Here is a 56192-nt window from a genome sequence, read left to right on the forward strand (position 1 = left end):
AACACCTTGGCGGTGCCCTCGAAGATGGCGGTGTCGAAGCCCGCGGACTTGACGACGGCGCCCTCGGGGGCCAGCGAACCGCGCAGGATGGTGAGGCCGCCGGTCTTGTGGATGGGGTTGCTCATCGCGTGGATGATCTTGCCGTCGACGTCCGGCGGCGCGATGTCGGCGAGGTTCTCGGCCAGCGTCTTGCCCGTGACGGTGAGCGCGTCGCCGTGCATGAGGCCGGCGTCGAGCAGCGCCTTCATGATGACCGGCACGCCACCGACGCGGTCGACGTCGGTCATGACGTACTGGCCGAACGGCTTGACGTCGGCGAGGTGCGGGACGCGGTCGCCGATGCGGTTGAAGTCGTCGAGCTCGAGCTTGACGTCGGCCTCGTGCGCGATGGCCATGAGGTGCAGGACCGCGTTGGTGGAGCCGCCGACCGCCATGACCATGGCGATGGCGTTCTCGAACGCCTCCTTGGTCATGATGTCGCGGGTGGTGATGCCGAGGCGGAGCAGGTTGACGACGGCCTCGCCGGACCTGCGGGCGTACCCGTCGCGACGGCGGTCGACGGCGGGCGGCGCGGCGCTGCCGGGCAGCGACATGCCGAGCGCCTCGGCGGCGCTGGCCATGGTGTTGGCGGTGTACATGCCGCCGCAGGCGCCCTCGCCCGGACAGATGGCCCGCTCGATCTCGTCGACCTCTTCGCGGGTGATGAGCCCACGGGCGCAGGCGCCGACCGCCTCGAACGCGTCGATGATGGTGACCTCGCGGTCGCCCACGCGGCCGGGCAGGATCGAGCCGGCGTAGAGGAACGTGGCGGCGATGTCGAGGCGGGCCGCGGCCATGAGCATGGCCGGCGCGGACTTGTCGCAGCCGGCCAGCAGGACGGCGCCGTCGAGCCGCTCGGCACCGAAGACCGTCTCGACGGAGTCGGCGATGACCTCGCGCGACACCAGCGAGTAGTGCATGCCCTCGTGGCCCATCGAGATGCCGTCGGACACCGAGATGGTGCCGAACTCCATGGGGAACCCGCCGCCGGCGTGCACGCCCTCCTTCGACGCCTTGGCCAGGCGGTCGAGCGAGAGGTTGCACGGCGTGATCTCGTTCCAGGACGAGCCGACGCCGATCTGCGGCTTCTCCCAGTCGTCGTCGCCCATGCCGACGGCGCGCAGCATTCCGCGGGCCGCGGCGCGTTCGAGACCGTCGGTGACCGCCCGGGAATGTGGCTTCAGATCGGGCTTCGAGGGTGTCACGGTCATGGAGCCACGCTAGTACCGTCGTCCGGCTGGAGAGACGTGGGTCCGGATTCCGGGACGTCGGATACTGGGGTCATGGACCGAGGACTGGGCGCGCGCCGGTCGGAGCTGCGCTGGCCGGGGCTCCGTTCGGTGTACTGCTGGCACCCGCCCACCGGCGATGTCACCGTCAGCGGCGAGCAGCAGATCGGCGTCACGTTCGCCGAGCACCACGGCGTCGTCACCGAGTCGGACGGACGCTGCGACCGGTTCGACAGCCGGCCCGGCGACGTGTTCGCGAACGGGCGGTCGCGGGTGTTCTGGAGCGAGCTCACGCGGCCGGACGAGCTGGTCGAGATCCACCCGGGACACGGTCCCGGGCCAGCGTCCTCGCCCGCAGGCTCGCCGAGCACGTCGTCGGGCACGACGCGGGCATCGCGCCGCCGCGGCGGGCGTTCGCCGGGCGGCTGGACCGCGTACTGCTGGACCGCGTCGCCGACGTCATCGAGGAGCGCCTGGGCGACCCGCTCACCGTCGACGACCTCGCCGCCGCCGCGACGCTGAGCCCGTTCCACTTCGCCCGCGCCTTCAAGGCGTCGACCGGCCTGGCGCCGCACAAGTACGTCACCTCGCGGCGGATGGAGCGGGCCAATTCGCTGCTGCTGACCAGCCGGTTGGGCGTCCCGGAGGTCGCCTACGCGGTCGGCCTGACGAATGTCAGTCACTTCCGCCGGGTGTTCCGCCGGCACACCGGCCTCCTGCCGTCCGACCTGCGCCCCGCGAGGACCGCAGGATCGGACCCTCCCGGGAACGGCGACCGGGCGGCAGGATCAGCGGCATGAGCGACTCGGTCACCACACTGCTGCACGCCATCGACACGCTGGACTGGGCCGCCGTCGAGGCCAACTGGATGGTGGCCGGCTGGTACGACATCCGGGTCTCCGACGGCAGGATCGCCGCGATCACGCTGCGCCCCACCTACGAGGAGGGCGACCGCGCTCTGACCGAGGCCGCGACGGCGCGGTGCGCGGCCGGCACCGGCGGGCGGGTGGCGGCTTGACGGACACCGTCGCCGTCGTCACCGGGGGCAACCGCGGGATCGGCCGGGAGGTCTGCCGCCAACTGGCCGCCCGCGGGCACACCGTCGTCCTGACGGCGCGCTCGCCGGAGGCGGCCCGCGCCGCCGCCGCCGAGCTGCCCGGCGTCGTCGTCCCGTTCCGCCTGGACGTCACCAGCACGGCCGACGCCGATGCGCTGGCCGGGCTTCCTCCGCGACGAGTTCGGGCGGCTGGACGTGCTGGTCAACAACGCCGCCATCCACTACGACACCTGGCAGCGCGCCGCGTCGGCCGACCTCGACGTCGTCCGCGAGGCCGCCGAGACCAACGTCTACGGGCCGTGGCGGCTGGCAATGACGCTGCTGCCGCTGCTCCGGGCGAGCGCCCATCCGCGGATCGTCAACGTGTCGAGCGAGGCCGGGTCGCTGGCGAGCATGGGCGGCCCCGGCGGCCGTCCGGTCGCCGACGGCGCGGCCGGCATCGTCTGGGCGGCGACCCTGCCCGACGACGGTCCGACCGGCGGCTTCTTCCGTGACTCCCGCGCCGTGCCCTGGTGACTTCACCCGGCGTTCACGTCGGCGCCGGACGGCGCGGGTACGGTGCGCCGCATGACCGCAGTGTCTCGTCCGTCCCGTCGCTCGTTCGTCGCAGGCTCGCTGGCCGGCCTCGGCCTGGCCACTTTGGGAGGTGTCTCGACGGCGTCCGCCATGACCCGGCCGCCGCGCATCCTCGTCGCCACCAATGAGCCGTGGGGCACCTATCACGTGCGGCCGCTGCTGGCGGAGATCGCGCGCCGCGGCTGGGACGTCCGGCAGCTGGTCCCGGACCTGTCGCAGATCGCGCCCGGCGAGACCGTCCCGGTCGTCACGCCGGACGACGACCCGGCGGCCGACCTGCTCGTCGTGACCGGCGCGACCGACTGGCCCGCCGACTGCGCCGCAACGTACGGCCGGCACACGCCGCTGGCCGCGACGTCGCTGGCCTACCTCAACGCCACCGAGGCACCCCGGGCGCACGAGTTCGAGCGGCGGCTGCGGCTGGTCACGTCCTCGTCGGCGGCGGAGGGCCGGTCGTTCGCCGGGCACCTCGGCACCCGCCGCCGGGTCCGCGTCGTCGGCTCGCCGCAGACCGACACGCTGCCGACGCCCGCACCGGAGCCGGGCACCGTCCTCGTCCTCACCAGCGTCACCTACCCCGACCAGACCGGCGGCGCGGCGCCCGGCACCCAACTGCTGCTCGACGCGGCGGCGGCGCTCGAGGCGGCCGGCAAGCACGTCCTCGTCGGCCTGCACCCGCGGGAGAACCCGGCGCTGTGGAGCCGCTACGAGATCAGCCCGGTCCCGTCGCTGCAGGCGTCGGCGCGGGCGGAGGTCGCGATCGGCATCCCGGGGACGGTGTTCCCGCTCATCGCCGCGGCCGGCGTCCCGGTCGTCGGCTGCGTCGATCCGCGCCTCGTCGTGCCGGAGTACCTGCTGGCGGTGTGCTCGTCGCTGATCGACGACGCGGCCGAGGCACTGCCCGCGGTCGAGTCGGCGACGCTGCCGGCCGACCTGGAGGACGTCGTCGGCCCGGTCGGCGGGTCGGCCGCGCGGCTGCTCGACGCCTGGGGCCGGGTCAGACGCCGACGGTGAGGATGATCAGGGAGTCCTCGTCGGCGACGACGTCGTGGCGTTCCGGCGGCGCGTCGACCAGCTCCCCCTCGGCGACGGCGATGGTGTGCTCGCGGGTGTGCAGGGTGACGCGCCCCTGCAGGCACTGCACCGTCGCGTCGCCGGGGCTCTGATGCTCGTTCATCCGGGTTCCGGCGGTGAGCGCGATGAGCGTCTGGCGCAACCGGGCGCCGCTGTGCAGCGTGCGCGACGCCCGTCCGGCGGACGAGAGCCGCGCCTCGTCGAGCTGCGCGGCGCCCATCGTCAGCAACGTCATGTCGTCCGCGGTACCCACTGCGCCGCCCGGGAAACGACGCCGGTGCTGCCTGCTCATGCGACCGTGGCGGCGCGGACGCAGAGCACGTCGGGCAGGTGCCGGATCACTTCGGTCCAGGTCGCGCCCTCGTCGGCGCTCGCGTAGACCGATCCGTCCCGCGTCCCGACGTACACGCCGGCCGGGTCGTCGACGTCGTCCACGCCCATCGCGTCGCGCAGCACCACCCCGAAGAAGCCGCCGGGCAGCCCGTCCGCCGACCGCTCCCACGTCGTGCCGGCGTCGTCGGTGCGCCAGACCTGCAGCTGCCGCCCCGGCGGCGTCCGCTCGCCGTCGGCGATGAGCGGCGCGACCCACGCCGTCGCCGCGCGGTGCGGATGCGCGACGATCGGGAAGCCGAAGTCGGCCGGCAGCCCGCCGTCGATCGGCTGCCACGTCGCGCCGCCGTCTCCGGACCGGTACACGCCGCCGTGGTTCTGCGCGTACAGCCGGTCCGGGTCGGCGGCGTCGCGCGAGACCTTGTGCACGCACTGCCCGTACTCAGGCGGCTCGCCGGGCAGGAAATCGGTGCGGATGCCGGTGTTCGACGGCGCCCAGCTGGCGGCGCCGTCGTCGCTGACGTAGACGCCGCCGGTGGACATCGCGACGAGCACGCGCCGGTCGTCGGTGGGGTGCGGCAGGACGGTGTGGACGGCCTGGCCACCGAAGCCGGGCTCCCAGGTGGGCCGGTGCGGGTGGTTCCACAGCGACTCGACCAGCGTGAACGTCTCGCCGTGGTCGTCGGAGCGCCAGAGCGCCGACGGCTGCGACCCGGCCCAGACGACGCCCGGCCGGGCGTCGTTGTCGGGCCGCAGCTGCCAGACCGCCTCAACCGACGCGCCGGCGTCCGTCGGGAACCGGATGCCGCTGCCGTCGGCCGCCTCGGTCCACGTGGCGCCGAGGTCGTCGGACCACGAGACGCCCGGGCCCCAGTGCGAGCTGCTGGCGCCGACCAGCAGCCGGGTGCGGCCGCCGCGCGTGTCGATGGCGCACGCGGCGACCGAGCTCATCAGGAAGTGCGGGCCGTCGACCGACCAGGTGCGGCGGTCGGCACTGCGCAGCAGCCACAGCCCCTTCTTCGTGCCGACGACGAGCAGGACGTCCATCGTGATCGCCTCCCGCCGGCCACGTTACGCCGGTTGTCAGGCTCCCGGGCCCACGACGACGTTCGCCAGCGGCTCGCCGGCCGCGAGCCGCGTCAGCTGCTGCCGCACGAGCCGCCGGGCCCGCGGCAGGAACGCCGACGACAGGCCGCCGACGTGCGGCGAGATCAGCGCGCCGGGCAGCGTCCACAGCGGGTGGCCGGCCGGCAGCGGCTCGGGATCGGTGACGTCCATGGCGGCGCGGATGCGGCCCGACCCGACCTCGGCGACCAGCGCGTCGGTGTCGACGATCGGCCCGCGCGCGACGTTGACCAGCACCGCGCCGTCGCGCATGCGGCCCAGGAACTCCGCGTCGACCATGCCGCGGGTGTCGTCCGTCAGCGGCAGGATGAGCATGACGACGTCGGCCCGGCCGAGCAGCTCGGGCAGCGCGTCGAACCCGGCGACGCCCTCGCGGGCCGTGCGGGCGACCTTGAGCACGTCGCACTCGAACGGCAGCAGCCGCGCCTCGATCGCCCGGCCGATGGCGCCGTACCCGACGATCAGCACCGTGCGGTCGGTCAGCGAGTCGTACCAGCCCTGCAGCCACTCGCCGGACGGCGCCGCGCGGACGAACGCCGGGATGCCGCGCAGCGTCGACAGCGTCAACGTCACCGCCAGCTCCGCCGTGCTGGCGTCGTGCACGCCGCGCGCATTGCACAGCGTGAGGCCGTCGCGCAGGTACGGGACGACGTGCTCGTAGCCGGCGGTGAGCGTCTGGACGGCGCGCAGCTTCGGCAGCCGCTCGATCAGGTCGACGGCGGCCGGCGAGAAGCCGTACGGGATGACGTAGTACTCGACCCGGTCCAGCACATCCGGCGGCGGGATGTCCGTCGTGTCGGCGCTGGTCAGCATGTCGGGGCCGGTGCTCGTGGTCAGCTCGCCGGCCCAGACGTGCACGTCGAGCCCGGGCGGCGGCGCCAGCGAGTCGGCGGGGAACGGGATCAGGACGTCCACCATGGTCCTCGAACCTACCGCTCCGCGCGTGACACGATGGAGCGGTGTCCATCCGGCGGATGATCGCGGTCGTCGCGGCGCTGGCCGTGGCGGGCGCGTCCTGCACGGGGTCGTCGGGCGGGTCGTCCTCACCGTCACCCTCGGTTTCCACCCCGTCTGCCTCGCTGACTCCCGTCACGCCCACGCCGGCGACGCCCGCCGCGCAGCCCGGGCCCGTCACGCCGTCCGCGGTGGAGGAGATCGTGACCGGGCTGGCCGCGCCGTGGAGCATCGCGTTCGTCCCCGGCGGCGACGGGCAGGCGCTGGTGACGCAGCGCGACGAGGGCACCATCGTGCTGGTCGACGCGGCCGGGACGGTGACGCCGGTCGGGCCGGTGCCTGGCGTCGACGGGTCCGGTGAGGGCGGCCTGCTGGGGCTCGCGTTCGACCCCGCGTCGCCGTCGGACCTCTACGTCTACTCGACCATGGGGTCGGAGAACGTGGTGCAGCGGACGACCTACGCGAACGGCGCGCTGGGCCCGTTCTCACTGGTCATCGACGGTATTCCGGCGGGCACGCGGCACAACGGCGGGCGGCTGGCGTTCGGGCCGGACGGGATGCTGTACATCTCGACCGGCGAGAGCGGGGTGCCGGAGGACGCGCAGGACGTCGGGAGCCTGGGCGGGAAGATCCTGCGCATCGCGCCCTCTGGTGCCGTTCCGGCCGACAACCCGTTCGACGGGTCGCCGGTCTGGTCCTACGGCCACCGCAACGTCGAGGGCCTCGCGTTCGACGACGAGGGCCGGCTGTGGGCGTCGGAGTTCGGCGACCGGTCCGCGGACGAGGTGAACCTCATCTCGCCCGGCCAGAACTATGGCTGGCCGTTCGTCGAGGGCATCGGCGGCGCGCCCGACTACGTCGACCCCGTCGTCGAGTGGCGGCCCACCTCCGAGTCGTCGCCGAGCGGGGTCGCCTACGTGCGCGACACGCTGTTCGTGGCGGCGCTGCGGGGTGAGCGGCTGTGGCAGGTGCCGGTTCCGGGCGGGGTCGCCGGCTCGCCCGTGGCGTTCGTCGAGGACTTCGGGCGCCTGCGCGACGCCGTCGTCGCCCCCGACGCGTCCCTGTGGGTGCTGACCAACAACACCGACGGCCGCGGCGACGCGCGTCCCGGCGACGACCGGATCCTGCGGCTGACGCTGGCGCCCTAGGTTCTTCGGCCTGGTCGGAGGACGTTTCGGGCGATCGTGGTCAGGGTGGTCCCCGGTCCCGGAATCAGGGGACGATCGTCACCGAGTCGGAGCCGTCGGAGATCGATTCGGTTCTAGCGTGGGGTCATGGCCAACGAGACGAGGCCGGCGGTGGGTGGGCCGGGTGCGGGTGGGCCGGGGCGCGGGTCCGGCGCGGTGGGCGACGTGCGTCGCCGGCCGATGCGGCGGGGGTTGTCGTTCGCCGGGATCGCCGCGGTCGCGTTCGCCGGCCTGACGGCGGTGTCGTGGATCACCCACTCGCAGGACTCCGTGACCGTCGCGGAGCGGGTCGACCGCGTCGAGATCGACGTCTCGTCCGGCCGCGTCGAGATCGTCGGGTCGTCGTCGGGTGAGACGCGGCTGGACTTCTCGGTCAAGTCGGGGTGGAGCCGCGACGGCGGGATCGACCACTCGGTGTCCGGTGGCGTGCTGCGGGTGACCGGCGGGTGCGACGCTGGGGCGTTCCCCGGCATCTGGTGCGAATCGGACGTGACGATCACCGTCCCGGCGTCGGTGTCCGTGTCGGCCGACGCGTCCGCCGGGACGTTGGTGGTGTCGGGGCTGTCCGGCGAGACGTCACTGAACTCTGACGCCGGCTCGATCGAGGTGTCCGGCCAGCGTGGCCCGCTGACCGCCCACTCCGCCGCCGGCTCCGTCCACGTGACCGGCCTCGACGCGGACGTCGTCAAGGCGACGTCGAGTGCCGGGGACGTGGAGATCGAGGCGGTGTCGCCGCCGCGGTCGCTGGACGCGGAGTCCAGCGCGGGTTCCGTGCGGGTGTCCCTGCCCGGCGACGTCTCATATGACGTCGAGACCGACGCCGCGGTGGGCCGCGAACTCGTCACGGTCGAATCGGTGCCGGGCGCGCGCCACGAGGTCCGTGCTTTCTCCAGCGCCGGCTCCGTCGAGGTCACCGGCCGTCCCTGACCTCCGCGGCGCCCCTCTTGCCGCCGTCGTTCCCGTCCGTGTCAGCCGGTCTCGATCACCTGACGCTCGCCGATCCGCACGTGCGCGGTCGCGGCCGGTCGCGGCGGTTCCAGCGTCCCCTCCGCCCCGGTGGACGCCGTCCACGTCGCCGTCCAGTTCGCCGTGGCGGTGACGACGTACGCCGTGCCCGGCTGGTCGCCGCTGGTCTCCGTGTAGACGTGCCCGCAACTCGGTGATGCCCGCACGCCCAGCCGCGGCGCGTACGCCTCCCCGGCCGACCCGCACCTCACCCTCTCCCCGTCGCCCATGTCCCAGGTGACGCTCTCCACCACGGCCGCCACCGTCACCGTCACTCCCCCGACCGTCGCCGCCTCCTCATTCGGCCCCCACGTCGTCGGTCCAGCGTTCGCCACCCACATCCACACCGGCGCGCCGACCAGCCCGATGCTGTCGGCCTGGTCCTCCAGCGGCCGTGGCGCGAGGCCGACCTCGGGCGCCTCGAAGGTCATGCCTTCGAGAATCTGCTGCGCGACGGCCTCCGGATCCACCACCGGCGGCTGCGCCCACGGCGGATGTGCTGCCCAGAAATCGCGATACGGTCCCCAGGTTGGCTGACCACCATCCCCAACGGCGGTCAGTTTGATGCACCGATATACCGATCCAACCCCCAGAGAATGGCCCTCCCATCGCGGATCATCAGCCGGGACATCGCGCGAGATATCGCCGATGTAGCAGTCATAGGGCGATGCCACGAACCGATAGTTGGCGATCCGGCATGGCGCGTTGAGCACGAGCGGGTCACTTTGATGGCAATTAGTAGCAACCTCGTCCGGGTCGTCCTCGTCGGGCGCGCAGAAGACACCGTTCCAACTCGATCCGGATGGACAATCGTCGACGGCAGGTGATGGAGCAGCCACGCCCGATGTGAATGAGCCAAGGACAAACGCAGCCAGGACCCATGCCCTCGTGCAGGTGATCAAGAAACTCACGAGCACGTCTCAGTCAAATCGACAACGGTCTTGGTGATGAACCATCCTGTTCGGCTGGGGAGGAACCTGGCTGTAAATGTCCATCCTTGATACGCGCTGGGTTCAGCTGGAAGTTCAGCCGACGAGCCGCGGTAGGTGGTGAAACTCAACCCGCTTAGATCCAGGCACGCACGCCCCTGGGCGCTAGCGGACCCATCCCGACTGAACTCCACGTCATGGACATCAAACTCGGCAACAACGGTTCGCCCGACCTGCTCGACCTCTGAGTCCAGGAACACATTCGTACTGTTGAGGAACTCCACCTGCGCTTCATCCAGCATCCGCATCTCGGACTCAACCAGTACAAAGTTCCATGCGGGGTCGCTCGAAGCCTCATCAACGTAGTCGCTGGCGTTGGCCTTGAAGTCGTCCCAGGCGGCGATCAGTTCCTCGAACGTCGCCTGGATGTCGGCCTCGGCCTGTTCCTCCGGCGTCAGCGTCGGCGGCGCCGTGACGACCGGCGCCGTCGTCCCGGCAGAGGACGGCGCGGGCGTGCCACCGCCACCGCCCCCTCCACCACAGGCGGCGGAAAGCAGCGCAACCGCCACCACCAGCGCCAGACGTTGCGTTGCGAACATTCGTGCACTCCTCGTGACCGCGGCCGGGCGGATGATCTTACGGCGGCTCCCGCGGCAACGCGCCACGCTCCGAGCAAGCGGAGCAAGCCGTCCTGTCATCTATAGGTGCTTTCCGGAGCCCGAACGTGACAGCAACTCTGGCATGGACCGTATGACGATGGATAAGATGCTGGTATGGCCAAGGAGAAGATGACCGTCACCCTCGACCCGTCCACCCTGGCCGACATCGACGCCGATGCGCGGCAGGCCGGGCTGAACCGGTCGGAGTTCGTCGAGCGAGCGCTGCGGCGCGAGCACTATCGCCGCCTCCTCGACCGCGCCCGCGCACCGCACCGGGCGAACCACCAGGAGGAGCAGAGTCTGCGCGAACTGCTCGCCTGGCAGCAGAACCCGTCGTGAATCCGGGTGAGATCTGGCGGCTCGAGGACGGGTCGCTGCGGATCGTGCTGAGCAACGCGATCTACAACTCCAGCCAGTTGAACCAGGTCATCACGGCTGTCGTCGGGCCGCCGGCGGAGCAGTTCGAGCCGTTCGCCGTCAGCACTGACGCGGGGACGGTGTTCGCCGACCGGCTGGCCATGCACCCGCGGCATTGGCTCACCCAGCATGTCGCGACGCTGACGGCGCGGCAGCTGGCCGACGCGCGCCGGCACCTGACCTTCCTCCTGCACGACGACTGAAGGCGCGGCGCGCGCGACAGCCCCCTGCCCCGACGCGGGCACCGAGCACCGAAGACGACAGCGGGGCGCGCGACAACCCCGCGCCGGCACCCCCTTGACCGCACGCAGCTAACGGTTATAGTCGTGGCTAACGGTTATATGGAGGTCCGATGCAGCAGGAAGTCGTCCTCGCGCTGCTGGCGAAGGAGCCGTCGCACGGTTACGAGATCCGCGCGAGACTGCGCAGCGCGCTCGGCCCGATCGGCGACGCGATGAACGCTGGTCAGGTGTATGTGGTGCTGACCCGGCTGGAGAAGGCCGGCCTCGTCACCACCGAGAGCACAACCACCAAGGACTCGTCCGACCGCAAGACCTACGTACTCACCCCGAAGGGGCAGCAGCGGGTCGCCGAGTGGCTGACCGAAGTGAGCTGGCCCAGACCCGACCTCGCCGAGTTCCACCTGAAGCTCGTGGCCGCCGCGGCCGCCGGGCTGGCCGACCCGCTGAGCATCGTCGACACGCAGCGACGCGAGCTGCTGCGCCGGCTGCGGGACGCCCAGCGAGCGGCGATGGCGGAGGAGGACGGGGCCGAGGCGGGCCTGCTGCTGGAGGGCATCGTCCTCCGCCTGCAAGCCGATCTGCGCTGGCTGGAGGCCTGCGCCCGAAGCTGGACGACCCGAAGGAGCACCACGTGAGCATCCTCAGCACCCGCGGCCTCACCAAGAGCTACGGCGACGGCGAGAGCCTGGTCCGCGCGGTCGACGGCGTCGACCTGGAGGTGGAGAGCGGCGAAACGGTCGCCATCATGGGGCCGAGCGGTTGCGGGAAGTCGACGCTGCTGCACCTGGTCGGCGGGCTGGACCGCGCGAGCGGCGGCGAGATCCACCTCGCCGGCCGGCGCGTGGACCAGCTGACGGAACGGGCGCTGGCCAGGCTGCGCCGCACCGACGTCGGCTTCGTCTTCCAGGCCTTCCACCTGATGGACGAGCTCACCGCGCTGGAGAACGTCGAGCTGCCGGCCCTGCTCGCCGGGCACTCGCCGCGCGCGGCGAAGGCACGGGCGGCCGAACTGCTCGACCGGGTGGGGCTCACGACGAAGGCCGGCGCCCTCCCGACGACGCTCTCCGGCGGCCAGCGGCAGCGGGTCGCCGTCGCGCGGGCGCTGAGCAACGAACCGGTCCTCGTCCTGGCCGACGAGCCGACCGGCAACCTCGACAGCGCCGCCACCCTCGACGTGCTGCGGCTGTTCGAAGACCTGCACGACGCCGGGCAGACGCTGGTCATCGTCACCCACGACGAGCGCATCGCGGCGACGGCGGACCGCCTCATCACCATGCGCGACGGCGCGTTCGTCGACGAGACGCGGCTGACCGGCGGCTCCACCGGAAACCTCGGCGCGCTCGCCGGGCTGGAGGGCTGACGGCGATGGGCCGGCTGCTGCTCATCGTCCGCCTCGCCGCCCGTGACCTGCTCCGGCGCCCCGCGGAGGCGGCGCTGCTGCTGCTCGCCATCGCCGCCGCCACGACGACGCTGACCGTCGGCCTGACGATCCACGGCGTGGCCAGCGACCCGTACGCGAACACCCGCGAGGTCACCGCCGGGCCCGACGTGGTCGCGACGATCCTGCCCGACCCCGAGGGAGGCGCCGACCCCGACCCCGCGGCCCTCGAATCGATCGCCGCCGCCGACGGCGTGACCGACCACAGCGGCCCGTTCCCGGTCGCCGGCGCCGCGCTGGAGCTGGGCGAGCGGACGATGGACGTGCAGGCCATCGGGCGCGACGCCGAGCCGGCCGACGTCGACCGGCCGGCGGTGACGGACGGCGACTGGGTGCGCGACGGCGGCATCGTCGTCGAGGCCGCGTTCGCCGAGGCCGCCGGCCTCCACGTCGGCGACCCGGTCACGCTGGCGGGCCGCGAGTTCGAGGTCGCCGGCATCGCCGTCACCGCGGCCCTGGTGCCCTACCCGTGGACGAGCTGCCTGGTCCACTGCATGCTGGGCGAGGCGCCCGAGGGCATGCGGCCCGCCGACGGCGCGCTGCACGATCCCGGCACCGTCTGGCTCACCGTCGCCGACGTCGAGGAGATCGCGTCCGCGCCGCTGTCATACGTCATGAACCTGAAGCTGGCCGACCCCGACGACGCGCAGGCGTTCGTCCTCGCGCACGGCGAGGAGCGCCCCGGCCTGCCGAACCTGCTGTCGTGGAACCACACGTTGGAGCAGGTCACCCACCTGGAGCGGAACACGCAGCGGCTGCTGACGACGGGCGGCACGCTGCTCGGCATCCTGGCCGTCGCGAGCGTCGCGGTCCTCGTCGGCGGCCGGATGGCCGACCAGACCCAGCGTGTCGGGCTGCTCAAGGCCGCGGGCGCGACGCCGGGGCTGGTGGCCGCCGTCCTGCTGGCGGCGTCGGTGACGGTCGCGCTCCTCGCGTCGGCCGTGGGGCTGGTGGCCGGGCGGTTGACGGCGCCGTTGTTCACCGAACGCGCGCCCGGACTGCTCGGCGCCGCCGGCGAACCCGCGCTCACCGCGTCGGCCGTCGCGATCGTCACGGCGGTCGCCCTGGGGGTCGCGGTCGTGGCGACGCTCGTCCCGGCCGTCCGCGCGGCCCGCACCAGCACCGTCGCCGCGCTGAACGACGCCGCCCGGCCGCCGCGGCGGATCGGCTGGCTGATCGCGCTGTCCACCCGCCTGCCGCCGGCCCTGCTGATCGCGCTGCGGTTGGCCGGACGGCGGCCGCGGCGGGTCGTGCTGAGCGTCGCCAGCGTCACCGTCACCGTCAGCGGGGTGGTCGCGGCGATGGCGGCCAACGCGCAGCTCGCCGGCCAGCCGCTGGTCGACGCCGACACCGAGACGCAGCGGCTGAGCGACGTGCTGCTGGTCATCACCGTCATGCTGATCGCGCTGGCCGCCGTCAACGCCGTCGTCGTCACCTGGGCGACGGTCCTCGACGCGCGGCACGCGTCGGCCGTGACCCGGGCGCTCGGCGCCACCCCGGCGCAGCTCAGCGCGGGCCTGTCGCTGGCCCAGATGCTGCCGGCGTTCGCGGGCGCCCTGCTCGGCGTCGGCGGCGGGCTGGCCCTCTACACCGCGATCGACCCCGACGAGGTGCCGATGCCGTCGACCTGGTCGCTGGTCGTGCTGGTGCCCGGCGTGGTGATCGCGGTGGCGGCGCTGACGGCGATCCCGGCCCTGCTCGCGGCACGCCGTCCGGTCGCGCCGTCGCTGCAGGCCGAGCTGGCCTGACCGGGCCGCGTTAGACGACGGCGTTTCGGAGCACGGTGGCGGCGGCCTCCTGGTCGTCGACGCACAGGACGGCGACGAACCGCGAGTCGGAGACCCGCACGGGCAGGAACACCTCGACGTTCACCCCGGCGTCGGCGAGCCTGCGGAACGTCGCAGCGCCGGCGCCGGGAGTGTTCTTCAGCCGCACGGTCAACGCGTCACGCTCGGTCGCGTCCAGCCCGGCGTCCTGCAGCGCCGACCGCGCCGCCGCCTCGTCGTCGGCGATGAACGCCACCGTGCCGGCGTCGCCGTGCGCGACCCCGCAGATCACCAGGTTGACGTCGCGCGCGGCCATCACCTCACACAGGTCGGCGAGCCGCCCGGGCTGGTTCTGGAACTCGATGATGAAGGCGCTCATGGCGCACACCTCCTACGACAGGAGCCTCGCGCCCAACGTACTCCCCGGCGTCAGCCGATCGACCGCAGCCGCGGCAGCAGTTCGGCCGCCGCGGTGGCCTGTGCCTCGGCGGTGCCGGCCTGCGTGATGAGGATGACGTCGTCGGCGCCGGCCCGGACGTACGCGTCGACCTGGGCGAGGACGTCGTCGGGCCGGTCGCGGAGCACCAACTGGATCGTCCGCCGGATCTGCGCGGGGTCGCGCCCGACGTCGGCGCAGTGCGCGTCGAGCACCCCGGACAGCTCGGCGAACGTCTCCGGGTCGACGTCGGCGCTCGCGTTCCAGGCGTCGGCGTGCTGCGCGGCGATGCGCAGCGTCCGCTTGCGCCCGGTGCCGCCGATCCAGATCGGCGGGTACGGCGACTGGACCGGCTTCGGCTCGGCGACGGCGTCGTCGATGCGGTAGTGCTTTCCGGCGAAGGTGGTGCGCTCCCGCGTCCACAGCGAGCGGATGATCTCGCAGGCCTCCTCGAGGCGGTTCAGCCGCTCCCCCGCGGTACCGAACTCCAGCCCGAACATGGTGTGCTCGTACTCCGCCCACGCCGCGCCGAGCCCGAACTCCAGCCGTCCGCCGGACAGGTGGTCGACGGTGACGGCGAGCTTGGCCAGCACGCCGGGGTGGCGGTACGTGTTGCCGGTGACCATGCAGCCGATGCGCACCCGCGACGTCGTCTCGGCCATCGCCGCGAGCAGTGCCCACGCGTCGAAGATGTCGCCGGTGACGTCGCCGCCGATGGTGGCGAAGTGGTCCATGTTCCACACGTGGTCGAAGCCCGCGTCGTCGGCGACCCGCCACACCGCGCGGTACTCGTCGATGGGGGCCCGCTGGCTCAGCTTCAGTCCGTAGCGCACCGCGCCAGTCAACCACGTCCGGCCGCGGAGCAGTGCGTTCGAAGCCGGCGGCTGAGAGCCACTCCGCCGGTTGCGAGGCGGACGTGTGTTCGATAAGATCATCTTCAGTTGATCACGTCGTCACCGGGAGCGGCAGTAATGGGTTCCCGGGCATCGAAGAGGGCATCACACCAGGTGTCCCGCCTCGTCCACGGTCGCAGCAGGGGTCTGTCTGCGGTCGTCCACCCCGGCCCGACGGGCTCATGCGGGTGGCCCGCGCTCGAACCTCGGGCGCCCCCTCACCGTGGACGAGAAGGGACCGTGTGATGTCCGATCCGATCGACCTCCTGGCCGCGGCGCCACCGGGCGCCGAACTCGCCTCCCTGCTCGCATCCGTCGACGTCACTCGACTGCCCCCGTCCGACCTGATCGCGGTGGCGCTGGCGCGGCAGCGGCAGATCGCGCACGAAGAAGCCGCACTGCTCCACGTGTTCGCCGAACTGGCAGCCCGCCCGCAATACCAGCACTGCGGCGCCCCGGACGACCTCGCCGCCGGGCATACGCATCGGGCGATCGAGGCCGCCGGCGACGAGGTGTCCCTGGCGTTGCGCTGGACCCCCGGCCGGGCCACCGCACGGGTCGCGCTCGCGGTCGAACTGCTCACCGACCTCCCCGACACCTTCGCCGCGCTCGACACGGGCCGCATCGACGCCGACAAGGCACGACTGATCGCCGACCGCACCCGCTGCCTGCCCGACCCCGCGGCCCGCCGCCGCGTCGAAGCCGCCGTGCTACCCGACGCGCAGACACGCACCCGGCACGCACTGGACCAACGACTGCGCCGCGAGGTCATCACCGCCGACCCCCACGGCGCCGAGCACCGGCGCCGCCGCGCCGCCGAGCAGCGCCACATCAGCCGCCCCGAACCCGCCGCACCCGGCGGCGAGGACGGTATGGCCACCCTCACCCTCTGCGGGCCCGCCGAAGACCTCACCGCGCTATGGACCGCCACCGACGCCGCCGCCCGCCACGCCCGCTCCGGAGGCGACCCCCGCACCCTGGGTCAACTCCGCTTCGACCTCCTCACCGGCCTGGGCTGGACCGCGCTCGAGTCCGGGCACCTCGGCTGCTGCCACCCCACCTGCACCAGCCACCCACCCACCGACGCCCCGGCAGACACGAACGAACCGGTCCACACCCACCCAGGCGATCCCGGCACGCTGAGCACTACCGCCGGGCCACTGGTGCTCGGGCGACGCCGCGGCCGAGCAGCCACCGTGCACGTCACCGTGCCGATCGACGCCCTCACCGGCACCAGTCAGACGCCGGGCGAGCTCGACGGCTACGGCCCCATCACCGCCGGCACCGCCCGCAGCATCGCCGCCGACGCCACCCTGCGCTGCCTGCTCACCGACCCCACCGACGGCCGGCTGCTCGAGTACGGCCGCACCACCTACGCACCACCGGCCAGCCTCGCCGCACACATCATCGCCCGCGACCGGACCTGCCGCTTCCCCACCTGCCACCGACCCGCCACCGAGTCCGAGATCGACCACCAGTTGCCCTACGCACACGGCGGCACCACCAGCCCGGACAACACCTGGGCACTGCACACCAGGCACCACCGGGCCAAAACCTGGCACGGCTTCACCATCACGACCGACCCGCGCGGCACTACCTGGTGGACCACCCCGGCAGGCCGCCGCTACCCGGTCGAACCCGAGATCATCGGCTCGATCCGCGGCCGATCACCCGAACGACGGCCGGCCGGAGACAGCCACCACGGCTTGGTGCCGTTCTGATCCGTGATCGCCGTCGTCGGGAGATCACGCGGCCGGGCGAGCGGTGGCGGACGCGAGCAGCTCCTTGATCTCCAGGGCGGCGGAGCGGCCGGCGCGGTTGGCGCCGACGGTGCTGGCGGAGGGGCCGTAGCCGACCAGGTGGACCCTGGGGTCACGCACGACGCGGGTGGCGGACATGCGGACGCCGCCGCCGGGTTCGCGCAGGTGGAGCGGGGCGAGGTGGCCCAGGGCGGCGCGGAAGCCGGTCGCCCACACGATGACGTCGGCGGGCACGACGGACCCGTCGGCGAACTCCACGCCCGAGGGGACCAGCCGGGTGAACATCGGCCGCGGGTTCAGCACGCCCTTCTCCATGGCCTCGCGGACGACGGAGGTGTAGCCGAGCCCGGTGACGGCGACGACGCTGAGCGGCGGGAGGCCGGCCCGGACCCGGGCGTCGACGTCGGCGATGACGGCGCGGCCGTCGGCCCGCGTGAACTCGCCACCACGGAAGTCCGGCGGCCGCCGCGTGACCCAGGTGACGGACGCGGCGACGTCGGCGATCTCGGAGAGGACGTGCGCCGCGGAATGCCCGCCACCGACCACGACCACCCGCAGACCGGCAACGAAAGCAGGCCCGCGGTACTGCGAGGAGTGCAGCTGCCGGCCCCGGAACGAGGCCGCGCCCGGGTAGTACGGCCAGTGCGGACGGGTCCAGGTGCCGGTCGCGTTCGCGACGGCCCGCGCCGTCCACGACCGGCCGTCCGCGGCAGCGACCGACAGCCGGCCGTCCGGCAACGACGACACCGACGTCACCCGCACCGGCCGCAGGACGGGCAGCGAGAACCGCCGCTCGTAGTCGGCGTAGTACCGCCCGACCACCTCGGACGCGGGCGACGAGGACTCGTCGGCGACGGCAGCACGATGCGCGCCGGGCAGGTCGAACACCCCGTGCACCTTGGCCATGGTCAGCGTCGGCGGCCGCGACGCCCACGCCCCACCGGGCCGGGCGGCGCCGTCGAGCACGACGAACGACAGGCCCAGCCGGCGCAGGTGGTACGCCGTCGACAGCCCGGCCTGGCCGGCCCCGATCACCACCACGTCCACGACAGCATTAACCAGCGGCGGGCCCGGAACCATCCTCGAAGGGATACCGAGCCTCGAAGGGGAACTGAGCGACGAAGCCGAACAGCCGCCGCGCCGCCGACGTGTCCACCGGCACCGACCGCCCGGGCAGCGGCCGCCGCACCTCCACGTCCGGCAGGTACCGCCGCAGCAGCTCCGACGTCGGCACCGGCACCAGCGTCTCCGGCGCCGCCACCAGCACGACGTGCGCACGACCGTCATCGACGCCCAGCGCCGAGAGCGCGACCAGCGCCGCGTCGCGCACGTCGAGGTACGACCACAGCTCCCGCACGCCGCGCGCGGGATCGTCCGTCACCGCTCGCGCGTGCGCGGCCAGCCGCTCCTCCACCCCGCCGACGAACGGGTACCGGACGGCGACGACGGTGAGCCCGTGCCGCCGCGCCATCATCGCCGCGGTCAGCTCGTCGGTCTGCTTGGACAGGCCGTACGGGTCCTCGACCGGGCTCGGCAGCGCCTCGTCGACGGGCAGGTACGCGGGCGGCAAGAACTCGCGCGCCCAGGGCAGCCCGTTGGCGCCGTAGGAACTGGCGATCACGGCCCGCCGCACCCCCGCCGCCCCGGCGCACTCCAGCACGGTGAACGTCGCCCGGGTGTTCTCGGCGAACACCTCGAACGGCGTGCCGCTGGTCGGCGCCGGCCGGGCGGCCAGGTGGACGACGGCGTCGACTCCGGCCAGCGCGTCGGCGACGACGGACGGATCGCCGGCCGACCCGACCACCACCCGCGACGCCGCCAGGTCGCCCGGGTCGTCCAGGACCAGCGCCGTCGCCCCGATCCCGCGGGAGTCCAGCAGCGCGAGCACCGCCCGCCCGATCCGCCCGGCGGCGCCGGTCACCAGCACGTGCCTCACGGTGCGTAGGCCCGCAGCGCGACGACGTGCGCGTCGGGCGCGCCGTTGGTCGCCGTCACGACCACCCGCAGCGCGGTGCACGTCACCGGCGACGACAGCTCGTGCACCCGCCGACGCTTCCGGTTCTCGGTGACCGCCGCGACGGACACCCACGCGCCGTCCACCAGCGCCTCGACCACGTAGTCGCGGACCAGCGGCGGCGGCACCGGGAACGGCGTGCGGTGCCGGTGCAGGTTGATCAGGTCCTCGTCGATGTCGTCGTCGCCGATCAGCTCGACCCGGCCGATCGTCACCGGCGACTCCCACGTCAGCCGCAGCCAGGCCGGCAGCCCCGACGACACCCACGTGTGCGGCCCGGCGAACGGCCGCAGGTACCCGTCGACGGCCTGCGCGGGCGCGAAGGCGGCGGTCGAACCCGCCCGGAAGCAGAACGTCCGCCGCAGCAGTTCGCGGTTGGTCCATTCGCGCAGCGGCTGCGGCCGTTCGTCCTGGGGCCGCAGCGGCCGCCGGGTGAAGCTCAGCACGCCCGGCACCGGCCGGTCGGCCAGGTACAGCGACACCCCCGCAGCCGCCCGGACCAGCACGAACGCATTCCGGGGAGTGTCCGGCGCCCACGACAGGTCGAACCGGACCCACTGCTTCGACCCGGCGGCCACGGGCACCGTCACCGTCGACACCAGCGACCGCGGGACGTAGTTCTGCCCCGGCCCCGGGTCGTGCAGCTCCACGGTCAGCGACGTGTCGGCGGCGGCGTCGACCAGCAGCTCCAGCACCGGCAGCGACGGGTCCACCGGCAGCACCAGCCCGGCGTCCGCGTCCAGCGGCCAGAGCGACGACCCGTCCGCGACCGACAGCGCCGCCAAGGAACCCGACGCGGACACCGTGGTAGACGCGGCCAGGTCCGAGGGATCGACCAGCGGCAGACCGACGATCGATGCGTCCTGCCGCAGCAGCGTCCGCTGCAACTCCCCGACGTCGACGGCCCGCGGCGGGACGCCCGAAGCGACGGCGAGCGCCGCCGCCGTGCCGGCCGCCTCGCCCATGACGGCGGTGGTGGCCTGCACCCGGGTGGTGCCGAACGCGACGTGCGACGCGGACACGTTGCGCCCGGCCAGCAGCAGGTTCGTCACGTTCGTCGAATACAGCATGCGGTACGGGATGTGGTAGATCCCGTCGGCGTAGCGCTGCTTCGCGCCCTCCTCCTGCGCGTACATGCCACCGGGCGGGTGCAGGTCGATGGACCAGCCGCCGAACGCGACCCGGTCGTCGAACTCGGTCTGCCCGAGCACGTCGTGCTGGGTGAGCACGTAGTCGCCGACGAAGCGCCGGTACTCCCGCTTCCCCGGCACCGACCCGACCCACTCGAGGGTCAGCCGATCCACGTCGGCGAACTCGCCCGAGTTCTTGATGTGGTCCCAGATCCCGTAGACAACGGCCCACAGTTCGTCGCGGATCGCCTCGTTGTCGTGCACGGTGTCCAGCTCGCCGCCGAACTCGATCCACCAGTACGCGCACCCGTTGTCCGACGCGCGGATGACGCGGCGCGACGGGATCGACGTCGCCGCGATGTCCTTGGTGAAGTCCGGCGGCACGAACCGCACGGGCTCGCCGGCGTCCTTGGAGTGGAACAGCAGCGTGCTGCCGAGCGTGATCTCGTCGGCCACCTCGGGCGCCCACGGCTCGTCGTACTCCGACCGCGCCTCCCGCCCGATCCGGAACTCCGCCCCGGCCAGCGCGCCGACCAGCCCGTCGCCGGTGCAGTCGAGGAACACCGGGCCGGTGAACGTCGTCAGCAGCTCCGACCCCATGGTCCAGCCGGTCACCGACTCGATCCGGCCATCCGACGCGGCCACCGACCGCACGTCCGTGTTCAGGTACAGCGAGATGTTCGGCTCGGCCCGGACGGCGTCGAGCACCACCGCGTCCCAGTAGTACGGGTTGCCCTCGGGATTGCGGTACTGGTTCTCGACGAACAGCTCGCCCATGATGCCGGTCTCGCGGGCGTGGTGGTTGCGGCCGTGCGCCGTCGCGCCGACCACCCACACCCGGATCTCGCTGGACGAGTTGCCGCCCAGCACCGGGCGGTTGTTGATCAGCGCGACGGACCGCCCGAGGCGGGCGGCGGCGATCGCGGCGCACACGCCCGCCAGCCCGCCGCCCACCACGGTCACGTCGTGCCGGACCTGCTGCTCGCGCATCAGCCCTCCGCCGGCCGGTGGACGATGGACGAGACGCGCCGCTCCGGCTGGTCACCGAGGCCGTAGTAGACCCGGGGAGTGCCGTCCAGCACGACGCCGACGGTGCCGCGCGACGCGGTGACGGTCCGCTCGCGGCCGAGCACGTCGACCTCGCGCAGCCGCGCGCCGAGGAACGCGACGTCGGTCTTGGTGGGCCAGTCGTCCTCCCACGCCTCCGGGTGCGCATAGTACGGCTGGTCGCCGTGGTCGGCGTTGAGGAAGTAGCCGTCCGTGCGGGTCCACAGGATCGACATCGGGCCGTCAGGGGTGTCGAACTGCAGCCCCTTCACGTCCTCGTCGTCGAACGACAGCCAGCGGACGAACTCGGCGCCCTCCAGCAGCCGGGTCGCGGTGGCGTACGCGAGCAGCGACGGCTTCGCGCTGGTGTCGCGGTTCATCAGCCCGAAGTGGTACTCCGGGTTGGTCGGGTTCGCCTTCTGCGGCTGGTGGATGATGCTGTCGTGCAGCTGGTACCAGTTGACGCCGTCGACCCCCTCTGACCGGCACAGCGCGAGCGTGAGCAGGACGTTCTCGGCCGACTGGCGCATGGTGTCGTTCCACCAGTGGTTCGGGCGGGTGCACGAGTACGCCTCGGTCAGCCACAGCTCCTTGTCGCCACCGTACTCGTCGACCCGGCGGCGGGCCTCGCGCAGGCCGCCGAGGAAGTTCCAGTAGCTGCCGTTGCTGCCCTGCTCCCACTCCTCCGGCGGCGGGGCGTAGTCGGGGGTGAAGTTGCCGCGGCCGGGGTGGAACGCGAACACGTCGATGAGGTCCCAGCCGCCGTTGGCGTGGAAGTTGTCCAGCCAGTTGACGTCCATGCCGCCGAGGCCGGTGTTCATCACCTTGACGTCGGAGCCGACCTCGGCCAGCCGCTCGACCACCGGGCGCAGGCCGTCGCGGATGTACTCCTCGGTGAACTTGCCGGACATCCACGGCTGGTTGCGCTCGTTGTCGACCTCGAAGTAATGCGCGCCGGCGTCGACGACGACGTCCACCAGCTCGGCCGCCCAGGCCTTGACCTCCTCCGGCGGCGCGTCGAACACGACGTCGCCGTGCTGGATGTTGGGCATGATGCCCATGGCCTCGAGCTCGGCCGGCGCGATGCCCGGCGCGCCGTTGTAGGCGATGCGCACCGACGCGACGCCGATCCGCTTCAGCAGCGCGGCGACGTCCTCCTTGCTCGGCTGCAGCAGCCACGGGTAGTTGGCGATGCCGACCCGGCCGCCCGGCTGGTACTCGTACGGGCGCAGCGACGCCAGCGTGGTGCGCGCGAACGCCTCGTCATCGCCGGCGGCGACCCGGACCTCGACGAACACGATGCCCTGCTCCGGCGACGGGAACTCGACGGTGCGCTCGCCCACCCCGCCGGCGGGCAGCCGCAGCGTCTCCTGGCCGCTGGCGACGACGGCGCCGTCGAAGTCGCGGCCCCACCAGCTCAGCTCGACGTCGCGGGCGGCGGCGCCGCCGTTGACGGCCTGCGCGTGGACGGCCATCGCGTGCCCGGCGCCGGACCACAGGTTGAACGGCTGGTCGGTCCAGATGTCGACGCCCAGCGGACGGGCCTGGGCCAGCGCGTTCGCCGCGGCCGGGCGCAGGTCGCCGATCACGACGTCGACGTCGTGCACCAGCACGTCGCCGTCGTACTTCCCGGCGACGTGCACCCACTCGCCCGCGCTCCACGCCGGGTTGCTGTCGGCGATCCGCAGGAACCCGGCGGTGTCGGGCCAGCTGCGCGCGTAGATGACGCCGTCGTTGGTCTCGTACGGCACGCCGCCGCCGCTGTCGCGGTTCCACCGGGTCAGCGCGCGGGTGCTCTCCGGGCCGGCGTCGCCGAGGGCCACGCGGTGGAACTGCGAGTTGAGGTACATCTGGTTGCCGCTGGTGGCTTCCCAGCGCACGTGCAGCCGGTGCGCGGTGACGTCGAAGGTGCCGCTGACGGCGATGCCCACGCCGGTGCTGCCCATCCGGTAGTCGACCCGGATCGCCGGGCGGCCGTCCGGCAGCGTGATCGCCGACGGCGTGCCGCCGAAGGTGCGCTGCTGCCCGAGCACGGTGTCCTTGACCGTGAAGTGCGCCAGCTGCAGCCGCTGCACGCCCGCGCCGTCGGCGACCGTCACGGCGCCGTCCGACCCCGCGGTGACGACGATGCCGTCGGCGCCGATCGTGACGGGCTCGGCGGCGGCCGCCTGCGCGACCACACCCGGCAGCAGCCCGGCGCCGACGGCCACCGATCCCGCGGCGCCGACGAACGTCCGGCGGGTCAGGTGGAGTTCTCCCATGTCAGGTCCTCTCAAACGGGGTACGTGGCGGTGGTGGTCAGATCGAGGCCGACGAAGATGCGCGGCGCGCCGTCGAGGGTGACGGTGACGCGGCTGCCGGCGGCGGTGTGCAGGGTCTCCTGGCCGATCGCGTTCAGCTCGCGGACGGTGGTGGTCGCGGCCGGGGTGGGCAGCGACACCGGCGTCTTCGTCGGCCACGGGTCCAGCCACGGCTCGGGGTGCGGATGGTAGGCGCCCTCGCCGTGACCGGCGTTGAGCACGTAGCCGTCGCGGCGGGTCCACAGCACCGAGAACCGGCCGGTGGGCGCGTTGAACAGCAGCCCCTTGACCTCGGGGTCGCTGAACGTGACCCGCCCGGCGTATGTCGCCTGGTCGAGGAAGCGGGCGGCGGTGGCGAAGGCCAGCAGCGACGGCTTCGGGCTGCGGTCGCGGACCAGCAGGCCGAAGTGGTACTCGATGTCGGCGGGGTCGGCCTCGCGCGGCTGCTGCTCGATGCCGTCGTCGAGCGTGTACCAGGTGACGCAGCGCACCCCGTGCGCCTTGGCCAGCATCAGCTGCAGCAGCACGTTCTCGGCGGCGTGCCGGTAGGTGTCGGTCCACCAGCGGTTCGGCAACGTCGACGCGTACGCCTCGGTCAGCCACAGCTCCTTGCCGCCGTTGACGGTGCGCGCCTCGTGCGCCTTGCGCAGTGAGCCGATGAAGTTCCAGAACACCGGCTTGCGGTCCCCGTTGGGCTCCAGCCACGGCTCCGGCGGGGCGTAGTCGGCGACGTAGTTGCCGCGGCCCGGGTGGTAGGCGAGCACGTCCACCTCGCTCCACCCGCGGGCCGCGCCGAACCCGTCCAGCCAGACCGAGTCCAGGCCGGCGAGTCCGCAGGTCATCACCTTGAACGTGGCGTCCGGCCGGGCCGCCATGGCGGCGCGTAGCGGGCGCAGCGCGGCGGTGACGTACTCGGCCGGCGTACGGGTGGTCTCGGTGAGGTTCAGCTCGTTGCCGCACTCGTAGTAGCGGGCGCCGGCGGCGACGCAGCGGGCGACCATGCCGTCGGCCCAGGCGCGCTGCTCGGCCGGGGTCTTGCCGTACGGGAGACCGCCGAGCTGGACGTTGTGCAGCAGCCCGTGCCGGTCGAGGTCGGCCGGCGGGATGCCGGGCGCGCCGTCGTAGGCGGTACGGACCCACTTCATGCCGATCAGCTTCAGCAGCGCCGCGGTCTCGTCCGGCCCCGGCCCGCTGAGCAGCCACGGGTAGTTCGAGACACCGAACATGCTGGTGTCGGCGGCCTGGTACGTGAACGCCGACAGCGCGGCGAGGTTGGTGCGCGAGAACGCCGTGACGGCCGGGGCGGCGGCGTCGGTCACCACGGCCTCGACGAACGCGATGTCGCGGCCGCCCAGCGTGACGTCGAACGACGTGTTCCACACCGCCCGCGCGGCCACCGTCACCGGGCCGGCCGACCCGCTCTGCACCGCGCCGGACCAGGTCCGTGCGGTCCAGACGAGCCGCACCTGCCGGTCCGTCGTCTCCGAGTTCACCACCTGCGCGTTCACGGTCTTCGCGCCGCCGGTCGGCCACACGTGGAACGGCTGGTCGGCCCACAGCTCCACGCCCAGCGGGGTGACGATGTCGCGGGCGATGACGCCGGCCGCGTGCGGTCGCATGAGGCCGGGCACCAGCACCGCCTCGGTGACGTAGCCGGTGCCGGACGCGACGCCCGGCGCATGCAGCCAGGTGGCGTCGCCGAAGCCCGGCGTGCTCTCGCGCAGCCGCAGCAGCAGCCGGTTGTCCGCGTACGTCAGCGCGTAGCCGGCGCCGTGCGAGGTCTCGTACGGGATGCCGCCGCCGGCGTCGCGGTTCCACAGCGCCACCGGCCGGTACGTCTCGGTGCCGTTCACGACGGTGTGGTGGACGGCGAACTGGTCCGGCACCGCCTCCGCGCCGCTGACCTCCCAGCGGATCCGCGCCTTGCGCAGCCCGGCGACGACGATCGCGCGCACCGTCACCGACGGGTGCTGGGTGACGTAGTCGACGTGCAGCTCGGTCGGGCCGACCGCGGTCACCGACGACGCGCCGAACGTGCGGGCGGCGTTCGAGTACTTGACGTGCGTGATCGTCAGCCGGTGCAGGCCACCGGCGTCGAGCACGCGGATCGCCCCGCTGGTCTGGTCGACGGCCAGCGCGACGGTGCCGGCCGGGTCGGCGGCGGTGAGCTCCGCGGCGTGCGCCGCGCCCGGCAGCGCCGTGGCCAGCAGGCCGGTGCCGCCGGCCGCGAGCGAGCCGCGGACGAACGTGCGTCTGGACAGTTCGGGCATGGTGCGTCCCTCCTTCTTCGTCGAAGTGCGGACGTGCTACCCCTTGACCCCCGTGAAACCGAGGCCGGCGACGATCTGGCGCTGGAAAGCCAGGAAGACGAGCACCGGCGGGACCAGCGCAAGCACCATCGCGGCGATCAGCTGGTCCTGTGGCGCCTGGCCGGCCAGCACCGTCAGCGCGACGGCGATCGGCTGCTTCTGCGGGTCGGCGATCGCGACCAGCGGCCAGATGAAGTCCTTCCACGAGTGCATGACGGCGAGCAGGCTGATGACGGCGAGGATCGGCCGGCTCATCGGCAGCACGATGCTCCACAGCAGCCGCCAGGTGCCGGCGCCGTCGACCTTCGCCGCGTCGAACAACTCCTTCGGCAGCGCGTCGAAGAACCCCTTCGCCAGCAGCACGTTGAACGCGTTGGCGCCGGCCGGCAGCCAGATCGCCCAGTACGTGTTGGCGATGTTGATGCCCAGGATCGGCAGGTCGATGATGGTGAGGAACAGGCTGACCATCGACACCGTGTACGGCACGAACATCGTGGCCAGGATCGCGCCGTACACGTACGGGCCGATCCGCGGCCGCAGCACCGACAGCGCGAACCCCGCCGTCGCCGCCACGAACAACTGCACGGCCCACGAGCCGAGCACGATCCAGAAGCTGTTCAGCACGTACCGGCCGACCTGCAGGTCGTCCCACGCCAGCGAGAAGTTGGCCCACCGCGCGTCGGCCGGCCACAGCGCCAGCGGGTTCGTCACCAGTTCGGTCGGCGACGACACCGCGCCCTTGGCCGCCCAGTACAGCGGGCCGAGGCCGATCAGCACCAGCGCGATCAGGGTGAGGCCGTGGACGGTGAACAGCGCGCGGCGGGTGCCCGGCCGGCGCCGGCTGGTCTCGGAGACGAATCCGCTCATGACTTGCTCCAGCTCCGGGTGGCCCGCAGGTACACCGCCGACATCAGGGCGAGCGCGAGGGCGAGCAGGAAGGCCAGCGCCGCGGCCTGCCCGTAATTGCCCTGCTGGAACCCGTAGCGGAAGATCAGCAGGAGGACGGTGGTGGTGGAGTTCTGCGGCCCGCCGCCGGTGAACACGTACGGCTCGGTGAACACCTGCACGGTGTTGATCAGCTGCCAGAGCAGCAGCAGCGCGATCACCGTCCGCAGCTGCGGCAGCATGACGTGCCAGATCCGCTGCCACAGGTTGGCGCCGTCGATCTCGGCCGCCTCGTACAGCTCCTGCGGGACGCCCACCATCGCGGCCAGGTAGATGAGGACGGTGCCGCCCATGCCGGCCCACGTCGACTCCAGGACGAGGCTGAGCATCGCGGTGTCCGGCGACTCCAGCCACGGGTACGGTCCCAGCCCGACCTTGCCGAGCAGCTCGTTGAACAGGCCGGCGCCCGGGTCGTAGAACCACTTCCACAGCAGCACCGACACCACCGGCGGGATCACCACCGGCAGGTAGACGAGGAACCGGTACACCCCGCCGAGCCGGCGCACCGTCGACAGCACCGACGCCAGGATCAGCGGCGCCGGGAACCCGATCAGCACGCCCAGCCCGACGAACAGCAGCGTGTTCTGCACCGCCGTGCCCAGCAGCGGGTCGGCGAACAGCGCCTGGAAGTTGTCCAGGCCGACCCACTCGCTGCTGCCCATCAGGTCGGTCCGCTGGAAGCTGATGATCAGCCCGCGGACGATCGGCCACCACGCGAACAGGCCGAAGATCGCAATCGCGGGGAGCAGGAACACCAGCCCGATGAGCTCCCTGCGCCCGCCGGCCCGCCACCGGCGGGAGCGGGCGGCCCGGACCTGCCGGTCCGCCTGCTCCTCGTCCGGACGGGTGACCGTCGCCGTCGTCACTGTGTGATTCCTCCGGCTACTGGGCGGCTTCGAGCTGCCGGTTGGCCTCGTCCTCGGCGGCCGCGAGCAGCGCGTCGACGTCGGCGTCGGGGTCGGTCAGCACGGCCTGCACTACCGGGTCGAGCACCTGGTAGAGCCCCTGCGCGTTGAGCGGCGGCTCCGGCTTCAGCTCCAGTTCCGGCGTGCCGGCGAGGTACGGCTGGAAGTTCTCCAGCTCGACGTTGACGAACGGCGCGACCGCCTCGTTGATCAGCTGCTGCTGCGCGTCGTCGAACATCGGCAGCACCGGGACGCCGACGGCGGCGGCCGGGTCCTGCGCCAGCGCCTCGGCCTCGGCGGCCGCCGTCTCCGGGTCGTACTGCGGCTCGGCGTAGTAGAACACCATCCACTCGACGGCGGCCGCGGCGCGGTCCTCCGGCACCGACGCCGGGACCATGAAGATCTCGCCGCCGCTCATCGTGGCGTCGCCGCCGGCCTGCGGCATCGACGTGACGCCGTAGTTCGCGGTGTCCTCCATGCCGAAGTTCTGCTTCGCCAGCCGGTAGGTGCCCGGCGTGCCCATGAACATGCCGACCTGACCGGCGGCGAACTGGCGGATGACGTCGTCCTGGTTGAGCAGCTGCGTCTCGCCCATCGACTGGTCGGTCCAGCGCATCTCGCGCAGCAGCCCGAGGGAGTCGCGGACGGCGTCGTTCTGGAAGTCCGCGACGTAGCTGTCGCCGTCGGCCTTCTCCAGCTCGCCGCCGTGCGCGTACGCCAGCATCGTCAGCTGCCAGCCGCCCTGGCCGTCCTTCGACTCGTGCACGAACCCGGCCACGCCGGTGGCGGCGCTGATCGCCTGCGCGGCGGTACGAACGTCGTCCCAGGTCGCCGGCGGGGTGTCCGGGTCGAGGCCGGCCTGCTCGAACAGCGCCCGGTTGTAGACCAGGCCCAGCGCGAACGGCGAGCGCGGGATGCCGTAGACGTCGCCCTCGCCATCGGAGATCGGCTCCAGCACCTGCGGGTTGATCTCCTCGGCGTGCTCCCACTCGTCGAGGTACTGCGTGATCGGCTGCACCTGGCCGCGCTGGATCAGGCCCTGCGGCTCGGTCAGCGGCACCCGGATGACGTCCTCGACGCCGCCGCCGGCCAGCAGCGCGGAGAACGTCTGCGGGTCGTACTCGTTCGTCGACGCCTCGATCTCGATGTCCGGGTGCTGCTCCTCGAACTCGGCGATCTTCGCGTTGAACTGGTCCTGCCCGGCCTGGTCGGTGCCCGCCGGCAGGCCCTGGACGCGGATGGTGACGGTGCCGCCGTCGCCGCCGCTGCCGCCGGCGTTGTCGTCGCCGCCGCAGGCGGTCAGCAGAGCGATGCCGCCGAGCAGCAGCGCGCCGAGGCGAAATGGGCGTGGTCTGGCCATGGATGTCATGTGCGCTCCCAAGGACTTCCTCGTACCTGGAGATGGGAACCGGCGAAGTGCCGGCGGATTACTGCTGCGGATCGCGCCGGGCCGGCCCGGTCGTGCCGCGCGGGATCAGCCGCGACCCGACCTGGACCACCGGCGTGGCGGGCGGCCGGTCGTGCACCAACCCGATGAGCAGGTCGACCGCCCGGCTGGCGATCTCGTCCGGGTCGATGCGGATGGTCGTCAGCGACGGCGTGGACACCGACGCCAGCAGCGTGTCGTCGATGCCGACCACGCTGACGTCGCCCGGCACCGCGGCGCCGAGCGCGGCCAGCTGGTGCAGCACGCCCATCGCGACGAGGTCGTTGTGCGCCAGCACCGCCGTCGCCTGGTGGGCGAGGACGAGCGGCGCGGCGTGTACCCCGGTCTCGAACCGGGCCTCGTACGGACCGATCTCGATCAGCGACAGGTCGTGCGCGTCGAACGCCGCCCGGATCGACTTCGACCGCGACTGGTCCGGCCGGTTGCCGTTGCCGTCGACGAAGACGCACCGCTGGTGGCCGTACGCCTTGAGGTGCTCGGCCGCCTGCGCCATGCCGTCGGTGAGCGAGACGTGCACCTCGCTGACGCCCGGCACCTGGCGGTTGACCAGCACGACGGGCATCCGCTCGGCCAGCTCGGCGAGGCGGTCCTCCGACAGCATGGACGCCCAGAGGACGAGGCCGTCGACCTTCTTCGACACCGCGGCGATGGTCTCCAGCTCGTCGGCCTCGCGCTCGTCGCTGTCGGCGACCAGCAGGGTGTAACCCAGCCGCTTGGCCCGCTCCTGCATCGCCTTGAAGATCGGCGGGAAGAACGGGTTGGTGATGTCCGGGATCAGCAGCCCCAGCGTCTCGGTGCGCCCGTCACGCAGCGAGCGCGCCGCCGGGTTGGGCGAGTAGCCCAGCCGGTCGGCCGCGGCCACGACCCGCTCCCGGGTGGTGGCGTTGACGAGCTCCGGCGTGTTCAGCGCGCGGGACACCGTCGAGACGGAGACGCCGGCGGCCTTGGCGACCGAGCCGATCGTGACGGCCATGCGGTTCCTCCTCGACGCTGGGTGAGTACGCGGCGGCAGCATTGCAAACGTTTCTGAAGTATGTCAAGAGGTGTCTTCGCAGTGAACTCGCGCATACGATACGGTGCTGACCGCCGCGATGAGTGATTTGCGGGATCGTTTTCACAGCAAGCGAAGGGACGCCGAAGCCCATGAAGATCACCGGGTGCGAAGTGCTCACCCTCCCCGACCACGGCGACAGCATGATGCTGGTCGCGGTCGACACCGACGAGGGCATCCACGGCCTGGGCGAGGTCGGCATCCGGACCCGGCAGCGCGCGGTCGCCGGGGGCATCGAGCACCTGGCCGAACTGATCGTCGGCGAGGACCCCACCCGCATCGAGCACCTGTGGCAGGTCATGTTCCGGCGCGGCTTCTTCCCGTCCGACCGGTTCCTCTCCGCCGCGATCGCCGCCATCGACGTCGCCCTCTGGGACATCCGCGGCAAGGCGCTGGGCGTACCGGTGTACCAGCTGCTCGGCGGTCAGGTCCGCGACGCGGTGCCGTGCTACGTCCACGTCGGCGACGAGTACCGCGAGCTGCCGGCGTTCCTGGACCGGTGCCGGCAACTGGTCGAGGACGGCTGGCGGCACCTGCGCTTCGCCGCCCCGCACGACGACGGCGTCCTGGACCAGCGGGCCAGCATGCGCGCGTCGATCGCGATGATGCACGCGGCCCGCGAAGCGCTGGGCGACGAGATCGAGTTGATCCTCGACGTGCACACCCGGCTGGACCCGCCGGAAGCGGTCACGCTGTGCCGCGAGATCGAGGCGGCCCGGCCCTACTTCGTCGAGGACCCGCTGCGGTCGGAGTCGCTGGACAGCTACCAGATGCTGCGGCTGCGCACCGGCGTGCCGCTGGCCACCGGCGAGGTGTACGGGTCGAAGTGGGAGTTCCAGCGGCTGATCGAGCGCGACCTCATCGACTACGCGCGGGTCGACGTCGCGGTGGCGGCCGGGCTGACCGAGGCGAAGAAGATCGCCGCGCTGGCCGAGACGCACTACGTCAAGCTGGCCACCCACAACCCGCTCGGCCCGGTCACGGCGGCCGCGTCGCTGCACCTCAACCTGGCCTGCCCGAACGTCGGGGTCCAGGAGCACCAGGTGGCGCCGGAGCCGGCGACGGCCGCGCTGTTCACCGCCCGGCCGACGGTCCGCCCGGGCTGGGTGGAACGCAGCGAGCTCCCCGGCCTCGGCGTCGACATCGACCGCGCGGCCGCCCGCAAGCTGCGGGCCACCCCCGCCGAACGCCCGCACCTGCGCACCCCGGACGGCGCGTACACGAACTGGTGACGCGCGGCGGCCCGCACACCACCACGCTCACAGGCTGTGCGCGGTGATGTTGCCGGTGATCGTGGTGGCCCGGATGGTCAGGCCGGTCGCGCCGTCGTTCTTCAGCGAGTTCTCGATCCGGCCGACGGTGGTGCCGGCGTCCAGCGAGGCGGAGACGCCGGGAGCGGCGCCGACGGACAGGTCACCGACCTTGGTGGAGAGCACGACCGTGCCGTTCTCCGCCTCGGCGATGCGGATGTCGCCCTTCGCCGTGCTGATCTCGGCCGAGCCGGTGAGGTGGCCGACCGACACGTCACCGGCCTGGACGGTGAGGCGGACGTTCGCAGCCTCGTCCAGCTTGAGGTCGCCGGCCGCGCCGTCGACGGTGACGTCGCCGAGGCGCCCGACACCGCGGACGTCGACGGCGGCCGCCGTCGCCTCGACCCGGGAGCCCGCGGGCAGCTGGACCGTGACCTCGATCGAGCCGGAGGGGCCGAGGATCCGGTGCTTCGGCACGTCGACGCGCAGGACGCCGTCGGCGTAGCCGACCGTGGTCTGCTCCGCCAGCTTCACGTCGCGGTTCTTGGCGGGGTCCATCGGCCGGACGTCGACGGTCGTGTCGGCGCGGTCGGCGGCGATGAGCTGGACGCGCCCCGCGGAGATGTCGAGGACGGCGGAGATCGGGGTGGGGGTGTCGAAGGTCTGCATGCTGCTCAGCTCCTGTGCTCGTTGTTTCTGATAGTGGAAACGCTACGTTGCGTTCACTATCTTGGCAACATGTTCGTTGCACCTGAGCGGCGTCATTGCAGGTCGATGCCGGAATATCGTTGCAACGGTCGTGGAACTAACGCAACATGCGCGTTGCAATGATTGACGAATGAACGCTATGGTTCGGGGGACGAGGACGGCACGAAGGAGGCCACGATGCCGGGAGGCAGGCTCACCCAGCGGGAACGCCAGCAGATCGCGCTGGGCCTGGCCGACGATCTCGCCTACGCCGAGATCGCCCGCCGGCTGGACCGGCCGACGTCGACCGTCACCCGCGAGGTCATGCGCAACGGTGGCCCGGCCGGCTACCGCGCCGAGGCCGCCCACCGGGCCACCGAGAAGCGCGCCCATCGCAGCAAGCCGGCCGCGTCGCCAGGGCCGCAGGCGCCGCCGCCGGTGCACGGGCGCGACCCGGCCGCCGTCCGCGCGTACGAGGAGACGTTCACCGCGCTGCTCATGCGGCAGGGCCTGCCGCGCATCGCGTCGCAGGTGCTGACCTGCCTGTTCACCACCGACGCGGGTAGCCTCACCGCGCCCGACCTGGCGCAGCGGCTCCAGGTGAGCCCGGCGTCGATCTCGAAGGCCATCACCTTCCTGGAGGGCCAGGGCCTCGTCGTCCGCAAGCGCGATGAGGGCCGGCGGGAGCGCTACGTCGCCGACAACGAGGTCTGGTTCCACTCGATGATCGCGGCCGCCCGCAGCAACGCCGAGCTGGCCGAGGCCGCGCGGCAGGGCGTCGGCGTGCTCGGTCGCGGCACCCCGGCCGCCGTCCGGCTCGAGAACGTCGCCCGGTTCATCGACTTCGTCGGCGAGAGCATCGCCCGCGCCGCTGAGCAGGCCCGCGAGGTGCTCGGCCCTAATCCAGCGCCGTGAGCACCGAGGCGACGTTGAACCACGCGCACGCACCGATGACCAGCGCGAACGTGAACAGCCAGACGCCGCCGGGGACGACCGTGCGGCGGCCCATGAGGTACGCGTCGGACTGCTGGACGCCGCGGCCGCTGGTGTGCGCCCGGACGACGGCCCACAGGCCGCGCACCGCGCCCACCGTCAGCAGCCAGGCGAACGCGTACACCACCACCGTGCACAGCCACGCCGACCCGTACCAGCCGACCAGCCCGAACCCGACGCCCGTCGTGAGCACGACGGCCACCGTCAGCCAGCTGCGCGACAGCAGGAACACCAGCGCGAGGCAGGCCACCAGGACGCCGAGCGCCAGCCGCGCCCACCCGTGCGTGGCCGACCACACCAGCGCCGACCCGACGACGGCCGGCGCCGGGTAGCCCCACCACATCGTCCAGAGCGTGCCGGGCGTGCTGTGCGACCAGAAGTTCGTCGCGCCGGAGAGGTCGCCGCGCACCGTCACGCCGCGCAGCCGGAACCCGGCCGTCAGCGCGGCGACGACGTGGCCCAGCTCGTGCACGATCGTGACCGGATACCCGGCCAGCCGCCAGGCCGGCCCGTACACCGCCAGCACGACGCCGGCCAGCGCGAACCCCAGTACGACCGACGGCGGCATGGTCGCCAGCGTCTCGTCGACCCGGACGTCCGCGAACCAGCCACGTACGCCGTCGGTCGTCCCGCCGCTCGCCTCCGCCATCACCCGCCCGACCCTAACCCGTCCCCTCCCAGAGGTCGTCGAAGCCGTGGCACAGGTCCCGCCGGAAGGCCAGCAGCGCCGGCCGGAGCTGGTGCGGCGGCATCCGCACCGGCGACCCGTCGCCCGGCGCCTCGGCCCACCGCGAGCGGCCGCGCGGCTCCAGGTCGTGCCGGTAGGTCAGGCGCAGCCGGATCGCCGGGTAGCTGACCAGCCGCCCGGTGCCGATGGCGTCCGGTCCCGCGTGCCCGGACGCCACGACGTCGGCGCCGACGCCGGGCAGCGGCACCGGCAGCGGCGGGTTCTCGTGCAGGTAGAGGTCGACGACGCGGCGGCGACCGGCCGGCGCGGGGACGGCGTCGAAGGCGCGCCGCGTGACGGCGGCCTGCACCCGGTCCCAGCCGACGGCGGTCCGTTCCAGCGCCCGCGGCCGCCACCGCCGCTTGCGGACGATCTCCAGGCCCTCGGCCGACACCAGGATGCCGACGCCGGTCGTCGCCCGCGGCAGCATCCACAGCGTGACCGGCAGCGTGAGGCAGCAGAACAGCACCGGCACCAGCAGCACCAGCGCGATCAGCCCGGCCGCCACGGCCGGCAGCCCGAACGGGTCGCCCATCAGGTAGACACCACCGGCCAGGACGGCGACCTGCGCCGCGAGCGCGAGCAGCAGCCGCGGCCACGGCTCGCCGTGGTCCAGCCAGACCGGCCCGGCCGGACGCGGCAGCTCCGGCGGTGCGCTGCCCGGCTCGACGGATCCGGCCGGGCCCGGGAGCGCGACGGGGCGCGGCCCGGCGGCCTGCGGCGGGGTGAACCACTGGTCCACCCCGGTGCCCGCGTAGAACAGGTCCGGGCGCCACGCCGCCACCGCCTCGGCCACCTCCCGGGAGACCGGCTCGCCCAGCCGCAGCCGCGGCGCCGGGACCCGGACGCCGTCGATCTGGGTGTCCGCCTCGACGGCGACCTCAGTCGCGGCGAACGCGGGCAGGCCGGGCAGGTCGCGGCCGAGGTACAGCTCGAGCAGCTCGCCGGGACCGGGCGCGTTGACGACCTGCACGTCGTCCCAGCCGACCCGGGCCCGGCCGCCCCGGTGCCACCACTTCGAGTGCTCGACGACGTCCACGCCCTCGGCCCCGACGATCAGCTCCCGCCGGGTCGTCGCGCCCGGCAGCCCGTGCACCGTCCGCGCCGTCAGCACCACCAGCAGCAGCCCGAACGCCGCGGCGGCGATCGCCAGCGGGCGGGTGCCGGAGTCCCACAGCTCGCCGCGGTCCCAGCCGGTCAGCGACCCCAGCGGCGCCGCCAGCAGCAGGCAGACGACCGCCAGCAGCACCAGCCAGCCGATGCGCCCGGCGACACCGGGCGCCGCCACCGGCACGGTGCGGGCGTCGGGCATACGGGCTCCTAGGGCTCGATCGGGCGCACCCGGTCCTGATAGCGCTCCAGGATCTTACGGTTGTGGCCGTCGCCCGCCGCCAGGTTGGCCGAGATGTAGACCGGCGGCTGCTCACCCCGCTCCAGCAGCTCCCGGCAGATCAGCTCGGTCAGGATCTGCGCCGCCAGCACCCCGGTCAGCGACGACACCGCGCCGATCCGTACCCCGGAAGCCAGCTCGATCGCGGCGTCGCCCTCCGGCGCCCCGTTGTCGATGACGACGTCGGCGAGGTCGGCCAGGCGCGGGCCGGCCGCGCTGCGGGCCGCCGCCGACCGGGTGTGCGCCAGCGACGTGATCGCGATCAGGCCGTGCCCGCGCTCGCGCGCCAGCTGGGCCATCTCGACGACCGCCGCGTTGAGGCCGGAGTTCGACACGATGAGGAACACGTCCTCCGGCCGCGGCCGGGCCAGCGCGTAGATCCGGCCGGCCAGGCCGGACTCGCGCTCGTAGGTCGGGTCGAGGATCGCTGCGGGATCCTCGCCCCCGAACATCACCAGGTCCTTCACCGCGAGCATGCCGACGGGGACCAGCCCGCCCGCGCGGCCGGCCAGCTCCAGCGTCACGATGCGGGAGTGCCCGGTCCCGAACGCCTGCAGCACGCCGCCGGCCGCGACCGACCCGGTCACCATCGCGGCGGCCTCCCGCAGGGCCGGCAGCTGCGTCTCGACGACGTGCTCGACCAGCCCGGCGGCCCGGGTGGCGTACTCGGATGCGATCACGTGCTCTCCTCCGCGGCTGCGACGATCCGCGCCACCTGGACGGCGACGTCGGCGACCCGCTCGCCGCTGCCCGGCCGGACCGGGCTGACGAGCGTCTCGTATGTGGGCGGCGTATCGCGGCTGGGCAGGTAGCCGAGGTAGCCGTTGGTGTAGCCGAGGACGATGACGTCCGGCCCGGCGGCCGCACGGATCGCCTCGCCCAGCTCCAGGAACAGCTCGCCGGGGACCGCCACCAGCGTCACGCCGCCGAGCCGGACCGCCTGGACGTCGACGTCGTACGGCTCGCCGCGGGCCGCGAGCTCGCCGGCGATGCGCCGGCCCTGCTCGAACACCTGCCGGGCGCGCGCATCGGCGCCGCCGGCGGCGGTGGCCCGGGTCGCGGCGGCCACCTCGGCCGCGGTCTTCGGTTCCAGCCGGACCTGCCGCGACACGGGCAGCCGGACGGCGTCCGGGCCGGGCTCGCCGGACGGCGCCAGCGGCAGCTCGGCGGCGACCAGCGACGCCAGCCGGGCCAGTTCGGCCGGGCCGCGGCCGCGGCGGGTGTGCCGGGTGCTGATGTCGCCCGCGGCTCCGGTCGCCGCGACCGCCCAGCGGCCCGGCGCCTCGAGGGCGCGCCGGATCGCGCCGTTGAGGTCCCCGGAGATGTCGCGGTTGGCGGCCGGCAGCACCGTCGGGTGCACCGGCGAGACCGTGACGACGCCGGCGACGCCCGCCGCGGTCGAGACGACGAGCGCGTCGACCGGCACGTCCAGCCGTTCGGCGGCGCCGGCGATCCGGCGCCCGGCCAGGCCCGGTACCTCCACCCGGACGCTGGTCAGCGCCGCGTCCCGCTCGTCGACGATGGCCGCCCTCGCCGCGCTGACCGCAGCCGCGACCAGCCGCCGTCCGACGTCCGGCGGGGTCGGCCGGCCGCCCGGCGTGCAGCCGCTCTCCGGGCTCGCGTGCGTGTGCGTGGCCGCGACCCAGCAGTCGTCGATCCGCAACTCCCGCAGGGCATCGCGCACCTGCCCGGCGGCGTCGGTGTTCACGCAGACGAGGTCGGCCACGACCAGCGCGAACCGGTGCCGGCCGGCGGCGAACGTCACGACGTGCACCTCCAGCGGGTCCAGCACGCCTCCGGCCCCGTGCGCCCGGTCGGCGTAGCCGCCCATCGGCTCACCCGGCCGGACCTCGAACAACTGCTCCCCGTGTCCGATCCTCACCCGTCGTCCCCCACCTGTTCCCGTAGCCGTGCCAGCACGCGCGTGTACGGCGCCGCGCCGCGCAGCAGCGTCAGGCCGCCGTCCAGCGACGACCCGGCCGGCTCGGCCGGCTCCAGCCCGTGTGCGCGCAGCCCGTCGCCGAGCCGCCCCTGCAGCGGCCCGCCGGCGTCGAGCAGCCGGCCGGACCACGACACCCGCGGCCCGGCGTCGGGCTGCCGACGCGCGGCCGACGCCGCCAGCGCGACGAGGTCGTCGACCGCCGCGGCGCAGATCGCCCGCGCGACGGCGTCCGACCCGGCCGCCTCGACGACCACCGGCGCGAAGCCGGCGATGCGCGCGATCAGCTCCGGGTCGCGGTAGAAGCGCTGCAGCGCGGCCAGGCCGGCGCCGCCGACGGCGTCCGGCAACCGCTCGGTCAGCGCGGTGTCCGGGCCGACGCCGTCCAGCGCCGCCGTCGCCGCGCGCAGCCCGGCCAGCCCGATCGCGTAGCCGCTGCCGCGGTCGCCGAGCGCCGGGCCCCAGCCCTCCACCGTCGTGTACTCCCCGCCGGCGCCCATGGCCAGCACGTTCGTGCCGGTGCCGAGACACAGCACCGTGCCCGGACCGGCCAGCGCGCCGGCATGCGCGAGCTGCACGTCGACGGTCACCAGCGCCGGGCCGCCCAGCTCCGCGCCGATCCGCCGGGCCAGCTCCCGCCGCGGGCCGGGCTCGCCGGGCACCGCCGTCAGCCCGGCGATCACGCCGGCCACGCGGTCCGGCAGCTCGACCCCGGCGGCCGCCGCCCGCACGGCCGCGACCGTCCGCTCGACGCCGTCCTCCCCCGGCCGGTAGCTCATGCCCGGCCCGGCGCCGACCTGCCGCCGCTCGCCGGTCACGGCCAGCAGCCGCAACGCCGACTTGCCCCCGTCGATGCTGATGAACGTGTCCGTCACCGCGACATCCCCGCCGTCAGCCCGCTGATGATGTGCTTGGTCGCGAACGCGAACACGATCGCCAGCGGCACCAGCGCGATGACCAGCCCGGCGAACAGCGTCGCGCGGTCGGCCGCGAACTCGCCGAAGAACCGGGTCAGCCCGACCGGCACGGTGTACTTGTCGTCGCTGCGCATCAGCACCAGCGGGTAGAAGAAGTCGTTCCACGTCGGCGCGAACTGAAACACCGTGACGACCGCCAGCGCCGGGCGCATGAGCGGCAGGACGACGGAGACGAACATCCGCCCCTCATTGGCGCCGTCCAGCTTGGCCGCCTCCTCCAGCTCCGTCGGGAGCCCGCGCATGAACCCCATGATGACGAAGATCGAGAACGGGATGCCGCTGGCCGCGTAGAGCAGCACCAGTCCGACGCGGCTGTCGATCAGCCCCAGCGACTGGTACATGTAGAAGACCGGCAGCAGCCCCAGCTTCGCCGGGATCATCAGCCCGGAGATGAACAGCGCGGCCAGCAGCGCCCGGCCGCGGAACCGCCACCGCGACAAGGCGTAGGCGGCCATCGCCGACACCGTCACGCACAGCGTCACCGAGGCGACGGTGACCAGCACCGAGTTCACGAAGTACGTCCCGAGCGACGCGGTCTCCCACGCCCGCTGGTAGTTGTCCAGGCCCAGCGACGTCGGCAGTCCGACCGGCTGGCGCAGGATGTCGGCGTTGTCGCGGAACGAGCCGATCAGCACCAGCACCAGCGGGCCGAACGCGAGCGCGGCGTAGAGCCACAGCAGCAGCTGCACACCGGCCCGGCGCAGGCCGGTGCCCGCCTGGGCCGTCCGCGGTCCCGGCGCGGCCGGCGACGAGCGCGTGCGCCGCTGCGGGGTCAGGGTCGACGTCACGAGGCCACCTCCCGGCGTCGCAGCAGCCGTTCGAGCACGATCGCGACGCCGAAGATCAGCACGAAGATCATCATGGCCAGCGCCGACGACTCCCCGATCGCGTTGGTGCCGCCCTCGAAGGCGGTGCGGTAGTAGAGCAGCCCGAGCACGTCCATGGCGCCGCCGGGGCCGCCGTCCGACCCGCCCAGTGCGTAGACCAGATCGAAGATGTTGAAGCAGCCGATGAACGTGAGCACGGTGATGACGCCGACGGCCGGCATCAGCAGCGGGAAGCGGACGCTCCAGAACGCGCGCGCCGACGACGCGCCGTCCAGCGCCGCGGCCTCCTCCAGCTCCCGCGGGATGCCGCCGAGCGCGGCGAGGAAGATCAGCATCGGCCCGCCGATCCACTGCCACGCGTTGACGAGGATCAGCACCGGCAGCGCGGTGTCCGGGTCACCCAGCCACGGCCGCGCCCACGAGTCCAGGCCGACCGACTGCAGCACGTAGTTGACCGGGCCGAACGACGGGCTCAGCAGCAGCGACCACAGGTAGCCGACGATCAGCGGGCTGATCAGGTACGGCAGCGAGAAGACGGTCTGGAAGAACCGCTTGCACCGCGGGTTGCGGTAGAGCAGCACCGCGAGGCCGAGGCCGACGGTGTTCTGGATCGCCATCGTGCCCACGAAGAACAGCACGTTGTGCCAGAGCGCGACCGGGATCTCGTCGCCGAGCGGGTACCGGGTCAGCACCTCCTGGTAGTTGCCCAGGCCCGCGAACCCGGCCCGCTGCGTGCCCTCCCAGTGGAAGAAGCCGTAATAGAACGCGGTCACCAGCGGCACGACGATGAGCAGGCTGTACAGCAGCAGCGCCGGCAGCGTGAACCCGGCGATCCAGCCCAGGCCGGTGCGGCCGGCGCGGTATCGCGCCGGCCGCCGCGGCCCGGACGTCACGACTGCGGTTCGAACCACTGGCTGACGCCCTGCTGGATGTGACCGGCGGCCTCCTCGGCGGTGGCACCGCCGAGGACGAAGTCGGACAGCGACTCGGAGGCGAGGTCCCACGCCGTCGGCTGGTCACTGGAGAAGTAGGCGTACGTGACGTACGGGCTCGGGTTGGCCAGGTGCGCCTCCAGCGCCTGGGCCAGCAGCTCGTCGGCCGGCTCGACGCCGGGGACCGCGCTGATCTGGCGCAGCTCGTCGGTGAACGCCTGGCCGAACTCCTCGGAGGCCATCCAGCGGACGAGGTCGAGGGCGGCCTCCTGGTCCGGCGACGCCGCCGAGACGCCGAACGAGCCGTCGACGTAGCCGGGCACCAGCGTCTCCTGGACGGCGGCGCCGGGCGGCGGCGGCACGTTGAAGATGCCCAGCTCGAGGTCGGGGTTGGCCTGCGCGAACACGGCCAGCTCCCAGATGCCGCCGGGGAACATCGCCGCCTGGCCGGAGGTGAACAGCGCCTGCGCGTCGGCGTACGTCACGCCCTGGAACTGCGGCGCCCAGAACTCGCTGGTGCCCTGCCAGGCCGTCATCGAGTCGACCCACGGCTGGCCGGTGAAGTCGGCGGTGCCGGCCAGCAGCTGGTCGAGGTAGTCGTAGCCGCCGTACGTGCTGGCGCCGAAGATCTCGTGCTGGATCGGCAGCATCCAGGTGTCCGCGACGGTCGCCGCCAGCGGCGTGACCCCGGCGGTCTTCAGCGCGGTGAACGCCGCGATCATGTCGTCCCACGTCTGCGGCGGCGTGAGGCCGTGCTCGTCGAACAGCGCCTTGTTGTAGATGACGTGCAGCGTCTGCAGCGCGAACGGCACCCCGTAGAGCTGGCCGTCCGCGACGCCGCGGGCGCCGTCCATCAACTCGTCCGGGAAGTCGGCCAGCGCCTCGACCTCGTCGTCCAACGGCACCAGGCTCTCGGACGCGACCAGCGGCTGGAGCAGCCCGTACGACCGCAGCTGTGCGACGTCCGGCCCGCTGGCGTCGCCCAGGCCGGTGCGCAGGATGGTGTCGTACTCGTCGGCCTTGTACGGGACGTACTCGACGGTCACGCCCGGGTTGGCGTCCTCGTAGAGCTGGAAGATCTTCTCGTAGGCGGCGACGTCCTCCTGCCGCCAGCCCCAGACCTCCAGGGTGACCTCATCGCCGTCGCCGCTGGTGCCGGAGTCGCCCTCCGAGGCGCTGGGACTGCACGCCACGAGGCCGAGCGTCAGCGTGCCGAGGAGGGCGAGCACGCCGCTTCGTCTGCCGATCATGTGGGTCTCCTGGTCGGGTGAGCTGACGGATGTGAGACTGTGAGACGCAGACCGTAATACTGGTCTATACCGCTGTCAATCCCCGGCGCGTCTACCTGCATCGTTCGGTGGCGGTCCGTAAGATGTCGTCAATCAGGTGAGCAAGGGAGCCGCACCGTGCCAAGGCCGCGACACGAGCCGAACGACGTCGCGCCGGACGTGTTCACGACCGGGGACCGCGCGAAGGGCGCCCACATCAAGGACGTGCTAGGGGCGCTGGTGCAGCGGTCGCGCGACGGGTCGCTGCTGCCGTCCGAGCGGGTGCTGGCCGAGCGGTTCGGGGTGGCGCGGATGACCGTCCGCGGCGCGATCAACGAGCTGGAGGCGCGTGGGCTGGTGCGGCGGGTGTCCGGGCGGGGCACGTTCGTGCAGCGGCCGACGCTCACCCATTCGGAGATCTTCCGGTCGTTCAGCCAGGACATGCGCAACCGCGGCATGACGCCGGGCTCGCGCAGCTACCGGGCCCGCACCCGCCCCGCGACCCGCGACATCGCCGAGCGCCTGGGCGTCGAGACCGGCGCGCCGGTGCACTCCATCGAGCGCATCCGCACCGCCGACGGCACCCCGATGGCGCTGGAGCGGACCAACCTGCCGGCCGCACGGTTCGGCACTCTGCTCGACGTCATGAACCGCGACGAGTCCCTGTATGACGTGCTGGCCAAGGTGTTCGGCGTGCGGCTGGAGTCGGCCGAGCAGACGGTGTCGATCGCGCGGCTCAGCCCGGCCGAGGCCAAACGCCTCGAGGTCCCCGGCTACGACCCGGCCTTCCTCATCGAGCGCCGCTCGGTCGACAACATGGGCAACGTGGTCGAGTTCGGCCGCTCCCTCTACCGCGGCGACCGGTACGCCATCCAGATGCACGTCAGCCGCCCGGCCAGCGGCTGACCGCCGGCGGCTGGCCGGCGGCTGGCCGCCCTCGGCGGCGGCGCCACTGCCGGCTGCCCAGTCGTCGCCGCGCCAGTTGACGTCAGCGCCAACCGTTGGCACCCACGTCAACAACCCCCGAGCATCCCCACCCACCCCGGCACCACCGGCCGCACACCCGCACCCGCCTGAACGGCCCGCGCGCGCCCCGCACACGCCCCGCGGGCGAGCCGCCGCCCCTCTGGTCAACTCCGTCACACCCTGTTACGCTCCCGGCCAAAATACCGGTCTAGACAGGAATCCAGACCCTGGAGGCGGAGTGAGGATCACGCTCGTAGCGCTGGCGGCAACCGCCTGCACAGCCCTGATCGCACCGCTCGTGGCCACCGCCGCGGAGACGCCGTCGGCGCCGGCGACGACCACGGCGCGGCAGGAGACGAACGTCCGCATGCTCGACTTCAACTTCGCCGGCAACGGGTTCAACGGCGGCGACACCGGCGCGCCCGTGACCGACGCGGTGAGCAAGGTCGTCGAGCAGCAGGCGGAGATCGTCGGGCTGAACGAGATGTGCTACACCCAGTGGGTCGCGATGCGCGACCAGTTGAAGGCGCGGCCCGGATACGAGAACCTGACCGAGCACGTCGTCGTCACCAACTACGACATCCCGAACTGCTACGACCCGGTCGTCAACCCCGGCGGCTGGTACGTGATGGGCCTGTTCAGCAAGTACGAATCCGAGCAGGTGATGTTCGGCGACACCCCGTACCTCGACCTCGGCTACCACTACCGGCAGCGGTTCCGGAAGCTGGTCTGCGGCGACGTCGCCATCCCCGGCGCCACCGCGGTCCGCGCCTGCGTCACCCACACCGAGGTGCCGCTGCCGCTGATCAACGAGACGTCGTTCCCGGACGACCCGGACATCGCCGACGACCCGCTGTACGGGCGGTCGATCAACTACGCGCAGGCGAAGGTCATCGCCGAGGCGATCACGCCGATGGCGGACGAGCTGCCGGTGGCGCTGATGGGCGACCTCAACGAGCTGCCGTTCCTGCCGTCGCTGGACTTCTTCTACCGCCGCTGCGGCGGCAACGGCGTCTTCGAGGAGGTCGACGGGCGCGACGAGCGCTGGCCGGTGATCCGCCGGTTCAACCTCGGCACCGAGGCGTGCCCGCACCGGCAGGGCGAGTGGACCATGGGCGCGGAGGGCCGCCCGGACGTCTACGACAAGCCGTACGAGAGCAACCGGAAGATCGACTACATTTTCGTCGACACCCAGCACTTCGTGGTCGGCCCGGACTCCGGCCGAGTGATCTCGACGCCGTTCTCCGACCACCGCATCGTCGTCGGCGACGTCACCCTGGTGCACTGAGAGGAGCGACCATGCGGCAGAGCGGACGACTCGCGGCCGCGGGCGTCGCCACCCTGATCCTGCTGGCCGGTGCCGCCCCGCCGGCCGGCGGGGCGGGGTCGGCGGACGACTTCCGCGTCCTGCCCTACCTGCAGAGTCCGAGCAGCGAGGGCATCCGGATCACCTGGTTCACCGAGACCGACGAGCCCGGGCGGCTCACCGTCCGCGGCCCCGGCATCCGCGGCAGCCTGACCACCGAGGTGGGCGCGACCCTGCTGTCGGAGCTGGCCTACACCGACGCCGAGCGGGCGCAGCTGATCCCCGGTCTGGAACCGGGCTCGTGGCTGCTCGGCGCCGACAACTACAAGCACACCGAGCTGATCGACGAGCTGCGGCCGGGCGCCCGCTACACCTACACCGTCGAGCAGGGCGGCTCGACCTTCCGCGGCCGGTTCGCGACGGCGCCGACGGCGGACGACTGGCGGCAGATCCGGCTGATCGCGCTGTCCGATTCCGAGACCGAGCCGCTGGGACGAGTGCAGAAGCGCGAGTGGGCGCCCGGCGCGGGCGCCGAGGGCCGTCCGTCCGCCGAGGCGGGGTCGGCCTGGGACCAGGTGCACGGGACGACGACGCTGTCCGGCACCCGGGTGCTGCGCTATCCGCTGACCGAGGACGAAGGGCTGCGCCGCAACCTCGCCGTCATCGAGCAGCGCTCCCCCGACGCCGTCCTGTTCACCGGCGACCTCGTCCAGGGCGGCGGCTACCAGCCCGGCTGGGACGAGTTCTTCCGCAGCACGGCCGGGACCGGCGGCGACCTGCTGACGTCGGTGCCGATCCTGCCCGCGTTCGGCAACTGGGAGAGCTTCGGCGCGCTCAACGGCGGCTACGGCACGCCGGACGACCGGACCCCGGTCGTCCGGTCGCGGGCGAAGTTCCACGCCTACTTCGACGCGCCCGCGAACGGCACCCCGGCGCACCAGGACAACTACTACCGGGTCGACTACGGCCCGGTCACCGTCCTGACGCTGGACAGCAACAACGGCCAGCCGGACGACGCCGCGGCGAACTACCCGGCGGACCAGAAGCTGACCGGCCGCGAGTACACCGGGCCGGGCACCGACACGCAGGAGAACTTCACCCGCGAGCAGTACGAGGCGGCCGGCGGCACCGACCTGTCCGACTTCGGCCCCGGCAGCGTCCAGTGGACGTGGGCCGAACGGCAACTGGCCGACGCGCGCGCGGCCGGGCAGATCGTCGTCGTCCAGTTCCACCACGTCCCGTACAGCTCCGGCGAGCACGGGCTGCCGATGAACCACGCGCTCTCGTCCGGCCAGGGCGGCACCCCGATGCGGGTCTACCACCCGTTGTTCGAGCGGTACGGCGTCGCCGCGGTGATCTCCGGGCACAGCGAGATGTTCGAGCGCAGCTTCGTCGACGAGGACGGCGACGGCACCGGCGTCCAGTACTACGACGTCGGCGTCGCCGGCGACGGCCTGCGCGGCGTCCGCCGTGAGGGCGCGACGCTGGACACCGCGCCGCTGCGCTACAACCCGTTCAGCCGGTGGACCGCCGACCAGAGCGAGACCGAGCAGTGGGTGTCCGGCGACGGCGTCCCGCGGCTGGAGGCGGGCGGCAAGCACTACGGCCACCTGGAGATCGACGTCGAGCGGGTCCGCGGCGACGACGACCGGATCGCCCGCATCACCCTCACCCCGGTGCACGTGTTCCCGGTGCTCGACGACGAGCTGACGGTGACGCGATCCGAGCGGCGCACGTACGGCGACGAGATCGTCATCGACATCGGCCCCGACGGCCGCCCCGTCGGCTGAGCGTCGGGCCGGGCCGGTGATCACCGCGCCGGCTCGGCCCTGAGTTCCGGATAGGGATCGTGCAGCGGTTCGCGCGACGCTCGTGCCGCGGCCCGGACCACGTGCAGACGCCCCGCCGCGACGTAGTAGCGCCCGCGGGTCGCCCCGCGCGTCTCCAGCAACCCGACGTCGACGAGGCGGCTGAGGTCGCGGGTCGCGGTGCGCTCCTCCAGGCCGGTCTGTTTGAGATAGGTGGAGCGCCGGAGGCGATATCCCAGGACCGCCTCGTACAACAACTCGGTCACCCGCTCGGGCAGGTCGTCCATGCTGACGAGCTGGTCGAGCATCTCCCAGATCGAGGCGGCCTCGTGCAACCGCCGCTCGGCCGTCTGCGCCTGCATGTGGTGGGCACGCAGCATGAAACGCATCCACGGCGTGGCGTCGTTCGCGGGTTGCCAGTGGCCCTGACCGGTCGCCGCGAGCACCCGGTAATAGTGCTCGGTGTTCTCGCCGAGCCACTCTTCGACGCTGGAGAACGACGGTTCCACGATCTCCTCGCGTGCCAGCACCAGGGTCTGCAGCGCGCGAGCCATGCGTCCGTTGCCGTCGCGGAACGGATGGATCATGACCAGATTCAGGTGCGCCATGGCCGCCCGTACGATCGGGTCGGCTCCGTCGCCGTGGCGCAGGCCGTCGACCAGTTCGTTCACCAGTTCGGGCACGAGCCGAGCGTCCGGGCCCTCGTAGACGACGCGGTCGTCGTGGTCGTCGCGGACGTAGATCGGGCCGGAGCGATACTGGCCCGGGCTCTTCGAAAAGGCATGCGACAGCATCATGAAGTGCATGCTCCGGATGGCCGACTGGTCCAGGACGAAGTGCGGGTCGGCGGCCATCTGCAGGACGTAGCCCAGGGCTTGCCGGTAGCCCCGGATCTCCGCGAACGTCTGCTGGTCGGCGCTCAGCGGCGCGTCGTCGTCCAGCGCCGCCGCGGCGTCGTCGATCTCGACGTCGTAGCCCTCGATGCTGTTCGAGCCGCGGATGGCGCGGGCGAGCATGGTGCGGCGCAGGCCGCCCTGCCAGCGCCGAGGGGTCCTCAGCACATCGGCGAGACGGCCACGCGATGCGTGAATCTCCCCGAGGACCTCAATGTCCTCGGGGCTCGGCTCCGGCTGGTGAAAGATCATGGCGATGTCCTGATGTCTCTATCATAAGGACACCCACTCTATCAGGTGTCTCAATAATAGAGACATTAGGACATCGGGCGAGCGGTCAGCTCTGCAGCCGCTCCAGGATGAGCTCGCGGGCGCGCTTGGCGTCGGCCTGGCCCTTGGTGGTCTTCATGATCGCGCCGATCAGCGCGCCCACCGCGCCCAGGTTGCCGCCGCGGATCTTCTCGGCGACGTCGGGCTGGGCGGCGATGGCGTCGTCGACGGCGGCGCCCAGGGCGGCGTCGTCGTTGACGAGGACCAGGCCGCGGGCGGCCACGACCTCGTCGGGCGTGCCCTCGCCGGCCAGCACGCCCTCGACCACCTGGCGGGCCAGCTTGTCGTTCAGCGACCCGGCGGCGATCAGCTCCTCCACCCGGGCGACGTCGGCGGCCGAGATGCCCGCGTCCTCCAACGCCACGCCGCGCTCGTTGGCGACCCGCGCGACCTCGCCGAGCCACCACTTCTTGGCGCCGCCCGCGGACGCGCCCGCGTCGACGGTGGCGGCGACCAGGGCCACCGCGCCGGCGTTGACGACGTCGCGCATCTCGAGGTCGGTGAAGCCCCAGTCGGCCTGCAGCCGGGCCCGGCGCGCGGCCGGCGGCTCCGGCAGGGTGCCGCGCAGCCCATCGACCCACTCGCGCGACGGTGCCATGGGGACGAGGTCGGGCTCGGGGAAGTACCGGTAGTCCTCGGCCTCCTCCTTGACGCGGCCGGCGGTGGTCTCGCCGGTGTCCTCGTGCCAGTGCCGGGTCTCCTGGATGATGGTGCCGCCCGACGACAGCACCGCGGCCTGACGGCGGATCTCGTGCGTGACCGCGCGCTCGACCGACCGCAGCGAGTTGACGTTCTTGGTCTCGGTGCGGGTGCCGAGCGGGTCGCCGGGCAGCCGCAGCGACACGTTCGCGTCGCAGCGCAGCTGGCCCAGCTCCATGCGCGCCTCGGAGACACCGAGCGCGCGGATCAGCTCGCGCAGCTCCGTCACGTAGGCCTTGGCGACGGCCGGCGCGACTTCGCGCGGCACGTAGATCGGCTTGGTGACGATCTCGATCAGCGGGATGCCGGACCGGTTGTAGTCGAGCAGCGAGTGGCTGGCGCCGTGGATGCGGCCGGTGGCGCCGCCGACGTGCAGCGACTTGCCGGTGTCCTCTTCCATGTGCGCCCGCTCGATCTCGATGCGGTAGGTCTCGCCGTCGGCCGTGACGTCGAGCCAGCCGTCGAACGCGATGGGCTCGTCGTACTGCGAGGTCTGGAAGTTCTTCGGCATGTCCGGGTAGAAGTAGTTCTTCCGGGCGAACCGGCACCACTCGGCGATGCTGCAGTTCAGCGCCAGGCCGATGCGGATGGCCGACTCGACGGCGGTGCGGTTGACCACCGGCAGCGAGCCGGGCAGCCCCAGGCAGACCGGGCAGACCTGCGAGTTGGGCTCGCCGCCGAACTCCGTCGAGCAGCCGCAGAACATCTTCGTGGCGGTGCCGAGCTCGACGTGCACCTCCATGCCCATGACGGGCTCGTACGTCGCGATGGCCTCGTCGAACGAGGGCAGCGCCGTGGTGACGGTCATTCGTCGTCCTTCAGCTCGACCAGCGGCTTGTCGTCGTTCTGCGCCTCGCGGATCTCGCGCACGACGATCGCGACGGTGATGGCGACCGACAGGATGCTGAGGACGGCGTCGACCATGCGCAGCTTGTCGCCCTCGCGACGCGCCTTGGTGAGGCTGCGCGCGGCGCCCACCGCGCCCAGCGCCGAACCGCCGAACTTGGCCAGGTACTTGACGTTCACGGTGCGATTCCCTCCAACGCGGGTGCCTGTTCCAGCAACGTTCCCCCCCATTGGGCGGCGTATGCGGCCTCGACCGCCGCGCCGACGAGGTACAGGCGGTCGTCGGCCATGACCGGCGCCATGACGTGCAGGCCGACCGGCAGGCCGTCCTCGTCGGCCAGCCCGGCCGGGAACGACGCCGACGCGTTGCCGGCGAGGTTGCTCGGGATGGTGCAGAGGTCGTTCATGTACATGGCCAGCGGGTCGTCGACCTTCTCGCCGATGGGGAACGCGGTGGTCGGCGTCGTGGGCGACACCAGCACGTCGACCTGAGCGAACGCGGCCTCGAAGTCGCGCGCGATGAGCGTGCGGACCTTCTGCGCCTGGCCGTAGTAGGCGTCGTAGTAGCCCGACGACAGCGCGTACGTGCCGAGCATGATGCGCCGTTTCGCCTCGGCGCCGAAGCCCTGGCCGCGGGTGAGGCTCATGACCTCCTCGGCGCTGCGGCTGCCGTCGTCGCCGACGCGCAGGCCGTAGCGCATGGCGTCGAACCGGGCCAGGTTCGACGACACCTCGCTGGGCAGGATGAGGTAGTAGGCGGGCAGGCCGTACTTGAAGTGCGGGCACGACACCTCGACGACCTCGGCGCCCAGCTTCGACAGCAGCGCGACGGCATCGTTGAACCGCGCCTCGACGCCGGCCTGGTAGCCCTCGCCGCCGAGCTCCTTGACGACGCCGACGCGCAGGCCGCTGAGGTCGCCCTCGGCGCCGCGCCGGGCCGCCGCGACGACGTCGGGCACCGGCTGGTCGATGCTGGTGGAGTCGAGCGGGTCGTGACCGGCGATGACGGTGTGCAGCAGCGCGGCGTCGAGCACGGTGCGCGCGCACGGGCCGGCCTGGTCGAGGCTGGACGCGCAGGCCACCAGGCCGTAGCGGCTGACCCCGCCGTACGTCGGCTTCACACCGACGGTGCCGGTGACGGCGGCCGGCTGGCGGATCGAGCCGCCGGTGTCGGTGCCGATGGCCAGCGGCGCCTCGAACGCGGCCAGCGCCGCGGCCGACCCGCCGCCGGAGCCGCCCGGGATGCGGGTGAGGTCCCACGGGTTGCGGGTGACGCCGTACGCCGAGTTCTCCGTGGACGAGCCCATGGCGAACTCGTCGAGGTTGGTCTTGCCGAGGATGACGATGCCGGCCTCGCGCAGCCGCCGGGTGATGGTGGCGTCGTACGGCGGCTGCCAGCCCTCGAGCAGCTTCGAGCCGACGGTCGTCGGCATGTCGGACGTGACGATGACGTCCTTCAGCGCCAGCGGGACGCCGGCCAGCAGGCCCAGCTCCTCGCCGGCCGCGCGCTTCTCGTCGACGGCGGCGGCCGCGGCCAGCGCGCCGTCGGCGTCGAGGTGCAGGAACGCGTGCACGCCGGCCTCGGCGGTGCCGTCGACCGCGGCGATGCGGTCGAGGTGCGCCTGCGTGACCTCGACGGCGCTGACCTCGCCATCGCGGACGGCCGCGGCCAGCTCGGAAGCTCTCGCGCGGGTCAGACTGTTCATGCCGGTCACCCCTCCTCCCCAAGGATCTGCGGCACCCGGAACCGGCCGTCCTCGGCGGCGGGCGCGGCGGCCAGGACGGCCTCGGCGGGCAGGCACGGGCGCGGCTCGTCGGCGCGGAACACGTTGGTCAGCGGCAGCGCGTGCGACGTCGGCGGGATGTCGTCGGCCGCGACCTCGGTGACCTGCGCGACCGCACCGAGGATCTGGTCGAGCTGGCCGGCCAGATGGTCCAGCTCGTCGGGGGCGAGGTCGAGGCGAGCGAGGTGCGCGAGGTGCGCGACCTCCTCGCGGCTGATCGAGGGCATGGCGGACTCCATGGTCGGGAACGGGTCCGATCCTATGGCTCCAGGTCGGGCCCGCGCTTGCCAGGTTCGAGGTTGCACCGCGGACGTCGGTGAATACGTGCTGAAGCAATTCTGAAGCACCCCACGACCCACGATCGTGACCGTCGCCTCGACACCGGGGTGAGCATCGATCACGGGAGAGCCCATGTCCATCAAGGACGTCATCCGGAAGCGCGCGCTGTCCGGCCTCGCGGCCGTCGTTCTCGCCACCGCGGCGCTGGCCGCGGCCCCGGCGGCGACCGCCACGGCCGCCCAGACCACACAGACCGCGGAGACGAAGGCCGGTTGCTACAAGAAGCAGAACTACACCGGCGGCCGCTGGCTCAGCGTGAACTTCTGCGCGGGCAAGGTGCACGGTAGCTCCGGCTTCGTCGAGCGGGAGATCTGGCTGGACCGCGCCCGCAGCTCGCGGCCGTCGACGTGGACGCCCCGGCTGGGCCTGCGCCGCTACAGCTACTACACCTCCGACGTCTCGAACTCGGCCGGCTCGTACTGGCGCACCTGCATCCTCGACAACAGCAGCCGCATCTACTGCACCGCCTGGCACCGCTGACGGCGTCACGGCTCGAACCGGTAGCCCATGCTCGGCTCGGTGATGAGATGCACCGGGTGTGACGGGTCGGGCTCCAGCTTGCGCCGCAGCTGCGCGGTGTAGACGCGCAGGTAGCCGGTCTCCTTCGAGTACGCCGGACCCCAGACCTCCCGCAGCAGCTGCTGCCGCGACACCAGCGTGCCGGCGTTGCGCACCAGCACCTCCAGCAGGTGCCACTCGGTGGGGGTCAGGCGGACGTCGGCCCCGGCCCGGGAGACCTTCTTCCGGGCCAGGTCGATGGAGAGCTCGCCGGCGGTGACGACGGAGTCACCGCCGGCCACGGGCAGCGAGCGGCGCCAGGCGGCGCGCAGCCGGGCCAGCAGCTCCTCCATGTCGAACGGCTTGGTGACGTAGTCGTCGGCGCCGGCGTCGAGGGCGCGCACCTTGTCCGCGGAGTCCTGCCGCGCGGACAGCACGATGATCGGCACGCTGGTCCAGCCGCGCAGCCCGGCGATCACCTCGATGCCGCTCAGGTCCGGCAGCCCGAGGTCGAGCACGACGACGTCGGGGTGACGGCGGGCGGCGGCCTCCAGCGCGCCCCGTCCGTCGGCGGCGGTGACGACGTCCCAGCCGCGGGCCCGGAGGTTGATCGCCAGCGCCCGGGTCAGCGCCGGGACGTCGTCGACGACGAGGACGCGCGGGCCGGTCACGGCTGCTCCAGCGGCAGCCGCAGCACCATCGTCAGCCCGCCGCCGGGGGTGTCGTCGGCCGTCAGGGTGCCGCCGAGCGCCTCGACGAAGCCGCGCGCGACCGCCAGCCCCAGCCCGACCGACCCGCCGGTCCCGGCCGGGCTGTCGCCGAGCCGCTGGAACGGCCGGAACATCGCCGCCTTGTCCGCCTCACCGATGCCCGGGCCGCGGTCGGCGACGCGGATCTCCACCTCCGACCGGATGACCGCTGCCGACACCGTCACCGGGACCCCGTCGGGCGAGTAGCGCACCGCGTTCTCGACGACGTTGGCCAGCGCCCGCTCCAGCAGCCCGGCGTCGGTCGTCAGCAGCGGCAGCGACTCCGGCACGTCCAGCACCACCGTCTCCACCGGCACTCCACCGACCGCCCGCGGCACCACCTCGTCCAACGCGGCCGGCCGCGCGACCGGGCGGACGGTGTCGGTCTCCAGCCGCGAGAGGTCCAGCAGGTTGTCGATCAGCCGCTCCAGCGAATCCGTCGCCGTGCCGACCGTGGCCAGCAGCTCGGCCTGGTCGCCGGGGTCGAACACGACGTCGTCCTGGCGCAGGCTGGAGACGCCGGCCTTGATCGCCGCCAGCGGGGTGCGCAGGTCGTGCGAGACGGCGGCCAGCAGCGCCGTGCGGATCGCGTCGCCCTCCTCCAGCCGGCGCGCCTCCTCGGCCCGCTCGCGCAACCGCTCGCGGTCCAGCACGACGGTGGCCTGCGCCGCGAACGCCTCCAGCATGCGGCGGTCACCGGCCTCGAGCACGGGCCCGCGCAACGCGAGCGCCAGCGTGTCCGAGATCATCACCTCCGACGAGCCCTCCTCCGGCGACGCGCACGGCCGCCCGCCCGCGCACTCGATCGTCGTCCACCGCTCGTGCGAGTCGTGCCGCTCCAGCAGCGTCACCGACTCCATCCCGAACCGTTCGCGCAGCCGCTCCAGGATCGCCAGGACGGTGTTCTCGCCGCGCAGCACCGACCCGGCCAGCGCGCTCAGCGTCTCCGCCTCCGAACTGGACCGGGCGGCCTGGATCGTCCGCCGGGCCGCGAGGTCGACGACGGACGCCACCCCGACCGCGACCAGCAGGAACACCAGCAGCGCGAACGCGTTCTGCGGGTCGGCGATGGTCCACCGGTAGTACGGCGGGGTGAGGAACCAGTTGAGCAGCAGGCTGCCGACCACGGCCACCGTCACCGCCGGCCACAGCCCGCCGATCAGCGCGACGCCGACCGTCAGCGACAGGAACATCATGATGTCGATCGGCAGCTCGTGGATCTCGCGCAGCACCACCAGCACCGCGGTCAGCGCGACCGGCCCGACCAGCGCCGCCACCCAGGCCAGCACCCGCCGGTTCCGGCTGAGCACCTCGGCCCGCTGCGGCAGCGTGCCCTGCCCGGCCCGCTCGTGCGTGACGACGTGCACGTCGATCGGCCCGGACTCGCGGACGACGCGGGCGCCGACGCCCTCGCGCATGGACAGCAGCCAGCGCGGCCGCCGGCTCACGCCGACGACGATCAGGGCGGCGTTGACGCCGCGGGCGAAGTCGAGGATCGCCTCGGCGACGTCCTCGCCGACGACCTGGTGGAACGTCCCGCCGAGCGTCTCGGCGAGCGCGCGCTGCTTCTCCAGCGCCCCCGGCGGCGCGCCGCTGAGGCCGTCGCTGCGGGACACGTGGACGGCGACCAGCTCGCCGCCGGCGCCGCGGTTGACGATGCGGGCGGCTCGGCGCAGCAGCGTCTCGCCCTCGGGCCCGCCGGTCAGCGCGACGACGACGCGCTCGCGGGTGTGCCACGGCGCCTCGATGCCCTCGTCGACGCGGTACTTCTCCAGCGCGTCGTCGACCCGGTCGGCCAGCCAGAGCAGCGCCAGCTCGCGCAGCGCCGTCAGGTTGCCGACCCGGAAGTAGTTCGCCAGCGCCGCGTCGACCTTCTCCGCCGCGTACACGTTGCCGTGCGCGAGCCGCCGGCGCAGCGCCTCCGGCGACATGTCGACCAGCTCGATCTGGTCGGCCCGGCGCACCACCTCGTCCGGGATCGTCTCGCGCTGCGGCACGCCGGTGATCGACGCGACGACGTCGTTCAGCGACTCCAGGTGCTGGATGTTGACCGTCGTGATGACGTCGATGCCGGCGGCCAGCAGGTCGTCGACGTCCTGCCAGCGCTTCGCGTTCGCCGAGCCGGGCACGTTGGTGTGCGCCAGCTCGTCGACGAGGGCGACCTCGGGGCGGCGGTGCAGGATCGCCCCGAGGTCCATCTCCTCGAACTCGGTGCCGCGGTAGGTCACCGTCCGCCGCGGGATCGCCTCGATGCCGTCGAGCAGCTCGGCCGTGTGCGGCCGGCCGTGCGTCTCGACCAGCCCGGCGACGACGTCGGTGCCGCGCGAGCGGCGCCGGTGCCCCTCCGAGAGCATGTCGAACGTCTTCCCGACGCCGGGGGCGGCGCCGAGGTAGACCCGCAACCGTCCACGCGTCATGAGCCGCCGCGTTCCTCCAGCGCGAGGTTCAGCTCGAGCACGTTGACCCGCTCGCCGCCGAGGAAGCCGAGCACCCGGCCCTGGGTGTGCTCGTCGACCAGCGCCCGGACGTCGGCCGGGTCCAGGCCGCGAGCCCGCGCCACCCGGTCCACCTGGATGCCGGCGTAGGCCGGCGAGATGTGCGGGTCCAGCCCGCTGCCCGACGCGGTGACGGCGTCCGGCGGCACGTCCGCGGGGTCGACGCCGTTCGCCTCGGCGACGGCGGCCCGCCGCTCCTCGACGGTGGCCAGCAGCTCGGCGCTCTCCGGGCCGAGGTTGGAGCCGCCGCTGGCGAGCGTGTCGTACCCGTCGCCGGCCGCCGACGGGCGCGGGTGGAACCACTGCTCGCCGTCGAACGGCTGCCCGATCAACGACGACCCGACGACCTCACCGTCGTGCGTCACCAGCGAGCCGTCGGCCTGGTCGCCGAAGGCCAGCTGTGAGACGCCGGTGACGGCCAGCGGGTACGCGATGCCGAGGATCACGGTGAACAGCAGCAGGACACGCAGCCCCGCCCAGCTCTGCCGGACCAGTCCACTCAGATTCACAGCCCACTCACCCGATTCCAGGGATCGCCGACACCAGCAGGTCGACGAGTTTGATGCCGATGAACGGGACGACGATGCCGCCCAGCCCGTACACCAGCGCGTTGCGTTGCAGCATCGCCGCCGCGGACAGCGGCCGGTACCGGACGCCGCGCAGCGCCAGCGGGATCAGCGCGACGATGATCAGCGCGTTGAAGATGACCGCCGACAGGATCGCCGACTGCGGCGTCGCCAGCCGCATGATGTTCAGCGCGTCCAGCTGCGGGTACACCACCGCGAACATCGCCGGGATGATCGCGAAGTACTTCGCGATGTCGTTGGCGATGGAGAACGTCGTCAGCGCGCCGCGCGTGATGAGCAGCTGCTTGCCGATCTCGACGATCTCGATCAGCTTCGTCGGGTCGGAGTCGAGGTCGACCATGTTGCCGGCCTCTTTGGCCGCCGACGTGCCGGTGTTCATCGCGACGCCGACGTCGGCCTGGGCCAGCGCGGGCGCGTCGTTGGTGCCGTCGCCGGTCATCGCGACCAGTCGGCCGCCGCCCTGCTCGCGCCGGATCAGCGCCATCTTGTCCTCGGGCTTGGCCTCGGCGAGGAAGTCGTCGACGCCGGCCTGGTCCGCGATGGCCTTGGCCGTGACCGGGTTGTCGCCGGTGACCATGACGGTGCGGATGCCCATCGCGCGCAGCTCGTCGAACCGCTCGCGCATGCCGTGCTTGACGACGTCGGCGAGGTGGATGACGCCGAGGATGTGCGCCTGGTCGTCGCGCAGCTCCGCCACGACCAGCGGGGTGCCGCCGGCCGCCGCGACGCCGTCGACCACGGTGTCGACGCCGAGGTCCGGCTTGCCGCCGTGGTCGCGGACCCAGGCCAGGACGGCGCCCGCGGCGCCCTTGCGGACCTGGTGGCCGTCGGCGAGGTCGACGCCGGACATCCGGGTCTGCGCGGTGAACTCGACGAACGTCGCGCCCGGCAGCTCGCCGGTGTGCCGCTCGCGCAGCCCGTAGCGCTGCTTGGCCAGGACGACGACGGAGCGGCCCTCCGGCGTCTGGTCGGCCAGGCTGGCCAGCTGCGCGGCGTCGGCCAGCGCGGCCTCGTCGACGCCGCCGACCGGCAGCAGCTCGACCGCCTGCCGGTTGCCGAACGTGATCGTGCCGGTCTTGTCCAGCAGCAGCACGTTGACGTCGCCCGCGGCCTCGACCGCCCGGCCGGACATCGCCAGCACGTTGCGCTGCACCAGCCGGTCCATGCCGGCGATGCCGATGGCCGACAGCAGCGCGCCGATGGTCGTCGGGATCAGGCAGACCAGCAGCGCCACCAGCACGATCATCGACTGCAGCCCGCCGGAGTAGCCGGCGAACGGCTGCAGCGTCACGACCGCCAGCAGGAAGATGATGGTCAGGCTGGCCAGCAGCACGTTCAGCGCGATCTCGTTCGGCGTCTTCTGCCGCGACGCGCCCTCGACCATCGCGATCATCCGGTCGACGAAGCTCTCGCCCGGCTTCGCGGTGATCTCGACGACGATGCGGTCGGACAGCACCTTGGTGCCGCCGGTGACGGCGCTGCGGTCGCCGCCGGACTCGCGGATGACCGGGGCCGACTCGCCGGTGATGGCCGACTCGTCGACGCTGGCCACGCCCTCGACGACGTCACCGTCGCCGGGGATCACCTCGCCCGCCTCCACCACGACGAGGTCGCCGAGCGTCAGGCTGGAGCTGCTGA

General features: G+C 72.8%; 53 protein-coding genes and 1 pseudogene (2 of these 54 cut by a window edge). 19 read left to right on the forward strand and 35 right to left on the reverse strand.

Features of this window, described 5'->3' with window-relative positions:
- A protein-coding gene (gene ilvD / locus ACW62_RS15475) for a dihydroxy-acid dehydratase (RefSeq protein WP_053205016.1) crosses the window boundary here: on the reverse strand, window positions 1-1250 show its 5' portion. The gene continues 442 nt to the left of window position 1, outside the view; only the first 1250 of its 1692 coding nucleotides appear in the window; the start codon lies at window positions 1248-1250; the stop codon falls past the left edge of the window.
- A gap of 72 nt (window positions 1251-1322) precedes the next feature.
- Here ilvD and ACW62_RS35825 point away from each other — a divergent pair, with 72 nt between their 5' ends.
- The 5 genes and pseudogenes from ACW62_RS35825 (at window position 1323) to ACW62_RS15495 (ending at window position 3915) form a co-directional block, all read left to right on the forward strand.
- Window positions 1323-1790 carry a hypothetical protein gene (locus ACW62_RS35825; RefSeq protein WP_053205017.1) on the forward strand — a complete coding sequence of 156 codons (468 nt, stop codon included), beginning with the start codon at window positions 1323-1325 and terminating at the stop codon, window positions 1788-1790.
- Window positions 1787-2068, forward strand: coding sequence for a helix-turn-helix domain-containing protein (locus tag ACW62_RS36535; RefSeq protein WP_420843595.1), 282 nt, complete (start codon window positions 1787-1789; stop codon window positions 2066-2068). Before ACW62_RS35825 ends, ACW62_RS36535 begins: the two co-directional genes overlap by 4 nt.
- The gene (locus ACW62_RS35270; protein WP_053205018.1) at window positions 2065-2286 is read left to right on the forward strand and encodes a hypothetical protein; all 222 of its coding nucleotides are present in this window, start codon (window positions 2065-2067) and stop codon (window positions 2284-2286) included. Before ACW62_RS36535 ends, ACW62_RS35270 begins: the two co-directional genes overlap by 4 nt.
- A pseudogene (locus ACW62_RS36205) lies at window positions 2283-2841 on the forward strand (SDR family NAD(P)-dependent oxidoreductase). Before ACW62_RS35270 ends, ACW62_RS36205 begins: the two are co-directional and overlap by 4 nt.
- A gap of 51 nt (window positions 2842-2892) precedes the next feature.
- Window positions 2893-3915, forward strand: a complete 1023-nt coding sequence (locus tag ACW62_RS15495) for a hypothetical protein (RefSeq protein WP_053205019.1) — start codon at window positions 2893-2895, stop codon at window positions 3913-3915.
- Here ACW62_RS15495 and ACW62_RS15500 read toward each other — a convergent pair.
- From ACW62_RS15500 to ACW62_RS15510, 3 genes are read right to left on the reverse strand one after another with little or no spacing between them, the layout of a single operon-like run.
- Window positions 3899-4210, reverse strand: a complete 312-nt coding sequence (locus tag ACW62_RS15500; RefSeq protein ID WP_053205020.1) for a cupin domain-containing protein — start codon at window positions 4208-4210, stop codon at window positions 3899-3901. The genes ACW62_RS15495 and ACW62_RS15500 overlap by 17 nt on opposite strands.
- Window positions 4211-4263: 53 nt before the next feature.
- Entirely contained in the window at window positions 4264-5352 is a 1089-nt protein-coding gene (locus ACW62_RS15505) for a WD40/YVTN/BNR-like repeat-containing protein (protein ID WP_053205021.1), read from the reverse strand.
- Window positions 5353-5388: 36 nt separating this feature from the next.
- Complete coding sequence (locus ACW62_RS15510; RefSeq protein WP_053205022.1) at window positions 5389-6348, reverse strand: 2-hydroxyacid dehydrogenase; 960 nt, start codon at window positions 6346-6348, stop codon at window positions 5389-5391.
- 41 nt (window positions 6349-6389) lie between these two features.
- On the opposite strand from ACW62_RS15510, the gene ACW62_RS15515 reads away from it, so the two are divergent.
- Together ACW62_RS15515 and ACW62_RS15520 are read left to right on the forward strand one after the other, a co-directional pair.
- A complete protein-coding gene (locus ACW62_RS15515; protein ID WP_205629377.1) occupies window positions 6390-7532 on the forward strand; it encodes a PQQ-dependent sugar dehydrogenase in 1143 nt (380 codons plus the stop codon).
- A gap of 126 nt (window positions 7533-7658) precedes the next feature.
- The gene (locus tag ACW62_RS15520; protein WP_157574784.1) at window positions 7659-8498 is read left to right on the forward strand and encodes a DUF4097 family beta strand repeat-containing protein; all 840 of its coding nucleotides are present in this window, start codon (window positions 7659-7661) and stop codon (window positions 8496-8498) included.
- 41 nt (window positions 8499-8539) lie between these two features.
- Here ACW62_RS15520 and ACW62_RS36210 read toward each other — a convergent pair whose 3' ends face one another.
- Both ACW62_RS36210 and ACW62_RS15530 read right to left on the reverse strand, forming a co-directional pair.
- The gene (locus tag ACW62_RS36210) at window positions 8540-9049 is read right to left on the reverse strand and encodes a hypothetical protein (protein WP_053205024.1); all 510 of its coding nucleotides are present in this window, start codon (window positions 9047-9049) and stop codon (window positions 8540-8542) included.
- A 434-nt stretch (window positions 9050-9483) separates the two neighbouring features.
- On the reverse strand, window positions 9484-10104 hold the full coding sequence (locus ACW62_RS15530) for a hypothetical protein (protein ID WP_053205025.1): 621 nt from the start codon (window positions 10102-10104) through the stop codon (window positions 9484-9486).
- A 174-nt stretch (window positions 10105-10278) separates the two neighbouring features.
- Here ACW62_RS15530 and ACW62_RS15535 point away from each other — a divergent pair, with 174 nt between their 5' ends.
- From ACW62_RS15535 to ACW62_RS15555, 5 genes are all read left to right on the forward strand, one after another.
- Window positions 10279-10503 (forward strand): ribbon-helix-helix protein, CopG family, encoded by a 225-nt coding sequence (locus ACW62_RS15535; protein WP_053205026.1) that lies wholly within the window; start codon window positions 10279-10281, stop codon window positions 10501-10503.
- Complete coding sequence (locus ACW62_RS15540) at window positions 10500-10784, forward strand: hypothetical protein (RefSeq protein ID WP_053205027.1); 285 nt, start codon at window positions 10500-10502, stop codon at window positions 10782-10784. Before ACW62_RS15535 ends, ACW62_RS15540 begins: the two co-directional genes overlap by 4 nt.
- 149 nt (window positions 10785-10933) lie before the next feature.
- Window positions 10934-11458 carry a PadR family transcriptional regulator gene (locus tag ACW62_RS15545; protein WP_053205028.1) on the forward strand — a complete coding sequence of 175 codons (525 nt, stop codon included), beginning with the start codon at window positions 10934-10936 and terminating at the stop codon, window positions 11456-11458.
- A 2-nt stretch (window positions 11459-11460) separates the two neighbouring features.
- Entirely contained in the window at window positions 11461-12183 is a 723-nt protein-coding gene (locus ACW62_RS15550) for an ABC transporter ATP-binding protein (protein ID WP_420843596.1), read from the forward strand.
- A gap of 5 nt (window positions 12184-12188) precedes the next feature.
- Window positions 12189-14009 carry an FtsX-like permease family protein gene (locus ACW62_RS15555; RefSeq protein WP_053205029.1) on the forward strand — a complete coding sequence of 607 codons (1821 nt, stop codon included), beginning with the start codon at window positions 12189-12191 and terminating at the stop codon, window positions 14007-14009.
- Window positions 14010-14019: 10 nt separating this feature from the next.
- On the opposite strand, the gene ACW62_RS15560 is transcribed toward ACW62_RS15555, so the two are convergent.
- Window positions 14020-14406, reverse strand: a complete 387-nt coding sequence (locus ACW62_RS15560) for a hypothetical protein (protein ID WP_053205030.1) — start codon at window positions 14404-14406, stop codon at window positions 14020-14022.
- A 50-nt stretch (window positions 14407-14456) separates the two neighbouring features.
- Window positions 14457-15296, reverse strand: coding sequence for an LLM class F420-dependent oxidoreductase (locus ACW62_RS15565; RefSeq protein WP_053205031.1), 840 nt, complete (start codon window positions 15294-15296; stop codon window positions 14457-14459).
- A 305-nt stretch (window positions 15297-15601) separates the two neighbouring features.
- On the opposite strand from ACW62_RS15565, the gene ACW62_RS15570 reads away from it, so the two are divergent.
- Window positions 15602-17077, forward strand: coding sequence for an HNH endonuclease (locus ACW62_RS15570; RefSeq protein WP_053205032.1), 1476 nt, complete (start codon window positions 15602-15604; stop codon window positions 17075-17077).
- Between the two features lie 24 nt (window positions 17078-17101).
- Here the strand turns inward: ACW62_RS15570 and ACW62_RS15575 are convergent, their stop codons facing one another.
- The 9 genes from ACW62_RS15575 to ACW62_RS15615 all read right to left on the reverse strand — a co-directional run bounded on the left by ACW62_RS15575 (window position 17102) and on the right by ACW62_RS15615 (window position 30186).
- Complete coding sequence (locus ACW62_RS15575) at window positions 17102-18196, reverse strand: FAD-dependent oxidoreductase (protein ID WP_053205033.1); 1095 nt, start codon at window positions 18194-18196, stop codon at window positions 17102-17104.
- Window positions 18171-19043, reverse strand: coding sequence for an NAD-dependent epimerase/dehydratase family protein (locus ACW62_RS15580; protein WP_205629380.1), 873 nt, complete (start codon window positions 19041-19043; stop codon window positions 18171-18173). The genes ACW62_RS15575 and ACW62_RS15580 overlap by 26 nt, the downstream gene beginning before the upstream one ends.
- Before the next feature lie 5 nt (window positions 19044-19048).
- On the reverse strand, window positions 19049-21250 hold the full coding sequence (locus ACW62_RS15585) for an FAD-dependent oxidoreductase (RefSeq protein ID WP_053205034.1): 2202 nt from the start codon (window positions 21248-21250) through the stop codon (window positions 19049-19051).
- Window positions 21250-23568 (reverse strand): hypothetical protein, encoded by a 2319-nt coding sequence (locus tag ACW62_RS15590; protein WP_053205035.1) that lies wholly within the window; start codon window positions 23566-23568, stop codon window positions 21250-21252. Before ACW62_RS15590 ends, ACW62_RS15585 begins: the two co-directional genes overlap by 1 nt.
- Window positions 23569-23579: 11 nt before the next feature.
- A complete protein-coding gene (locus tag ACW62_RS15595; protein ID WP_053205036.1) occupies window positions 23580-25877 on the reverse strand; it encodes a hypothetical protein in 2298 nt (765 codons plus the stop codon).
- A 36-nt stretch (window positions 25878-25913) separates the two neighbouring features.
- Entirely contained in the window at window positions 25914-26783 is an 870-nt protein-coding gene (locus tag ACW62_RS15600) for a carbohydrate ABC transporter permease (protein WP_053205037.1), read from the reverse strand.
- Entirely contained in the window at window positions 26780-27727 is a 948-nt protein-coding gene (locus ACW62_RS15605; protein WP_053205038.1) for a carbohydrate ABC transporter permease, read from the reverse strand. The genes ACW62_RS15600 and ACW62_RS15605 overlap by 4 nt, the downstream gene beginning before the upstream one ends.
- 16 nt (window positions 27728-27743) lie before the next feature.
- Window positions 27744-29126 carry an ABC transporter substrate-binding protein gene (locus tag ACW62_RS15610; protein WP_053205039.1) on the reverse strand — a complete coding sequence of 461 codons (1383 nt, stop codon included), beginning with the start codon at window positions 29124-29126 and terminating at the stop codon, window positions 27744-27746.
- Window positions 29127-29193: 67 nt separating this feature from the next.
- Window positions 29194-30186, reverse strand: coding sequence for a LacI family DNA-binding transcriptional regulator (locus tag ACW62_RS15615; protein WP_053205040.1), 993 nt, complete (start codon window positions 30184-30186; stop codon window positions 29194-29196).
- Window positions 30187-30356: 170 nt separating this feature from the next.
- On the opposite strand from ACW62_RS15615, the gene ACW62_RS15620 reads away from it, so the two are divergent.
- On the forward strand, window positions 30357-31496 hold the full coding sequence (locus ACW62_RS15620) for a mandelate racemase/muconate lactonizing enzyme family protein (RefSeq protein ID WP_053205041.1): 1140 nt from the start codon (window positions 30357-30359) through the stop codon (window positions 31494-31496).
- 27 nt (window positions 31497-31523) lie between these two features.
- Here the strand turns inward: ACW62_RS15620 and ACW62_RS15625 are convergent, their stop codons facing one another.
- The gene (locus ACW62_RS15625; RefSeq protein WP_053205042.1) at window positions 31524-32183 is read right to left on the reverse strand and encodes a DUF4097 family beta strand repeat-containing protein; all 660 of its coding nucleotides are present in this window, start codon (window positions 32181-32183) and stop codon (window positions 31524-31526) included.
- A 216-nt stretch (window positions 32184-32399) separates the two neighbouring features.
- Between ACW62_RS15625 and ACW62_RS15630 the strand changes: the two genes are divergently transcribed.
- Window positions 32400-33116 (forward strand): GbsR/MarR family transcriptional regulator, encoded by a 717-nt coding sequence (locus ACW62_RS15630; protein ID WP_053205043.1) that lies wholly within the window; start codon window positions 32400-32402, stop codon window positions 33114-33116.
- On the opposite strand, the gene ACW62_RS15635 is transcribed toward ACW62_RS15630, so the two are convergent.
- The 8 genes from ACW62_RS15635 to ACW62_RS15670 are packed head-to-tail and all read right to left on the reverse strand — an operon-like array spanning window position 33100 to window position 41236.
- Window positions 33100-33843 carry a M50 family metallopeptidase gene (locus tag ACW62_RS15635; protein ID WP_053205044.1) on the reverse strand — a complete coding sequence of 248 codons (744 nt, stop codon included), beginning with the start codon at window positions 33841-33843 and terminating at the stop codon, window positions 33100-33102. The genes ACW62_RS15630 and ACW62_RS15635 overlap by 17 nt on opposite strands.
- Window positions 33844-33856: 13 nt before the next feature.
- Entirely contained in the window at window positions 33857-35233 is a 1377-nt protein-coding gene (locus tag ACW62_RS15640) for a hypothetical protein (protein ID WP_053205045.1), read from the reverse strand.
- Between the two features lie 8 nt (window positions 35234-35241).
- Window positions 35242-35991, reverse strand: a complete 750-nt coding sequence (locus tag ACW62_RS15645) for a sugar isomerase domain-containing protein (RefSeq protein ID WP_053205046.1) — start codon at window positions 35989-35991, stop codon at window positions 35242-35244.
- Window positions 35988-37193, reverse strand: coding sequence for a hypothetical protein (locus tag ACW62_RS15650; RefSeq protein WP_053205047.1), 1206 nt, complete (start codon window positions 37191-37193; stop codon window positions 35988-35990). Before ACW62_RS15650 ends, ACW62_RS15645 begins: the two co-directional genes overlap by 4 nt.
- Complete coding sequence (locus ACW62_RS15655) at window positions 37190-38125, reverse strand: N-acetylglucosamine kinase (RefSeq protein WP_053205048.1); 936 nt, start codon at window positions 38123-38125, stop codon at window positions 37190-37192. Before ACW62_RS15655 ends, ACW62_RS15650 begins: the two co-directional genes overlap by 4 nt.
- Complete coding sequence (locus ACW62_RS15660) at window positions 38122-39015, reverse strand: carbohydrate ABC transporter permease (RefSeq protein WP_205629381.1); 894 nt, start codon at window positions 39013-39015, stop codon at window positions 38122-38124. The genes ACW62_RS15655 and ACW62_RS15660 overlap by 4 nt, the downstream gene beginning before the upstream one ends.
- Complete coding sequence (locus tag ACW62_RS15665; RefSeq protein ID WP_205629382.1) at window positions 39012-39965, reverse strand: carbohydrate ABC transporter permease; 954 nt, start codon at window positions 39963-39965, stop codon at window positions 39012-39014. The genes ACW62_RS15660 and ACW62_RS15665 overlap by 4 nt, the downstream gene beginning before the upstream one ends.
- The gene (locus tag ACW62_RS15670) at window positions 39944-41236 is read right to left on the reverse strand and encodes an ABC transporter substrate-binding protein (RefSeq protein ID WP_083459803.1); all 1293 of its coding nucleotides are present in this window, start codon (window positions 41234-41236) and stop codon (window positions 39944-39946) included. Before ACW62_RS15670 ends, ACW62_RS15665 begins: the two co-directional genes overlap by 22 nt.
- Before the next feature lie 156 nt (window positions 41237-41392).
- Between ACW62_RS15670 and ACW62_RS15675 the strand changes: the two genes are divergently transcribed.
- From ACW62_RS15675 to ACW62_RS15685, 3 genes are all read left to right on the forward strand, one after another.
- Window positions 41393-42160 carry a GntR family transcriptional regulator gene (locus ACW62_RS15675; RefSeq protein ID WP_083459804.1) on the forward strand — a complete coding sequence of 256 codons (768 nt, stop codon included), beginning with the start codon at window positions 41393-41395 and terminating at the stop codon, window positions 42158-42160.
- Between the two features lie 298 nt (window positions 42161-42458).
- On the forward strand, window positions 42459-43508 hold the full coding sequence (locus tag ACW62_RS15680) for an endonuclease/exonuclease/phosphatase family protein (protein ID WP_157574786.1): 1050 nt from the start codon (window positions 42459-42461) through the stop codon (window positions 43506-43508).
- Window positions 43509-43519: 11 nt separating this feature from the next.
- The gene (locus tag ACW62_RS15685) at window positions 43520-45316 is read left to right on the forward strand and encodes a metallophosphoesterase family protein (protein WP_053205052.1); all 1797 of its coding nucleotides are present in this window, start codon (window positions 43520-43522) and stop codon (window positions 45314-45316) included.
- A 20-nt stretch (window positions 45317-45336) separates the two neighbouring features.
- Here the strand turns inward: ACW62_RS15685 and ACW62_RS15690 are convergent, their stop codons facing one another.
- The 5 genes from ACW62_RS15690 to gatC all read right to left on the reverse strand — a co-directional run bounded on the left by ACW62_RS15690 (window position 45337) and on the right by gatC (window position 50113).
- On the reverse strand, window positions 45337-46395 hold the full coding sequence (locus tag ACW62_RS15690; protein ID WP_205629383.1) for a Fic family protein: 1059 nt from the start codon (window positions 46393-46395) through the stop codon (window positions 45337-45339).
- Between the two features lie 169 nt (window positions 46396-46564).
- Window positions 46565-48064: an Asp-tRNA(Asn)/Glu-tRNA(Gln) amidotransferase subunit GatB gene (gatB, locus tag ACW62_RS15695; protein ID WP_053205054.1), complete on the reverse strand. Its 1500-nt coding sequence runs from the start codon at window positions 48062-48064 to the stop codon at window positions 46565-46567.
- Window positions 48061-48282: a hypothetical protein gene (locus ACW62_RS15700; protein WP_053205055.1), complete on the reverse strand. Its 222-nt coding sequence runs from the start codon at window positions 48280-48282 to the stop codon at window positions 48061-48063. Before ACW62_RS15700 ends, gatB begins: the two co-directional genes overlap by 4 nt.
- Window positions 48279-49808 (reverse strand): Asp-tRNA(Asn)/Glu-tRNA(Gln) amidotransferase subunit GatA, encoded by a 1530-nt coding sequence (gene gatA / locus ACW62_RS15705; protein WP_053205186.1) that lies wholly within the window; start codon window positions 49806-49808, stop codon window positions 48279-48281. Before gatA ends, ACW62_RS15700 begins: the two co-directional genes overlap by 4 nt.
- Before the next feature lie 5 nt (window positions 49809-49813).
- Complete coding sequence (gatC, locus tag ACW62_RS15710) at window positions 49814-50113, reverse strand: Asp-tRNA(Asn)/Glu-tRNA(Gln) amidotransferase subunit GatC (protein WP_053205187.1); 300 nt, start codon at window positions 50111-50113, stop codon at window positions 49814-49816.
- Between the two features lie 184 nt (window positions 50114-50297).
- Between gatC and ACW62_RS15715 the strand changes: the two genes are divergently transcribed.
- Window positions 50298-50705: a hypothetical protein gene (locus ACW62_RS15715; RefSeq protein ID WP_053205056.1), complete on the forward strand. Its 408-nt coding sequence runs from the start codon at window positions 50298-50300 to the stop codon at window positions 50703-50705.
- A gap of 5 nt (window positions 50706-50710) precedes the next feature.
- Here the strand turns inward: ACW62_RS15715 and ACW62_RS15720 are convergent, their stop codons facing one another.
- The 4 genes in view from ACW62_RS15720 to kdpB are tightly spaced (at most 7 nt apart) and all read right to left on the reverse strand, a layout consistent with a single transcriptional unit that may run on beyond the window.
- A complete protein-coding gene (locus ACW62_RS15720; RefSeq protein ID WP_053205057.1) occupies window positions 50711-51394 on the reverse strand; it encodes a response regulator in 684 nt (227 codons plus the stop codon).
- Window positions 51391-53889 carry a sensor histidine kinase gene (locus ACW62_RS15725; RefSeq protein ID WP_053205058.1) on the reverse strand — a complete coding sequence of 833 codons (2499 nt, stop codon included), beginning with the start codon at window positions 53887-53889 and terminating at the stop codon, window positions 51391-51393. Before ACW62_RS15725 ends, ACW62_RS15720 begins: the two co-directional genes overlap by 4 nt.
- A complete protein-coding gene (gene kdpC / locus ACW62_RS15730) occupies window positions 53886-54476 on the reverse strand; it encodes a potassium-transporting ATPase subunit KdpC (protein ID WP_053205059.1) in 591 nt (196 codons plus the stop codon). Before kdpC ends, ACW62_RS15725 begins: the two co-directional genes overlap by 4 nt.
- 7 nt (window positions 54477-54483) lie before the next feature.
- Window positions 54484-56192 carry the 3' portion of a potassium-transporting ATPase subunit KdpB gene (gene kdpB, locus ACW62_RS15735; protein WP_083459805.1) on the reverse strand. It continues 394 nt past the right edge of the window, so 1709 of the gene's 2103 nt are visible here — the last part of the coding sequence; its start codon lies off the right edge, out of view — the gene reads right to left on this strand; the stop codon is at window positions 54484-54486.

Source organism: Jiangella muralis (assembly GCF_001270745.1).
GTDB lineage: Bacteria > Actinomycetota > Actinomycetes > Jiangellales > Jiangellaceae > Jiangella > Jiangella muralis.

What these genes read in the sequence shown, in the direction of transcription:
- ACW62_RS15510 (WP_053205022.1), bottom strand. Translation starts at nt 6,348, where the DNA reads ATGGTGGACGTCCTGATCCCGTTCCCCGCCGACTCGCTGGCGCCGCCG.
- ACW62_RS15505 (WP_053205021.1), bottom strand. Translation starts at nt 5,352, where the DNA reads ATGGACGTCCTGCTCGTCGTCGGCACGAAGAAGGGGCTGTGGCTGCTG.
- ACW62_RS15575 (WP_053205033.1), bottom strand. Translation starts at nt 18,196, where the DNA reads ATGGTTCCGGGCCCGCCGCTGGTTAATGCTGTCGTGGACGTGGTGGTG.
- gatC (WP_053205187.1), bottom strand. Translation starts at nt 50,113, where the DNA reads ATGCCCTCGATCAGCCGCGAGGAGGTCGCGCACCTCGCGCACCTCGCT.
- ACW62_RS15495 (WP_053205019.1), top strand. Translation starts at nt 2,893, where the DNA reads ATGACCGCAGTGTCTCGTCCGTCCCGTCGCTCGTTCGTCGCAGGCTCG.
- ACW62_RS15500 (WP_053205020.1), bottom strand. Translation starts at nt 4,210, where the DNA reads ATGACGTTGCTGACGATGGGCGCCGCGCAGCTCGACGAGGCGCGGCTC.
- ACW62_RS15595 (WP_053205036.1), bottom strand. Translation starts at nt 25,877, where the DNA reads ATGCCCGAACTGTCCAGACGCACGTTCGTCCGCGGCTCGCTCGCGGCC.
- ACW62_RS15535 (WP_053205026.1), top strand. Translation starts at nt 10,279, where the DNA reads ATGGCCAAGGAGAAGATGACCGTCACCCTCGACCCGTCCACCCTGGCC.
- ACW62_RS15590 (WP_053205035.1), bottom strand. Translation starts at nt 23,568, where the DNA reads ATGGGAGAACTCCACCTGACCCGCCGGACGTTCGTCGGCGCCGCGGGA.
- ACW62_RS15530 (WP_053205025.1), bottom strand. Translation starts at nt 10,104, where the DNA reads ATGTTCGCAACGCAACGTCTGGCGCTGGTGGTGGCGGTTGCGCTGCTT.
- ACW62_RS15585 (WP_053205034.1), bottom strand. Translation starts at nt 21,250, where the DNA reads ATGCGCGAGCAGCAGGTCCGGCACGACGTGACCGTGGTGGGCGGCGGG.
- ACW62_RS15570 (WP_053205032.1), top strand. Translation starts at nt 15,602, where the DNA reads ATGTCCGATCCGATCGACCTCCTGGCCGCGGCGCCACCGGGCGCCGAA.
- ACW62_RS15545 (WP_053205028.1), top strand. Translation starts at nt 10,934, where the DNA reads ATGCAGCAGGAAGTCGTCCTCGCGCTGCTGGCGAAGGAGCCGTCGCAC.
- ACW62_RS35825 (WP_053205017.1), top strand. Translation starts at nt 1,323, where the DNA reads ATGGACCGAGGACTGGGCGCGCGCCGGTCGGAGCTGCGCTGGCCGGGG.
- ACW62_RS35270 (WP_053205018.1), top strand. Translation starts at nt 2,065, where the DNA reads ATGAGCGACTCGGTCACCACACTGCTGCACGCCATCGACACGCTGGAC.
- ACW62_RS15715 (WP_053205056.1), top strand. Translation starts at nt 50,298, where the DNA reads ATGTCCATCAAGGACGTCATCCGGAAGCGCGCGCTGTCCGGCCTCGCG.
- ACW62_RS15610 (WP_053205039.1), bottom strand. Translation starts at nt 29,126, where the DNA reads ATGGCCAGACCACGCCCATTTCGCCTCGGCGCGCTGCTGCTCGGCGGC.
- ACW62_RS15560 (WP_053205030.1), bottom strand. Translation starts at nt 14,406, where the DNA reads ATGAGCGCCTTCATCATCGAGTTCCAGAACCAGCCCGGGCGGCTCGCC.
- ACW62_RS15635 (WP_053205044.1), bottom strand. Translation starts at nt 33,843, where the DNA reads ATGGCGGAGGCGAGCGGCGGGACGACCGACGGCGTACGTGGCTGGTTC.
- ACW62_RS15620 (WP_053205041.1), top strand. Translation starts at nt 30,357, where the DNA reads ATGAAGATCACCGGGTGCGAAGTGCTCACCCTCCCCGACCACGGCGAC.
- ACW62_RS15725 (WP_053205058.1), bottom strand. Translation starts at nt 53,889, where the DNA reads ATGACGCGTGGACGGTTGCGGGTCTACCTCGGCGCCGCCCCCGGCGTC.
- ACW62_RS15670 (WP_083459803.1), bottom strand. Translation starts at nt 41,236, where the DNA reads ATGATCGGCAGACGAAGCGGCGTGCTCGCCCTCCTCGGCACGCTGACG.
- ACW62_RS15640 (WP_053205045.1), bottom strand. Translation starts at nt 35,233, where the DNA reads ATGCCCGACGCCCGCACCGTGCCGGTGGCGGCGCCCGGTGTCGCCGGG.
- ACW62_RS15520 (WP_157574784.1), top strand. Translation starts at nt 7,659, where the DNA reads ATGGCCAACGAGACGAGGCCGGCGGTGGGTGGGCCGGGTGCGGGTGGG.
- ACW62_RS15630 (WP_053205043.1), top strand. Translation starts at nt 32,400, where the DNA reads ATGCCGGGAGGCAGGCTCACCCAGCGGGAACGCCAGCAGATCGCGCTG.
- ACW62_RS15625 (WP_053205042.1), bottom strand. Translation starts at nt 32,183, where the DNA reads ATGCAGACCTTCGACACCCCCACCCCGATCTCCGCCGTCCTCGACATC.
- gatB (WP_053205054.1), bottom strand. Translation starts at nt 48,064, where the DNA reads ATGACCGTCACCACGGCGCTGCCCTCGTTCGACGAGGCCATCGCGACG.
- ACW62_RS15685 (WP_053205052.1), top strand. Translation starts at nt 43,520, where the DNA reads ATGCGGCAGAGCGGACGACTCGCGGCCGCGGGCGTCGCCACCCTGATC.
- gatA (WP_053205186.1), bottom strand. Translation starts at nt 49,808, where the DNA reads ATGAACAGTCTGACCCGCGCGAGAGCTTCCGAGCTGGCCGCGGCCGTC.
- ACW62_RS15600 (WP_053205037.1), bottom strand. Translation starts at nt 26,783, where the DNA reads ATGAGCGGATTCGTCTCCGAGACCAGCCGGCGCCGGCCGGGCACCCGC.
- ACW62_RS15615 (WP_053205040.1), bottom strand. Translation starts at nt 30,186, where the DNA reads ATGGCCGTCACGATCGGCTCGGTCGCCAAGGCCGCCGGCGTCTCCGTC.
- ACW62_RS15555 (WP_053205029.1), top strand. Translation starts at nt 12,189, where the DNA reads ATGGGCCGGCTGCTGCTCATCGTCCGCCTCGCCGCCCGTGACCTGCTC.